Consider the following 56,943-nt stretch of genomic DNA (forward strand, 5'->3'; position numbering starts at 1 on the left):
ACCACCGGCACCGTTGTACCCAGCTCGGCTTCGATCCTCTCCAGCATCGCCTCCTCCTGGCCCGGGCTTGCATGCAACAAGATGAGTTGCGGCAACTCGCCGGGGCGGCCCCCGTCAGCAATGGCGCTGCGCAGCAGCTGGCGCACATCGACGGCCCCCCCCGCCTGACCCGCCACACCGTAGGCGCCCTTGTCATCGTAGATGGCCGCAACCGCCACCCCCCGCCCCTGGCGGGCATGGTGGCCGGTCTGGGTCATGACCCCGCCGCAGGAGCTGCAACCGATCAGCCGGGACGACGGGAACTGCTGTTTGAAGTGATGACGCAGTTCCTCGGCATCATGAGCCTGAGTAAAATAGACCAACAACAGCGAAGGGGAATCGGGTGATTGAGCGAGCAGCCGCTCACTGATCTGTCGGGCAGCCAGCAGGGAGGTCTCTTCAAGAGAGTGAGCCGTCAGAAAGTTCAACACCATCTCCTAGTTGTGCATGATGCTGGGGGTAAGCAAAAATCATACCTTAATCAAACAATTATCCCGTTTCATCGACTAGAATGCTCTCACTCGAGACCAACCACAGGACAGCCGCATGTGGCAGAAGAACATCAATGATTTTGACCGGGTCGTCGCCATCGGTGGCGGCCATGGCATGGGCCGCGTGCTCTCGTCCCTCTCGTTCCTGGGATCGCGCCTGACCGGCATCGTCACCACCACGGATGATGGCGGCTCCACCGGACGATTGCGCAAGAGCCAGGAGTGTATCGCCTGGGGTGATCTGCGCAACTGTTTGAATCAACTGGTCACCGATCCCAGCATCGGCAGCCTGCTGTTCGAGTATCGCTTCGCCGGTCGTGGTGAACTGGCCGGCCACAACCTCGGCAACCTGATGCTGCTGGCACTCGACAACCTCTGCGTGCGCCCTCTTGATGCTATCAAGCTCATCAGCGACATGCTGAAAATAGAGTCACAATTGTTACCCATGTCTGAATTTCCCACCGACCTGTGTGCCCACACCGTCTGTGGCAACCAGATCCTGGGGGAAGTCTCCATCGATCAGCTCGATACCCCGCCGCTCTCACTCAGCCTGAGCCCCGAAGTACCGGCCACCCGCGAGGCGGTACAGGCGCTGGAGCAGGCCGACATGATCATTCTGGGCCCCGGCAGTTTTCTCACCTCCATCATGCCCCCGCTGCTGCTGGCGGAGGTGGCGCAGGCCATCAACGAGAGCAACGCCATGCTGGTGTTCATCTGCAATCTGGTGGCGGAGAATGGCCCGGCTGGCCAGCTCAGCCTGCTCGATCAGTGGCGCTGGCTGGAATCACGGGTCGGTACGGGACGGCTCGATGCCATCCTGGCTCCTGCAGGAGAGTACCAACCTGAACTGGCTGGCAGGTTGATCCAGGCCGATCTGGGTGAAGCCGCGCTGCCCCATCGCCATGATCGCCTGAAACTGAAACTGGCCCTGGACAGGGTGATCCAGCAACTGGTCAATCAACGCTAGCGGGCAGGTTGAGTCTGGCAAGTCCGGCGCCCATGCGCCGGCTGCCCGGGCTCAATGGTAGTTGGCAAGGTGGGAGAGCACCTGAGGCAGGGATTGTTCCAGCTCGTTGAGCAGGCGGGCGACCTCGGCCCCATCCGCTTGCTTGCAGGCGAGCTCCAGCGCCATCACCTGCTGATAGCTGACTTGAGCACCGTAACTGCCGCAAGAAGACTTCATGCTGTGGGCAAGCCGGGCCAGAGCCGTCCAGTCCTGACGCTCATAGAGCGGGCGTAGTTGAGTGAGCTGCTCGCCCACCTCCTCGATAAACACCGAGATCACCACCGGCATCATCTCCTGGCCGATATCTTCCGCCAATTGTCGCAATACCTTCTGATCCAGCCACTCCATTTCATCATCCTCCCGTGGTATTCAAACAGACCATACTATAGATGCCCGGCATGGTACCGTCACGTCTGCTTCCCTACCAACAATTAGACCCGCACGGGGCATAGGATGAAAAACGTGATCGAGCTCGCCTAACCAGACAATAGATGGCCGAATTGCAACATAATGGTTGCCAATAAATTAACAATTAAATAACAATGACGACCGTGAGAATGATGCGACTCAGCAACACCTCTCTCATCCCTTTTGCCTGTATGGCTGCTGCGAAGAACCAGGGTAGGATTCTACCCTGGTATTTTTTTACATTGAGATCAGGGTGTTATCACTTCTGATCGGCAGATACCCGCTCACCCAGCCGAAACAGGTTGAACTCGCCAGGCGCCATCCTGACCCAGTCTTCATTGCCGGTCAGCGGCCGCGTGGCAATCAGGGTCACCACATCGTTCGGGGTTGTCTCGCTCTGAAAATCGATGGCGACATCCTCATCCAGCAGACGTGCCTCCCCGAATGGAGCTCGCCGGGTCAACCAGTAGAGGTTGTTGCTGCAATAGGTCATCACGAACTCCCCATCCGACAGCAACATGTTGAATACCCCGAGGCTACGCAGCTCGTCGCACAGGGTCGCCAGATAGCGGAACATGGCGGGGAAATTGGCAGGGCGCCTGGGGTATTTCTGCTCCAGCCGCTCGAGCAACCAGCAGAAAGCGTGCTCGCTGTCGGTATCCCCCACCGGCCTGTGTCGCCCGGTGGCCAGCTTCTTGTAGCCGGTCAACTGGCCGTTGTGGGCAAAGGTCCAGTAACGGCCCCACAGTTCGCGGGTAAAGGGGTGGGTATTTTCCAGCGACACACAGCCACGGTTGGCCTGGCGGATATGACTGACCACGGCGCGGCTCTTGATGGGCAGCGCCTGCACCAGCCTAGCGATGGGGGACTGGGCGCTGGGTTCGGGATCCTTGAAGGTACGAAAGCCCTTTCCTTCATAGAAGGTAATGCCCCAGCCATCCTTGTGGGGTCCCGTCTTGCCGCCGCGCAGCATCAGGCCGGTGAAGCTGAAGCAGATATCGGTCGGCACATTGGCACTCATGCCGAGCAGTTCGCACATAGGCTGCGGGCTCCTTGCTTACTTGATCGTCGCACGTTCAAGGGGTCGCCCGGCGGGGATTCAGAACTCTGCCGGCCGACCTCTTGCACCGGATCACGCTGGCCGGAACATAAACCCGCAGGATTCAGCGGTTCCGGCGCGGGATCACATCCTTACTTGGCCATCTCTTTTTCGACCAGCTGGATCAGGATGTGGATCACCTTGATGTGCACTTCCTGAATGCGGTCGGCATAGCCGAAGTGCGGCACCCGGATCTCCACATCGGCCAGACCGGCCATCTTGCCGCCATCCTTGCCGGTCAGCGCTATCACCTTCATGCCCTTGGCACGAGCCGCCTCGATGGCCTTCAGGATATTGCCGGAGTTGCCGCTGGTGGAGATGCCGAGCAGCACGTCGCCGCGACGGCCGACCGCTTCCACATAGCGGGAGAAGACGTAGTCGTAGCCAAAGTCGTTGGAAACGCAGGAGAGGTGGCTGGGATCGGAGATGGCGATGCCGGCGTAGCCGGGGCGGTTCTCGCGATAACGGCCAGTCAGCTCCTCGGCAAAGTGCATGGCGTCGCAGTGGGAGCCACCGTTGCCACAGGAGAGTACCTTGCCTTCCTGCTTGAAGGAGTCAGCGAGCAGCTTGGCGGCGGCCTCGATGTTCTTCAGATTTTGCTCATCTGCCAGGAACGCCTGGAGCACGCCGGCAGCTTCGGTCAATTCATTGCGGATCAGTTCTTGGTACATGATGTCTCTTCCAAAATATGGGCGGCGCCATTGTCGCACAAGCCAATCCCGGAGTCGCCCCCCGCCCGTCAAGATGGCGCCGGCACTACGTTATGCCGATCACAGAGCCAAGGTAACAAGCTTGTAAACAGCTTGATAAGTTTGTGCGTATGAATTACAACAGAGACCATATCCAACAGGTCAGACCTCTGGATCAGTTAACCCCCAGTTCACCCAATTTCGGCAACTCATGTAAGGAGCGAAAAATGACGACGACCCTCACTCTGCTCGGAGTGATCCTGGTGATCGGCGCCATGGCTTATCGCCGGGCGTCTCTGTTCACCTCCACGCTGGCCACGGCGGCAGCCCTGATTGCCGGCACCCTCTATGGCCACGTTCCCCTGCTGGTCTGGGTACTGTTTGCGGTGATCGCCGTTCCCCTCAATCTGGTGGATTTTCGTCGCAATCAACTGACCAAGCCGCTGTTCAAACTCTACAAGTCCATCATGCCGGAGATGTCCCGCACCGAGAAAGAGGCCATTGAGGCGGGCACCACCTGGTGGGAAGCCGACCTGTTTGCCGGCAACCCGGACTGGAAAAAGCTGCACGCCATCCCGGTCAGCACCCTCTCTGCCGAAGAGCAGGCCTTCCTGGACGGCCCGGTGGAAGAGGTGTGTCGCATGGTCAACGACTGGGAAGTGACCCATGAGCGGGCCGATCTCTCCCCCGAGGTGTGGCAATACCTGAAGGACAACAAGTTCTTCGCCATGATCATCAAGAAGAAGTACGGTGGCCTGGAGTTCTCCGCCTACGCCCAGTCCTGCGTGCTGCAAAAGCTGTGCGGCGCCAGCGCCGTGCTCGCCTCCACCGTCGGCGTGCCCAACTCGCTGGGCCCGGGCGAGCTGCTGCAACACTATGGCACCGATGAGCAGAAGGATTACTACCTGCCGCGTCTGGCGGTCGGCAAGGAGATCCCCTGCTTCGCCCTCACCAGCCCGGAAGCGGGCTCTGACGCAGGCTCCATCCCCGACTTCGGGATCGTCTGCAAAGGCGAGTGGGAAGGAAAAGAAGTACTCGGTATGCGCCTGACCTGGAACAAGCGCTACATTACACTGGCCCCCATCGCCACCGTACTGGGCCTCGCATTCAAGCTGCGTGACCCCGAGCACCTGCTGGGTGACGAGGAAGAGCTCGGCATCACTTGCGCCCTCATTCCGACCCACATCAAAGGGGTCGAGATCGGCCGTCGCCACTTCCCGCTCAACGTGCCGTTCCAGAATGGCCCGACCCGCGGCAAGGACGTGTTCGTCCCGCTCGATTTCATCATCGGCGGCCCGGCCATGGCCGGTCAGGGCTGGCGCATGCTGGTCGAGTGCCTGTCGGTCGGACGCGGCATTACCCTGCCCTCCAACAGCACCGGCGGCGTCAAGATGCTGGCCCTGGCGAGCGGCGCCTACAGCCGCATCCGTCGCCAGTTCAAGCTGCCCATCGGCAAGATGGAAGGGATTGAAGAGCCGCTGGCCCGTATCGGCGGCAACGCCTACATCATGGGCGCCGCCGCCAAGCTGACCGTAACCGGTATCGACCTTGGCGAGAAACCCTCGGTCATCTCCGCCATCGTCAAGTACCACCTCACCGACCGGGCCCAGAAGTGCATCATCGATGCCATGGACATCCACGGCGGCAAGGCCATCTGCATGGGCCCCAACAACTACCTGGCCCGTGGCTATCAGGGCGCGCCCATCGCCGTCACGGTGGAAGGGGCCAATATCCTGACCCGCAGCATGATCATCTACGGTCAGGGCGCCATCCGCTGCCACCCCTACGTGCTGCCCGAAATGCTGGCGGCCAGCCACCCGGATCAGGAGCAGGCCCTCAAGGACTTCGACAAGGCGGTATTCAGCCACGTCGGCTTTGCCATCAGCAACCTGGTGCGCAGCTTCTGGCTGGGTTTGACCGGTGCCCGCTTCGCTGCCGCGCCGTTCAAGGACCAGACCAAGGGTTACTACCAACAGCTCTCCCGCCTCTCCGCCAACCTGGCGTTCCTGTCGGACATGGCGATGGGCACTCTGGGCGGCGAGCTCAAGCGTAAAGAGCGGGTCTCCGCCCGCCTCGGCGACGTGCTGAGTCAGCTCTATCTGGCCTCCAGCGCCCTCAAGCGCTATCAGGACGAGGGTCGTCAGCACGCCGATCTACCGCTGCTGCACTGGGCGCTGCAGGATGCCCTTTTCAAGGCACAGGAAGCGATCGACGAGCTGCTGCGCAACTTCCCGAACCGCTGGATTGGCCTTGCCCTGCGCGCCGTGGTGTTGCCACTGGGGCGCGACCTGAAACGCCCAAGCGACAAGCTGGACAACCAGGTAGCCCGCCTGCTGCAAACCCCGAGCGAAACCCGCAGTCGACTGGCTCAGGGTCAGTATCTCACCCGCGAAGAGGGCAACCCCTTCGGTCTGCTGGAGCAGGCGCTGGACGACGTGCTCTCTGCCGAGCCGCTGTTTGAGAAAGTATGCAAGGCTGACGGCATCAAGCGTCCGTTTATGCAACTGGACAAGGTAGCAGAAGCAGGTCTGACGCTGGGGGTACTCAACCAGACCGAAGCGGACCAGTTGTGTCGCGCCGAAGAGAGCCGTCTGCGCACCATCAACGTCGATGATTTTGATCCCATCGAGCTGGTCGCCAACAAGGCCCTGTTCGAGCCATCGGCCTATCACAGAGCCGCCTGAACGCCTGATAGATAGTCAAACGCCTCCCAAGTGGAGGCGTTTTTTATGGGGCAGGATCAGGATGACGACAAAGAGATTTCACAGATCAAATTTTATTTCCCAATAAGTTTCCTATCCTTAGTGAAGCAGTTAATGTAAGCACAGGATCCCAAACAGGATTGCATGATGGATGACCAAATCCTGATTATTGACGATGACGATCTGCCCCTTCTCGACGACCAGCAGGCTGGATGGAAGGTGATGATTGTGGACGATGAGCCCGAAGTGCATCGCATCACCAAGATCACCCTGAGCAAGTTTGAATTCGATAATAGACCCATTGAATTTTTGCATGCTTATTCAGCCGCTCAAGCCAAGGAGCTGCTCGCCAAGACCCCGGACGTGGCCTTGCTGCTGCTGGACGTGGTCATGGAGGTCGATCACGCCGGTCTCGATGTGGTCAAATTCGTGCGCGAGGATCTGCAAAACAAGATGGTGCGCATCGTGCTGCGTACCGGTCAGCCGGGCCAGGCCCCGGAAGATGACGTGGTCAGCAACTACGACATCAACGACTACAAGGACAAGACCGAGCTCACCTCCCAGAAGCTGCGCACCCTGCTGCGGGCCAGCCTGCGCTCCTATCGTGACATCCGTACCCTCGAGAGCAACCGCCAGGGGCTAGAAAAGGTCATCGAGGCCTCCAAGGGGATCTTCGAGAAGCGGGCACTGCGGCAGTTTGTCGAAGGGGCCCAGGAGCAGCTCAGTGCCCTGCTCAATCTGGAAGATTCACATATCTATGATGTGAAGCAGTATGCCTACGAGGTGCGGGATCAGATCCTGGAACCCTTGCTGCCGGGCCATCCATCGCTGCGTCTGGCCGATGCTCCCGTCATCCTGCGTCAGGCCATGAACAATCGCGCCAACGTCTATGACGGCAACCAGATGGTGCTCTACTGCCAGAACCCCCGCCATCATCTGCTGTTTCACATCGAGACCACTCGCCAGCTCAGCCAGATGGATACGGGCCTGCTCAGCCTGTTCACCGAAAACATCATAGTGGCGCTGGAGAACATCCGGCTCAACGAAGTCATCGCCGACAACCAGCGCGAGATCATCTACCGCATTGGCGAACTGGTGGAGACCCGCTCCAAGGAGTCCGGCCTGCACGTCAAGCGGGTCGCCCTCTATACCGAGCTGTTCTGCCAGTTGCTGGGCATGAGCGAGGAGCAGAGCGAGCTCATCAAGCGCGCCTCTCCGCTGCACGACATCGGCAAGGTGGGCATTCCGGATGCCATCCTGCACAAACCGGGCAAGCTGACCCCGGAGGAGTGGGAGATCATGAAGACCCACGCCCAGTTGGGACAGGATATGCTCTCCGGCAGCGATCTGGCGCTGTTCCAGATTGGTGCCACCATCGCCGGCAACCACCACGAAAAGTGGAACGGCAGCGGTTATCCCCGTGGCCTCAAGGGCGATGCCATTCCGCTGGAAGGGCGGGTGGTGGCGCTGGCTGACGTGTTCGATGCACTCGGCTCGGATCGCTGCTACAAGAAGGCCTGGCCGCTGGACAAGGTACTGGCGCTGATCCAAGAGGAGAAAGGCCAGCACTTCGACCCCCAGCTGGTGGAGCTGATGCTGGCCAACCTCGATAAATTCCTCGAGATCCGCGAACAGCACAAGGATATCTACGTCGGGGAACATTGAGCTGGATGGGTTGTTCAACCACCCCAATAATCTGCCCATATAGAAAGAGCCGCCCTGACAGGCGGCTTTTTGCTGCTTGCAGCATTCCCCTCACCTATTGTTCGGGCAGGTTGAGATCCAGCTTGGCCTCCGGCTTGGCGCTCTCGCTCTCGGCTTTTTGCGATGCCATGGCTTTTTTCAGCGCCCGCCGCTTTTGCAGCACGATGAAGCCCACGCCGCCGAGCAGGAGCAGCAATAATGTGCCAGCGCCCCCCAGCAGCCAGACCAGCCAGCCGCCGCTCTCCTTTTCCTCGAACTTGACCTGGCTCGGAATTGCCGCCGAGGCTTCTGACGCGACAGAGGCGGCCGATGGGGGCGTTGCCAGCACCGGGAAGATATTGAAGGATTTGACCGGCAGGCTCACCTGAATTTCGCGGCCCAAGCGGGTCGTGCCAAACAGGGTGGCCGTCACCTCATATTGGCCGACTTCCTTGATGGCGGAGAGATCCACCTCCACCTTGGGTTCGGTGGCCACCGCATTGAACGGCATGCTGGTCCCGACTGTGCTGCTCGCCTTGCCCTGGATCACCACGGAAGCGGGATCCAGTTCATCCACGTCGATCAGGAAGGAGAGCTTGGCCCCGAACTCCTGGGAGGGAGGCGCCAAAGAGTAACTGACAGGTAGCGGATAGATCAGCACATCCTGATAGCGGGCACGGGAGAAGACCTGATTGCCTGTGCTGTACATGGCCCGGTATTTTCCGGCAGGCACATCCAGCACCGCCTCGGCGGTCATGATGCCGTCGCCTGGCACCTCGTCGAGCCCCTTGCCATCGTCACGATAGTGGCCGAGCACCTCATCGACCACAGGCTCCCCTTCCGGCTTGGCGTCATTGAAACGCTGCAGTCGCACCGTCATGCCGAGATCGGACAGGTAGTAGCCATCCTTGGGCGGCGCGTCGTCGATCAGCAGCCAGGATTTGAGCTTGACCTTCTCCCCCTGATAAAGCTGGGTCGGCAACAGATCGGTTTCCAGCTTGATGTTCGACAGCAGACGCACCCGGTTGTCGGGGTCCACCTCGCCAATGGCCTGCCAGGGGCCCGGCATGGGATTGCGGATGGTGATGAGATCCTGATCCTTGAGCGCCAGCCAGCCCACGTCGGGCGGCGTCACCTTGCTCACATAGAGCTTGCTGCCATCGGGTCGCACCAGGATCACCGACGGAGTGCCCGGCTTGCGCGTCACGATGAAGGTGATCTCCTTCACCCCGTAATCGATGCGAAAGCGATTATCGAGCAGGGGGATGTCGGAGGGGGCAAATACCTCGTTGGCCCCAGCCGTCAGCGAGGCCAGCAGCAGCAGGCCGCCCCATAGCTTGCTCATTGCCGCCACAGGCAGGCTCCTCCCTTCTTCTGCACCAGATCCAGCCGCGCCTCATGCACCGCCTCAACTTCGGCACTGGCCCGGATCACCTTGAGCGGTGGACGGTTGCTCTCCAGTCGCCGGATACTGGTGTCCTGGTTGCTTTCATTCTCGCTGCTCTCGGTGGCCAGGTTCAGTTTGGTCTGGCCACCCGTCATCAACAGGTAGACGTCTGCCAGGATCTCCGCATCGAGCAAGGCCCCGTGCAGGGTACGGTGCGAGTTGTCGATACCGTAGCGATCGCACAGCACGTCCAGGTTGTTGCGCTTGCCCGGGAACAGGTCCCGCGCCATCGCCAGGGTATCCGTGATGCCGCAGATGTCGGCGGTCTTGAAGTTGAGGCCGAGCTTGCTGAACTCATAGTCCATGAAGCTCACGTCAAACGGCGCGTTGTGGGCAATCAGCTCGGCGCCGCGAATAAACTCGATGAACTCGTCGGCAATCTGGCTGAACGACGGCTTGTCACGCAAAAACTCGTCGGTAATGCCGTGCACCTGGATGGCTTCCGGGTCCACCAGCCGGTCCGGCTTGATGTAGACATGGAAGTGGTTCCCGGTCAGCTTGCGGTTGATCACCTCCACACAGCCGATCTCGATGATCCGGTGTCCCAGATAGACGGGGCCACCAGCCGTGTTCATACCAGTGGTTTCAGTATCCAGAATGATCTGGCGATTCAGTTGGGGTGTGCTCATGATCCAATCTATGTCAAACTTCGGCTTTACCCGCTAGTTTACCCCAAGCCTCATGTTAAAACAGATTGATTTGTATACGGATGGTTCCTGCCTCGGCAACCCGGGCCCGGGTGGTTATGGTGCCGTCATGGTCTATGGCAAGCATCGCAAGGAGATCGCCGCCGGCTTTCGCCTCACCACCAATAACCGGATGGAGCTGATGGCCGCCATCATGGGGCTGCGCACCCTGAACGAGCCCTGCCAGGTTCGCCTCACCACCGACAGCCAGTATGTGCGCCAGGGGATCACCCAGTGGATCATCGGCTGGAAGAAGAAGGGATGGATGACCGCCAACCGTCAACCGGTCAAGAACGTTGATCTCTGGAAAGCGCTGGATGCGGAAGTCAGTCGCCACCAGATCGAGTGGCTCTGGGTCAAGGGGCACTCCGGACACCCGGAGAACGAGCGCTGCGATGAGCTGGCCCGCGAGGCCGCCAGCGGCAAACAGCTGGCCGAAGATACCGGCTATCAACCCTGACCGCCTTCCCCTCTGGCACATGAGCCTGATCGGCGGCTGACGACTAGCCGCCCTGGCGCGCCATCCCCGGCGTAGCGATGGAGCCTGGCAGACGCCAGCGACGGCGCACCGGTGTCAGGGGGAAGCGCCGTTTGCGCGCCGCTATCACGTAGACAGACGCAAACGGCCGACAGTAATCCCGCCCCACACTCTCCCGCCACCAGCCAATCCGGCTCTGCTTGCCCATGAACGAATAGCCGAAGCGCTCGTCAAACATCACCTCGCAACCAAGCAGCTGCAACCAGTCGGTGACCCGTGCCGGGGTGAACATGCGGGCGGACCAGGGCAGATGTTGACGCAGGAAAGGCAGGCAGTGGCCGATGCCGACCAAGCTGAGCGGATTGTAGCCGCTGACGATGATCCAGCCATCGTCGGTCAGTACCCGCTCCGCCTCCCGCAGCACCTGGTGCGGGTCGGGCGAAAAATCGAGACAGTGGGCCAGCAGGCAGGCATCCACGCTGCCGGTGCGTACCGGCAAGGCCAGCGGATCCCCCTTGAGATCCAGCAGGCGACCGCCAGGGGCGACCCCTATCTGGTGGCGAATGGAGGAGCAACCGCAGGAGAGCTCGGCGCTCAACGCGCCGACCTTCAGCAGATGATAACCAAACAGATGCGGGCACCAGCTGTCGAGTCGCTCCTGGATCTCGGCCGCTACCCAGTCCCCCATGGGCAGTGCCGACCAGCTGGTCGGGATCTCGATTTGTTGTTCGGTACGTGCCACCTGCATAATAGGGCTCAACTTGGGGTTCGAACGCCATCCAGTTATATAAGATACCCTCCATAAAGAGAAGCAGACTCATGTATCCAGTGATCACAGTTCCAGCCTTTAACGACAACTACATCTGGTTGATCCGACACGAAAATCACTGCCTGGTCGTCGATCCGGGCGAGGCCGCTCCCGTGCTGGAACGGCTGGCCGTGCTGGAGCTGCAACTGGATGCCATCCTGCTCACCCACCACCATCACGACCATGTGGGCGGCGTGGGCGAGTTGCTGGAACATTTTCCCCATGCCCGCCTCTATGGCCCCAAGCTTGACCCCATGCCGGCGTACCACGGCCAGTGGCTCGATGACGGGGATCAGATCAACTGGCACGGCCTGAGCCTCGAGGTGATCCACGTGCCCGGTCACACCCACGGTCACATCGCCTACCACGGTCACGGCATGCTGTTTTGTGGCGACACCCTCTTCAGTGCCGGCTGCGGCCGCCTGTTCGAAGGGACCCCGGCCCAGATGTTCGGATCGTTGCAGCGCCTCGCCGCCCTGCCTGATGACACCCTCATTTATTGTGCCCACGAGTACACCCTCTCCAACCTGCGCTTCGCCCACGCTGTCGAGCCCGACAACCAGGCGATCCAGCAACAGATCGGGCTGATCAGCAAGCTGCGCCAGCAGGGCCTGCCGAGTCTCCCCTCACGGCTGGGAGATGAGAAGCGCTTCAATGTTTTTCTGCGTTGCGAACTGGATTCCGTGAAATTTTCTGCTGAGAAACACGCTCTGAAATGCGTGGAAAATCCGGTAGATACCTTCACGATCCTGCGCCAATGGAAGGATGTTTTTTGAACAAACCTTGATCAGGGGGCCATTGCCCCTTATGATGCGAGCTGTTTTTCCCAAAGATGACCTGAGCGAGATGAAGGTACGAACGGCCTTATTGGCGGCGCTGTTTCTCAGCGGCTGCCAAAACCTGAGCCATCAGGATGACCGGGCGCTAACGGCAATCGAGCCGATCAAGTCCCCCCAAGTCAACAAAAAAGCGTATAAAAAACATTCTGCGCGCTTCCTGTTCGGTGACGAACAGATCGACGAACTGGATGACACCGATAACCTGTGGGTGCGTATCAGCGATGATATGCAGTTTGATCCGCAGGAGAACGATCGTGTCCGCCAGCAGCGTGATTGGTTGTTGCGCAATGATAAGCATCTGGCGACCATTGCCAGCCGGGCTGAGCCCTACCTGTATCTGATGGTAGAGGAAATCGAACGGCGTGAGCTGCCAATGGAGCTTATTACCATTCCCATGATCGAGAGCATGTTCGATCCCCACGCCCGTTCCCGCAGCAATGCGGTGGGTCTGTGGCAGTTCGTTCCTGCGACCGGCAAGAACTTCGGCCTGCGCCACGACAACTGGTACGACGGCCGCCGCGATGTACTGGCCTCCACCAATGCCGCGCTGGATTATCTGGAGTACCTGAACCGTTTCTTCGACGGCGACTGGTTGCAGACGCTGGCCGCCTACAATGCCGGTGAAGGACGGGTGCGCAACGCCATCATCCGCAATCAGAAGGCTGGCCGACCGACCGACTACTGGTCGCTCGATCTGCCTCGCGAGACCCGGATGTACGTGCCCAAGATCCTGGCCATGGCTGACATGATCCGCAATGCGGACAAGTACAATGTCACCCTGCCGGTGCTGGCCAACAAACCGCAACTGCGGGTGGTCAACACAGGAGGTCAGATCGACCTGAACGTGGCAGCCCAGCTGGCGGGCCTGCGCCCGGCCCAGCTGAAAGAGGTCAATCCGGCACTGACCCGCTGGTCGACCTCGCCCAAGGGCCCCTATCGCCTGCTGGTACCGGTTGAATATGCCGATACCCTGGAGCTGGCCCTGGCCGACCTGCCGCAGAGCGAGCGCATCCGCACCCGCTCCTATCAGGTTACCAGTGGCGACACCCTCTCCCGCATCGCCCAGAATCACGGGGTGAGCGTGCAGCAGATCAAGCTGGCCAACAACCTGCGCAGCAACAACCTGCGCCGTGGTCAGACCCTGATGATCCCAACCAGCGGCAGCAAACAGGTAGTCAGCCAGAGCGTCCAGAGCAAGCCACAGCAGCTCGCCAGCCGTGGCAGCGGCAAGATCCAGTACAAGGTACGGGCCGGCGACAATCTGTGGAGCATCAGCCAGGCACACGGGGTGACCCATGACGAGCTGGCCAAGTGGAACGGTCTCAACGCCAAATCGGCCCTGAAACCGGGCATGAAGCTGGTGGTCTGGCCCAAGCAGGGCAAGGGTGGCAACAAGTCCATGGTCTATCAGGTGCGCCGCGGCGATTCCCTCTCCTCCATCGCAGCCCGCTTTCAGGTCGCCGTGATGGACGTGATGCGCTGGAATCAGCTGGGCAAGAGCGATTACCTCAAGCCGGGTCAGGAGCTGACCCTGTTCGTGAAGAACAACAGCTGATCGTTCATCACTTCATAAAAAATACCCCGCCTGATGCGGGGTATTTTTTATCTGGAGCAGGGCTCAGGGGGTGATGGCCTGGGCCGCAAAACGGGCCACGATGGGATTGTGATCCGAGGCATCGGTCGCCGGGCTGCTCACTTCCACCAGATCCAGATTGCGGTAGTAGAGGTGATCCAGCGGCCGGCCAAACGCGGTCCGGCGCAGATCCGGCATCGGGATCGCCTCCTGCAGCCCCAGATCGCTTACCAGCCGCTTCAGCCAGAACTCCCGCTTGTCGCTCCAGGTATTGAAATCCCCGGCCAAAATGACGGGCCCCTGGTGACGATGAATGAGGGCGGTCAGATCGTTGATCTGCTCGCGAAAGGTCGCCATCCCCAGCTCGAAGTTGACCGCATGCAGGTTGACCACCAGCACACCGTCAGGATCCCCCTGCAACGGGTAGAGGCTGACCAGACCGGATTTGGGGATGCGCAGCAGCGGCTCGGGCGAGCGCACGCCGCACACGAACGCCTGCGGCGTCTTGGCGACCGTCATGACACCGAAGGAGACGCCGCCCTGAGTAAAGGCTTGCAATTGCTGCCACTGAAAATCACCGGCCTTGAGCCACTCCAGCATCTCGGGGCGGGTCGCCGACTCCTGCAACAGCACCAGATCCTGGGCCTTGGCATACTCGTCCAGCCCCTCGCGCCAGTTTTTGCGTTGACCCTTGTAGAGATTCCAGACGGTAATGCCAAACTCGCGGGGCAAGGCGGTGGAGGCCAGCGCCACCAGCGGCGGCTTCTGGCAGCTGGCGCCGGGGATGATACCCTGCGCCGTGACCAGGTGATCCTGATCCGGCACCTCGAAACAGCCGACCAGTCCCAACGTCAGCAGCGACGTACCCAGAATGCGATAACTATTTTTCATTGGCTAACAACCACCTGCCTCTGCATTGTGTCATGACCATCCCAAACGTCATCGCTGCCGACTAGGCTCATAACTCGTGTTCGGCCCGGCTCATCCAGAAGGAATTCAACGATGGCGAGACAGCACCAGTACCGCGTGACGTTTTATGATCAACAAGGAAATTGTCATCAAGTGGAGCTTTCCACCGTCTATCAGATCAGACGGGATCCCCAGTGCGATCTCTGCCTGTTCGACACCCAGCAGTGCGTCGGCTCGGAAGAGATGCTGGAACGCATGATACGGCAAAAAACCGGGTTTGAGCAGGAAATATCCATCATCAACGCCCGGCTTATCTGACCCGGATCAGACCGGTACCGGGCGGGATTTTCCCTGTTCGTCGATGGCGACATAGGTGAAGATCCCCTCGGTGACGCAGTAGCGCTGGGCTTCGTTTTCACGCAGCACCGGCTTGACCCACACCTCCAGCTTCAGTCGCATGGAACTGCGGCCAATCTTCAGACAGCGCCCGTAGCAGCACACCACGTCGCCCACCTTGACCGGGCTGTGAAAGGTCATGCCCTCGACGGATACGGTACAAATACGTCCTTTTGCCAGCTCCTTGGCCATGATGCCCCCACCTATATCCATCTGGGACATGATCCAGCCCCCGAAGATATCGCCATTGGGGTTGGTATCGGCTGGCATTGCCAGGGTTCTCAGCAACAGTTCCCCATCGGGGTGACGTCTTGTATCTACCATCATTACCGCTCTCTCTATATGGATGGCGGCATGATAGGGGGCGAGCTCCCCCTTGGCAAACCTCAATTGCCCGTCAAACGGCAGGCCCGACCAAGGAGCGGAGCCGCCTGTGCCTCACCGCCATACCCACGCATAGCACCGGGCAGTATGTTCAGAGCCCCTGGGCTGCCAGCTCGGCAAACCAGTGCGCCGGATCGGGCCAGCGATAGACAAACCCGCGCTGCTCGCAGATGCGCTGCCCCTCGACGGGGGCAAACCGGCCGGCCGGCTCGATGAAGATCGGGGCCGGCAGGCCCAGCTGGCGCGCGGCAAAGGGATAGAACTGCTCCCGGCGCGGGTGCACTGGCGCACTCAGGTTGTAGGCATCCCCATCCTTGCCCTGTTCCAGCAGCAGCAGGCAGGCGGCCACCACATCATCCAGATGCACCAGATTCACCGCCTGGCCGCCCCCCTCCAGGGTCTTGCCTGCCAGGAAACGGCCGGGATGGCGCTCTGGCCCGTAGAGCCCGGCCGGGCGCAGCACCATGGAGCATGCAATGCCGGCCCCCATCGCCGCCTGCTCGGCGGCCAGCATCCGCATTCCGCGCTCGTGGGCAGGCATGGGGTGTTCATCCTCCCCCTGTCCCGGCGCCCAGACCGAGGTGGCGCTCACGAACAGCAAGCGCTGCACGCCGACCCCCCGCGCCAACTCGGCTACCCGCGCGATGGCGGCCGGGTAATCCTCGACCTTGCTCGGCGGCACGCAGATCACCAGCTCGCGGCAGCGAAACGGCAGGGCCGCCAGTCCGTAGCCCAGTTGCAGCGGCCAGGCCTTCACCCCCTCTGCTGTCAGCTGCGCGGCTTTTTCGGCCGAACTGACCGTCACCGCCACCTGGCGCCCCTCGGCCTGCAGCGCCCGGGCCAGCGGCAGTCCCAGCCAGCCTGCCCCCACGATCCCGGTCTGGTATTCACGCTCTGTTGTCATGACAAAATCCTGGCAAAAAAAACGGCCATCCATGATGACCGTCGAAAGTAACGAAGGAAATAGCTGGATTAACCAGTTACCTCCCACAGCGGGAAAATCGGGAGCGCAGGCTCCTAATTCGTGGGGCCTATGCTAGTGGCAGGCAGTCCAAAAAGCTTTGAAGCGGATCACAGTTGAAAAGGATTTCTGAAAACGCTTTCAATTTTTCAGCAAAATTCGGGAGCGACATTGGCCCATTCAGGGCCAATGTCGGCCACTCAGGCGACGGATTCCCGTCTGACCAACTCGGCCTCGAACTTGAGCTCCAGCCCCTCGGCCGGCTTGTGATCCAGCAGGCTCAGCGCCAGTTCCGCGGCCCTGCCGCCCATCTCCTCGATGGGGTAGCGCACCGTGGTGAGCTTGGGATAGATGTAGCGGGCATAGGGAATGTCATCAAAACCCACCACCGAAATCTGCTGCGGGATCTTGTATCCCCGCTCCAGCAAGCAGGAGATGGCCCCCGCCACCATGGCGTCGTTGAAGCCGAGCACGGCAGTAAACTCGACGCCCCGATCCAGCAGCTCGCCCATCGCCACGTAGCCACCGTTCTCGTCGGCAAAGGCGCGGCCGATGAGGGCAGGATCAAGAGCGATGCCGGCCCGCTGCAGGGCGTGGTGATACCCGGCCATCCGTTGCTGGCCATCGACGAACTCTTCATCGTCCGAGGTGACGAAGGCAATCTTGCGATGACCTGCATCCAGCAAGTGCTGGCAGGCGGTGGTGATGCCGGCCTGGTTGTCCAGCCAGACGCAGCGATCTTCGGCGCCCGGCACCTGGCGGTTGATGAAGACCACCGGGGTGCTACCCGCCACCAGCTCGCTCAGCTCCTGGTCGGGCAACGCCTTGCTGTGCAGGATCAGCGCATCGCACTGGCGCTGCAGCAGCGCCTGGATGGCGTGACGCTCGCGCACCTCGTCGTGATTGCCGGACATGACGATGGTGAACTTGTCCGCCTTGTCCACCACGCTCTCGATGCCGCGCATCATCTGGGCGAAGAAGGGGCCACCACACAGATCCCCCACCAGCACGCCGATGCAGTTGGAGCGCTTGCTGACCAGCGCCTGAGCAAAACTGTTGGGACGAAAATTCAGTTCCTTCATGGCCGCCAATACGGCCTCACGCTTTTCTGGTGCCACCTGCGCCGTGTTGTTGATGACTCGCGACACAGTTGAAATGGACACATTAGCCAACCGGGAAACGTCTTTAATCGTTGCCACTATCAATTCCTTTGTTGGGGAAGCCTGTCTGTGTTGAACGGGCGATTATAACGAACCTGCCAGACCAAGAGAGGGCGCCCGATCACCTGGCAGGTTTCCTTTTGTAACAAAACCTTATGGGATAATAACCATTTTGGGGAAGGAATGGGAATCCGGCTGCCGCCCAGGCGGCAGCCGTCTCAATAAGCGTGACTCAGCTCGCGCTCGGACATGAAGCGCAGCGGCTGCTGCAGCTTGTGCTGATAGATGAGGTCGAACGACAGCACGTTCTGCACATAATTGCGCGTCTCCTTGTAGGGAATGCTCTCGACCCAGACATCCATCGGCTTGTCCGCACTCTGATCGCGCCAGCGTTTGACCCGGCCGGGGCCGGCGTTGTAGGCCGCCGCCGCCAGGATCCGGTTGCCGTCATACACATCCAGCAGCCGCTTGAGATAGGCGCTGCCAAGGCGAATGTTCATGGCGGGATCAAACAGCTGCTGCTCGTTGCGATAGGGCACCCCCAGCTTGCTGGCCGTCTCCTTGGCGGTGGTCGGCATCAGCTGCATCAGTCCCCTCGCCCCCACTGGCGACTGTGCCAGCGGGTAGAGCGCGCTCTCCTGCCGGGAGATGGCGTAGAGCAGACTGGTGTTCATGGTCCGTTCCTGCGCCATCTGGGAGAAGGTGTGCTTGAGCGGCAGCGGGAAGCGCAAGTCGAGGGCATCCCAGGCCTCGGCCCGGATGCTGGCCAGAATGGCCAGTTCATGCCAGCCCTGGTTGAGGGCGATGTGGCCGAACTCGAGGCGCTGGGCCACCGGATTGCGATCCATGTTGTGGATCCACTCCGCCCGCGCCGCCGTGATCTCGTTCATGTCGAGCAACTCGCGCACCCGCAGCAGGAAGGGCCAGCGACTGCTGGCGGTGCGCCAGTCCGGCACCTTGTGCGCCACGCTCTGGTTCTTCATCCGATAGGGCACGCCGGTGCGCTGCGCCGCCATGAAGCCGTAGAAACCGCGCAGATTGGCGGTCTCCAGATAGAGATCCCGCGCCGGTTTCTGTTGGCCCTGCACTTCCAGCGAGCGCGCCAGCCAGTAGCGCCATCGATCCTCCTTCTGCAGGCCCATGGGCATGCGCTTGACCCAGCCGGAGAGCCCTTTCCAGTCCTGCTCCCAGATGGCGAGCCTAGCCCGCAGCTCCAGCAGATCCGGGTCGGCCTGGCGCACTACGGTGGCATCCAGCCAGCTGCGCTGGGCAGTGGAGCGGTCCAGCAGCAGCCGTCTGGCCACTGCCCGTTCCACCGGTTTGAGCTCGGCGGCACTCAGTGCAAAACGCGAGCGCAGATAGCCGAGCTGCCCCAGCACCGCCTCCGGCTGCTGGTTGGCATAGCGGGCAAGTCCCAGCAGCAGCAACTTTTTGGAGGGGGCTGCGTTAGTGAAATAGGCAGTGTTCATCGCCTTGGCGGGCTGCTCGAACAGGGTAATCATCTGATCCCCATAGGCCTTCATGCCGCTACCGAGCTGGGCGCCGAGGTGGCGGATGAGATTCGGGTTCTCCGCCTCGAAGGCCAAGGTCATGCGGGTCCAGATCTTCTCTTGGGTGCGCAAGCCCGCCTGCTGCCAGAGCTGGAACAGGGGATCGCAGGCATCGGGACGGGACTGGCCGCTCAGCCAGAGCTTGCCCGCCTCCTGCAGCGCCTGGCTCTGCTGGCCTGTGTAGTAGCGCGCCTGATAGTGCATGCAGAGCAGATCGGTGGAGTTCGGCTTGGCCGGGTAGAAGCGCAGGAACTGGGACCACTGCTGGCTCTGGGCCAGATAGGTGAGGTAGCTGCGCTCCAGCCGGTTGGATTGCGGGGTGTCGCCATGCTCGCGGATAAAGCGAGTCACGTCGTCATAGTCCGCCGCCCCAGGCCGGAAGGCCAGCTGGTAGTAGTCGAGATAGGGCAGCAGCGGATAATGAGTCAAACGGGCACGAATTTGCTGAAAACGGGCCTGATCGTCGGCCCGCACCGCGTCATAAGCCTGGCGATAGAGAGATTGTTCCAGGGTCTGCGCCGCCACCTGCGTCAGCAGCCCCGGCACGCACAGCGCCGATAAAATGATTCCCTGCACGGCTTTCACGAGAGACGTCTCCATTGAGAGGCAATGCCACCGCCCGTTGGCGGTGGTGTCATATTCCCTCATTCTACCCGTTAACCCCGGGGGCTACAGCTCGCCGGCGAGACTATTTTTACTCGCCGCTGGCGAGGCTTTCACTGCGGGCGAGGCGCCGCACGTAGCGCTCCAGGTAGGTCACCGGCAGTGGCTTGGAGGCCAGGTAGCCCTGGTAGAAGTGGCAGCCCTGGGCCTGCAGAAACTCCAGCTGCTGACGCGACTCCACCCCTTCCGCCGTCACGTTGAATCCCATGTGACGCGCCATGGCGATCACCGCCTCGACGATGGCCATGTTGTCGCCATCGCGCGGTATGTCCTGGATGAAGGAGCGGTCGATCTTGAGCTCGTCCGCCGGCAGCCGCTTGAGGTAGCTCAGGGAGGAGTAACCGGCGCCAAAATCGTCGATGGCAAAGCTGATGCCGAGCGCCTTGAGCTCGCTCATCTTGCTGATGGTGTCTTCTGCATGCCCCAGCACCACGGATTCGGTGATCTCCAGATTCAGGCTGGCGGGATCCATGCCGGTGGAGGCCAGCACGTCGTGGATCCGGTCGACAAAATCGGCGGCGTGAAACTGTTTGGCACTGACGTTGACCGACAGCTGCGGGATGTGGATGCCGTTCTCCTCCCAGCGCACGTACTGGGCGCAGGCCTCGTACAGTACCCAGTTGCCGATGTCGACGATAAGGTCCGTCTCCTCGGCGATGGGGATGAACTCGGCAGGGGACACCAGCGCCCGACCTGGCGGCTGCCAACGGATCAGCGCCTCGACGCCGATGATGTCGCCCCCCTCCACCATGTGCTGGGGCTGGTAGTAGAGGGTCAGCTCCTGCTGGTTGAGGGCGCTGCGCAGCTCGTTGTGAATGAGCAGCCGGCGATCCGCCTGCAACTGCATGGAGGCGTCGAAGAAGCGCCGGGTCTTGCGACCGGCCGACTTGGCCTGATACATGGCGGTGTCCGCCTGCTTGAGCAGATCGTCCACCCCCTGCTCACGGCCGGGGAAGAGGGTGATGCCGACACTGGCGCCGATGTGCAGCACCTGACCCGCGTGGTTGTAGGGGGCCGCAATCTCGCTGATGAGCCGCTCGGCGATGAGATCGGCCTGCATCTCCGCCTGGGGGGGACTGGCCGAGAGGGAGGGCAGCAACAGCACGAACTCGTCGCCGCCAAGGCGCGCCAGACAATCCCCCTGGCGTACCAGTCGCTTGAGCCGGCTGGCCACCTCCTTGAGCAGCCAGTCGCCGGTGGCGTGGCCGAGGGAGTCGTTGATGGTCTTGAAGTGGTCGAGATCGATGAACAGCAGGGCGCCGATCAGATAGTCGCGGCTCGCCTCGCCAAAGGCGTGGGCCAGGGTCTCGTGCAGCTGGCGGCGATTGGGCAGGCCGGTCAGCTCGTCGTAGTAAGCGAGATCCTGGATGCGGCGCTCGGCCTCCTTGCGCTCGGAGATATCCTCGAAGCAGATGACGAAGTGGCTGATCGCCCCCCTGTCATCCTGCACCGGGGTGACGATTTCCCACTGCGGATAGGGATAGCCATCCGCGTGCAGGCGCTGGGTCTCCCCCTGCCAGCGGCTCAGGCTGCCGAGCTCGTAGCCAAGCCCCCCCAGCCCGCACCAGAGATCGTTTCCAAGGTGCAAACCGATCACCCGCTGGCTGTCAAAGCCGGTGATCTGGCTGAAGGCGTGGTTGACCCGCAGGATCTTGAAGTCGGGGTCGGTGATGATGATCCCTTCGTGGGTTTCGAAGGCCACCGCCGAGAGGCGCAGCTGGGCGTCGCTCTGCAACCGCTCCAGCTCCGCCACCATGCGCATGGAGAAGGTGGTCAGCACCGAGCCCAGATTGGGGATCGCGCTCTGGTCGGAGAAGAGCAGCGCCAGGTGCCCCAGCAGCTGGCCGTTGCGATCGCACAGGGGCAGGCCGTAGTAGCCCTGTCCTGCCTTGAAGCCGGCGCAGTGCAGATGCTCGGCGGTGAGCGGCAGAATGCAGGTCTCGCCGCGCTGGTAGACCTGTTGGCACGGCATGCCCGCCAGCTCGTACTCCTTGAGGTCGATACCGTGACAGGCCAGCACCTTGAGCCGCTCGCTGCCGGTGCGCTCCGCCAGCCAGACCGCATCAGCCACCAGAATGTGGGCAAGCTGGCTGACCAGGGTATTGAAGAAATCGAGCCCGGTCCGGGCGGAGAGCGCCTGGGCCAGCTGGGTCAGCAGAGGGTCTTGCAGCAGTGGCAGTTGCTGGGAGAGATCGGCAGGCAGCTGGGTGCTGCGGGTGGTGTCGAGCGGCGCAATCCAGCCACAGCACATCTGCTGGGCCGGTACGTACTGGCCGCTCCAGAGCACGTGACGCACCTCGCCGTTCTCGTCGCCGAGGTGGCCGATGAACTGGGCCGGTTGCTGGGAGTGATAGAGTCTGGCGAGAAAGTCGGCAAAGCCGGCCTCGTCATCCGCCGCCAGTTGCCCGAACCAGGGGTGAGGCCCCTCCCCTTGCCAGAGCTGGTAGGAGGCATGATCGGACAGGCTCCACTGGGCATGTTGCCGATCATAAAACCACATCATCTGAGTGGCTTGCTGTTTCATGTACTACTCCAACACCACAACAACCACGTTCAAGTCCCTGACGACTCGATAGCGCCCACATTCTCAGCGCGCACGTCGGCAAGGGCGGTGCGGGGGGAAGTGCGAAAGATGCGAGACTAAGCGGTGAAAACCGGACATGAGGTCGACATGCGGCGCTGCCACGAAGGGACAGAAACGATCCAAGTTTCCCCATACTGCCTGCCTGTTTCGTCGAGCTCAAGTGCTTTTTGGTGCAGAACGGGAAAAGATCACAATTTCCCCCTCCCCTTCGCAGCAAGGCGCCATTTAGTGACACAGATCACATTTTAATGTTCAGCCATGAGTAATCTGAAGGTGAAGACACAAGCAATACGACCCGAAGGGGGCCAATATGAAAATCGAAATTACCAGCAAAATCATCGAGATCACCCCGGCTATCCGCGAGCGCATTGAATCCCGCTTTGACAAGCTCGAACGTCTTCAGGTGCCTCTTATCACACCCCATGTGATTGTCTCCAAAGAGCGTCTGATGTTTATCGTTGAAGCCACTGCTGGCATCCCCAACGGCAAACTGTTTGCCCAGGCAGAACATGAGGACTTGTACGCCGCCATCACCGAACTGGGGCAAAAACTGGAGCGTCAGATCAACCGCCACACCGAGAAACCCATCGCCCGTCGCTCTGCTGCGGCCGGCAAGGAAGTCCCGCTGCCGGACGAAGCCGACGCCTGATCCAGGGCACGACACATCCATCACACAAAAGGCGGGGTCTCCCCGCCTTTTTGCTGCCTGGCCCCCTCAGCTGAGCCAGTGCAGGCCGGCATCCACCCCCTCCTTGAGCGCATCTAGCACGGGCAGCATCAGCAGCGGATCCTCGCGTCTGGGCTGATCCGCCAGCTTGCCTAGCCAGCGTTCGCGCCCAAGCGGCGAGAGGTTGTCATAGACGGCCGGCTCCAGCGCAGGCGGGGTGCCGAGCAGCGGTGGCGAGCGCAGCGCCAGCCAGAGCCGCACATCCACCATGGAGCCCCCCTGCTGCAGCCGTTCGTTGAGCCCGATCGCCTCCGCATCATCCTCGCTCCCCTGCAATGGTGTAGCCGGTGGCAGCTCAAAGCGGCTGCGCCAGACCCGACTCTCTGCCTTTGCTGGCTGCCTGGGATCAAACCAGGGCTGCTCTTCCACCGCATCGGTCAGCAGGGCCAGATGCAGACGAAAGTCCGCCCTGTCTCCGTGCTGGAGATCCTGGTTGAGACGTTGCCCGAGCTGGGCTTCGTCTACCAGCCATTGCTCACGAACGGCGCTGGGTAGCATGGGATAACTCTTGGAAACGGTGGTTTCATCCTTTATCGGCCGCAAATCCGATCCTTTGAGCAGGAAAAAACCCGCCGAGGGGTTCACAACCGCAGAAGATCTGTTAGTATGCGCCTCGCACTTGTGGAGGGGTTCCCGAGTGGCCAAAGGGATCAGACTGTAAATCTGACGGCTCTGCCTTCGAAGGTTCGAATCCTTCTCCCTCCACCATTTCAAGTGCCGTCACGACCCAGGTTGTGATGCAAAATCAGCAATGCCCCGTGGAGGGGTTCCCGAGCGGCCAAAGGGATCAGACTGTAAATCTGACGGCTCTGCCTTCGAAGGTTCGAATCCTTCTCCCTCCACCATCTATTCAAGAAAACCCGGCCTCGCGCCGGGTTTTCGCTTTTCAGCGTCCTACCTCATTCGTCGGCCCCCTCAACGCCCCCATAAAAACGGGAGGCCTGCGCCTCCCGTTTTTGTCTCTTGCCGCCCGTTACAGGGTGAAGCGATAGAAGATATCCACCGCCTGGGCCACCCCGCTCATGGCCTGCAGATAGAGCCTTGGCATCAGCTCGTAGCGCAGCTTGAACTCGGCGATGGGGCTGAACACCCCCACCCCGTACTGGAACTGCAGCCCCGGCAGCAGGTAGGCCGACAGGGTCACCTGGGTGTTCTCACCACTGCCGGCGGTGTCGAGGGCCACGTCGCTCATGCCGAGGGATTCCCCCAGACTGGAGACCACGCCGTTGGCCTGGCTGACTGCGCCCGCCACCAGCAGGCCGTTGAAACCGCCATCCTCGCCACTGGTCTGCAGCCCCTTGCCGCGCAGCAAGTAGGAGAGCTGCTCGGACTGGGCCATCTGCGGCTCCGAGTAGACGGTGATCTTGGGCTTGCTGGCCGGTCCGGTCACCCGCACCCCGACCGTCACCTTGTCCTCTATGGTATCGGGATCCCGATACGCCTCTATGTTGAGGTAGGGCTGATCGAGGGGGCCGGAGAAGAGGATGCGGCCATCCTTGATGATGAGGTTCTGGCCATAGGCCTTGAAGCGCCCGTCGTTGAGCACCAGCTGACCGTTGCCCGCCAGCGGCCGCGAGGGATCCTGGCGAATGTTGATGCCGCCCCCCACCTTGGTCTTGAGTCCCATCGCCTCCAGCCGAACGTCGTCACCCAGCCGGATGGCCAGCTTGATCTCCATCGGCAGCGGCGCGGCCTTGGGCACCGGTGGCAGATCGTCATAGACCACGGTCACGTCATCCGACACCGCCACCGCGCTCTCGGGCAGGCTCTTGACCAGGATACGCGCCCAGGGGATATCCACCTGGCCGGTGATCCGGGTCTCCTCTCCCAGCGAGATGGCAATGTCCGGGGAGACTCGCACCCGGCCCATGCCAGGATACTGGGCCTCCAGCTCCTTGCCCTCGATGGTGAGGCTGCCGGTGACCGGCAACTGTGCCCAGCTCAGCCAGCCCCCCAGCGCCAGCGGGCCCTTGCCCACCAGCATGGTGCCGTCCAGCTCGGCCCGGTTGCCTTCAATCTTGAGGCGGGTCACCAGCTTGGAGAGGGTCACCATGTCGGAGTGGGTCTGTACTTCCCCATCCAGCAGGTTGAGCTGGCCAAACAGCAGCGGCGAGGCCAGAGTGCCGTCGAAGCGGGCATCGGCCGAGATGACCCCCTGCAGGGAGCGCACCTCTGGGATGAGCGGGGCGAAGGTGGTCAGCTTGAGGTCGTCAAACTTGAGCTGACCGGAGATATTGCCGCGACCGGACGGCTCCCGGATATAGAGCTTGGTGTCGATGTTGCCGATCTGCCCGGAGGCAAAGTCGAGCCGGATGGCCGCCTGCTGGCGCTCGAAGTCCACCCCGAGCTCGAGTCGCTGATAGTCGGTCTTGAGCTCGTCGGCCACGAAAGTACCCGGCGTGGTGCGCACGGTGGCGTGCAGGGTCGGCTGATTGCCGCGCCAGCTGGCCCGCCCGTCGGCGGAGAGCACCGCCTGCCAGCGGAAGTTGTCCGGCAGCCAGGGCCGCAGGCGCTTGAGGTCGAACTGGTTGAGGGCAAACTCCAGGCTGCCCTGCTGGGCCGATACCTGACTGCCCTTGACGCAGAGGCTGGCCCCCTGGGAGCCGAGGCAGAGATCCCCCATGGTCAGTCGCTGCCGCGGCAGATCCACATCCAGATCCCAAGGTGCGCTCAGCTCCCAGCGCCGCAGCGGCGTCTTCAACTTGAGCTCGCCGAGGGCGCCGCGCCAGCTATCCCCGCGCAGGCCGCCGCTCAGCTTGAGGTTGGCCGCCACCGGGTCACCCTTCATGGTGAGCGACAGGGCGTGCTGGTTGAGATCGCCGCTCAGGTTGAGCGCCAGCTGGCTGAGGCTGGTCGTCCCCTGCACCAGGCTGGCCACCGTCAGGGCCACCTCCCCCGCCGGCTTGTCGCCGACCAGGGCATTGCCCTTGATGGAGATCCCCTTCAGATCGGTGCCGGCATAATAGAGGCGGCTGGCAGCCAGATCTGTGGTGACCCGCGGCGCCTGCTGATTGCCGGTCAGCCGCACCTGCCCCTTGATGTCCCCCTTGAGCCCGGGGTAGAGTCCGGCCAGGTTGGGGGCATCGAGATCCGCATCCAGCTTCCATGTCTGCTGGCTCAGGCTGCCCTTGACCTGCAGCTGATTGGGGCCGCTTTGCAGCGCCAGCGCCGGGATGGTCCACTCCATCTTGTCGTTGCCGCTCGCACTGCCCTTGATGGCCAGCGGATACTGGTTGAGCTTGCCGTCCACCTTCAGCTCGGGCAGTTGCAGTTGCCAGTGGCCTGCCTCATCGAGCTCGAAGCGGCTGGCAATCTTGCCCGCCAGCGCCCCCTTGAGCTCGGACACCAGCTCGGCCGGGTTGATCCCCTTGAACTCCGTGGTGCCCTGCCAGCGAACCCCCTTGTCCCAGGCGAGCTTGCCGTCAAGCTTGAGCTCCCCCTTGAGGGCGTTGAGCAGCAGGTTTATCTGGTTCAGCTGCGTCAGGTCCCCCTTGCCGGTCAGCGCCAGCTTGAAGGGGGGCACGTCCGTGCCCTTGCCGGCGGTATTCAAGGCAAACTGGTAGCCGGAGAGCTTTCCCTTGGCGCTCAGCGTGCCCTTCTCCAGCCGGTAGCTGGGCTCATCTTTCGCGGGCTTGTGCAGCGGCCAGCCCAGGCTCTTCCACTCCAGCCCCGCATCAAAGGGCAAGTCGGGGTCGAGGGGCGCCAGTGAGCCCTTGAGGTTGGCGGCCACCGGCCCCTTGGCCTGCAGCGCCAACGCCAGCTTGCCCACCGAACCACCCAGGGTCAGGCTGGCCTGCTGCCCCTGCAGCTCGCCATCCAGCAGCCCCTTGCGGGCCTTGGCATCCAGGGTCAGGGCGAGTGGGTAATCCTCTTTGAGCTGGATCTTGCCCTTGAGCGCCAGATCCGCCATGGCGTGGCGCAGGGAGAGCTCGCGCAGCGCGATGTCGCTCCCCTCGGCGCTGGCCGACAGCAGCAGCTTGTCGAGCCCTTCGATCAATTCACCTTGCTGATAGCGAAACGCCGTGACCTGCAAGCCTTCCAGCTGGATGGGGAACGGCAGCCGGATGGCGGGCAGCGCGATGGGGGCTGCCTTGGTTGCCTGCTGCGCCTTGCTCTCATCCGCCGGCTTCCCCTTGGCGGTGACAGGCGACTTGGCCGCAGACTTGTCTTGGGTGGTTGCCTTGGTGGCGGCCGGTTTGGCAGCCTCGGCCGCGGGCGTCTCGGCCAGGGTCACCTTGAGGCCGTCCAGCACCGGCCCCTGCACGATCAGCCCCTTGCGGCTGAGGGTGGCGCCGATGTCGAGGGACTTGAGGCTCACTCCCACCCCAGGCACTGTCACATCGAGATCCGCCACCGTCAGACTGTCGACCTGGATTTTCAGGGGCAGCGGGTGCCAGACGAAGGGTTCCGACGGCTCTTCCGGGGCCGGCTCCGAGTCGGCCACCTTGACCACAGGGTGGATAACGTTAAGGGATTTGATCCAGAGCTTGCCCTGCAGCAGCTTGCCCAGATCCCAGTCCAGCACGGCGCGATCCACCGTGACGTCCACCAGCTCGTCCTGCCAGCCGACCCCTTCCAGGGTCCAGCCGTAGCCGAGCTGGCCCGCCACCAGCTCCCCCTTGAGGGAGGGAAGAGCAGCCCTAGCCTGCTGCCACAGCCACTTGTTGCCCTGATGGGTGAAGCCCAGCAGGCTGACGCCGATGAGCAGCAGGAAGATGAGCCCCATCAGCCAGAGAAAGATGCGTTTTACCCAGATCACAGCGCAGACCCCCGCGAAAGATGCAGCCGCAGCGGCCGGTCAGAAGAACATAAGAGAAGAGAGGTGGAGCAGGGCCGGATCATAGTTCAGGCCCCAGCGCGAAGTGGAGCCGCAGCGGCTTCTCATCTTCGGAAATGCCCACCGCCAGATCGAGCCTGACCTGGCCGATGGGGGTCACCCAGCGCACACCGACCCCGGTGCCTATCTTCCAGGCCTCGCTGTAGTCGACCGTGGCGGTACCGCTGTCGACGAACAGGGCCCCCAGCCACTTGTCGCTGAAGCGGTAGTTGTACTCGGCGCTAGCGACGCTCACGTAGCGGCCCCCCAGCAACTTGCCGTCGCTGCCGCGCGGCGAGATGGTCTCGTAGCCGTAGCCCCGCACCGTCTGGTCACCACCGGTAAAGAAACGCAGTGAAGGCGGCACCAGCGAGAAGCTGTCCCCTATGATGGCCCCCTGTTCGGCCCGCAGCAGGAAGCGGTGATCCTCCCCCAGGGTGCGCAGCCACTTGCTGCGCCCCCACACCCGCACGAAGCTGATGTCGGAGCCCCAGTAGGGGTCGGAGAACTCCAGGGTGAGCTGCTGGCGATCGCCCCAGTCGGGCACCAGACCGCCGCGTACCCGCAGCCGTGACCAGGAGACGCCGGGGATCAACAGCAAGCTGTTGCCCTCGTCGGCACCCTGGGTATAGACCTCGTTTTCCAGGCGGATGAACACGTCCCGGTCCCAGCTCTCCGGCCGCCGCTTCCAGCGGTGCACGCTGAAGGTGGTCAGATCGGAGCGGGTATCGTTGTTGTCCTTGTACTGATAACCGGCCTGCAGCGAGTAGTAGTCCCGCAGCGGGTTGCCCACCGGGATCTGGTAGTCGAAGCTGAGTTCGGCCTCGGGCTGGGAGACCTTGGCGGTGGCGTTGAGCCGGTGGCCGTAGCGGTTGACCCAGGGCTTCTCCCAGGTGGCACTCATGCGCGGCCCCACGTCGGTGGCATAGCCGATACCCGTTTCAATCTCGTGATCGACCCGGTTGGAGAGAGTCACCTGCACCGGCACCCGGTTATGCTCGGCCTGACTGATGAGGGGCTTGATGTCCACCTGCTTGAACAGCTTGGTGGAGGAGACATCCTGCGACATCTCCGCCAGCCGGATCGCCAGATAGGGGTCGCCGCTCTTGATGTTGATGAGGGGGCGGATGAGACGCAGCGCCTCCGGCGTGGCGTCGTAGCGGATCTCGCCGAAGTGGTAGCGCGGGCCGGAGCGAAACAGGATGTAGATCTCGGCGGTGCCCTGATCCGGGAACACCTTGACCTGGCTCTTGCTGATCTTGGCGTCGAAGTAGCCGCGGGCCAGCCCCAGGCTGCCCAGATCCGCTTTGATGGATTCGTATTTGCCGTGGTTGAGGGGATCCCCCTCTTTCAGGGGCAGCTTGTCCAACAGCTCGCTGTAGAGCTCGTCGCTGCCGGCATCCCCTTCCAGCAGGATGTCGAGGCGGGAGATGATGACCGGCTTGCCGGGATCCACCTCGATGATCACCTTAGCGGGGGTTTTCTTGTCCCGGCTCAGGGTGATCTTGGGCTGGTAGTAGCCATAGACCTGCAGCGCCTTTTGCACGCTCTCGGTGATCTTGGGGCGGGCCGGACGGTACTGGCGCTCCTGATAGACCGGCAGGGCATTGAGGTAGGCCTCGACGTTGTCCTTGTTCTCCCCTTTCAACCCCTTGATTTGATAGGTGAGTTTGGCCGCTATGGCGGGCGTGACGAACAGCAGCAGACAGAGGCTCAGTCCCAGCGCGCGAAGCCCACGACGAAAAGCCCGTGCGGGCGGTGAGATCCCTGCAGGCAGGGGCGGATTGCATCCTGTCAAACGTCAATTTCCCCGAAGAACATGATTAAAATAATGCGATATTCAGAACGAATATGAGGCTCACTCGATCGCAAGCGCGCCTCATCCTAGCATATCCCCGGCTCGACATCAGAGCGGGTTGACCGCGAATTTCGCCATATTATTGAAGCCTTTGCCCGCGCGGGCCGCCCATTTTGCAGCCATTCCCCCGCAGACTTATGCCACTATGGGCCCAAAAGGGCAATCCATGACCCTCAGGGCCTGGCCAGATGGCCCCTGCCGGCCACTCCGGCCCGACGGCGCAATCTCCCCGATTTCCCGATGGGCGCGACACCAACTGTCGGCAACGGGTCAAGATAGCAGCGACGCCCTCTCCCCAAGCGGCACAGCCTGGCCCCTGGCCGACACTGGGCCATCTCATTCGCCCCTCCGCGGGACTGCGGATTTTATCTTGCCGGATCAAACAGTTGTCGTCACGCAATCAAAGCCTCGTTCAACCCAATCGATTTATCCCGCTGCCCCCCTGCTCACTTCTCGCCCACACTGGAGCCATTGGATCAGACCCCTGCCCCACCAGAGGAGACACAGCATGCACGCACGCAGCGAACAGATGGCGGACTACATCGCCGATAGACTCGAATTCATCACCTTTCTCGCCTGTTGCAGCGCCCTGCTGGCCCTGCTGACCGGCATGAATGGCCAGCAGGCGCTGGCCTTCACCGCGCTGAACCTGCCGTTCGGGCTCGCCATCCTGCTGGGCATGGCCATGCTGGCACCGCTGCCGACCCACTGGCGCCTGCCGGGCATCACCCTGTTGCTGGCAGGCAGCGCCCTGGCGACCCTGCAACTGGGGGGCAACTGGCTCAATCCGCTGGCCATCTGGAGCCTGCATGCCCTGCTCGGGCTGGAGATCCTCTGGCAGGCGCGGCCCAGAACCCGGCTCGGAGCCCGCGCCCGCGGCTGATATGCCGATGACGGCTGACGCGCGGCAGGAATTGGAGTACTCTTTGCGCCCCCGATTTGCCCGCTACCGAGGAGCACCCCGATGAAAAAAGCCTGTGCCCAGCACATCCTGGTCAAGACCGAGAAAGAGTGTCTGGAGATCAAGGAGAAGATTGCCAAGGGAGCCGACTTCGGCCAGATGGCCAAGCGCTTCTCTACCTGCCCTTCCGGCAAGCGCTTCGGCGATCTGGGGGAGTTTTCGAAAGGGGACATGGTCAAGTCGTTTGACGATGCCGTGTTCAAGGGCGAGCTGCTGACCGTGCTCGGCCCGGTGCGCACCAAGTTCGGCTTTCACCTCATCAAGGTGCTCTACCGCAACTGAGTTCAGGACCCGGTTCAGGGTTCTGGATTCAGCTCCACCGGCCAGCCGCCGCAGCGGCGGGCATAGAAGCCGAAACGCCAGGGGTGGCGCGCCGCCCAGTCCTCCATTTCGAGCGCCGGGGTGAACCGGCTCTGCGGCCAGAGTGCAACCCGGCTCGGCCGCCCGTGCAGGGCCTGCCAGCGCGTCAGGCTCACCTGGGCCAAACGCCACTGATAGTCATCCTTCGGCAGCAGGGCCGGCGCAAAGGCCAGCCCCCGGTTGCAATACTGGCCGTCGCCATCACTCCCATCCACCAGCAGCCAGAAGACGTTGAGCAGATCCCCATACCCCACCTTGACCGGGTCATAATCGATGCGCACCGCCTGGCGCTGCGGTGGCACTTCCCGCCAGCTCGACCCCGTCGCCACCCGCTGACTGACATAGCCCGGCTCCACCCGGCTGACCCCGGGCAGGGTCTCGTAGACGGCCTCGGCGCGCCACATGTCCCCCGCCGCCAGCACGGCGCTGTCCGCCCACAGCGGAACGCTTGGGAAAAGCAGCAGGATTGAGATAAATTTACTAACGTTATCAGTCAATTAAGTTTATCCTTCTGGGCACTTGTTCATCATAACCAGGGGATCCCCGTTATGCCCAGTTATTTGTGGTGGCCACTGCTGGCCTGGTTGCTGCCGCTCGCCGGCGCCCTCGGTAGCCGTGTTCACCTCTGGCCCTGGTGGCTGGGATTCGCCCTCTGCCTGCTCGGGGCGCTCGTCTCCCTCGCCTTGCTGGTTCGCCTGCCCTGGTGTCGCAACCGCTGCGCCAACGGCTGGGGCGCCGTCCCCCTGCTGTTGCCCCTGGCCTTTGTGGTGCAGGCGCTGCGCACGCCGCTGGTCAACGACGTCAGCACGGATCCCAGCAACCCGCCCCAGCTGCGCTGGGCAGCCGAACTCAGAACGGCGCAGGATCTGCCCATTAATCCGGCCCCCTTGAAAGCATTTGAGGGGAAACCCGGTCCTCTCTTTACCAGCGCCCCACCGGCCGAGGTGATCACCGAGGCCCACGCCCTGATGGAGCAGCTCGGCTGGCAGGTGCGACCAAGCCCACAAGGGCTCGAGGCGGTGGTCACCACCGGCTGGTTCGGTTTTCAGGATGACGTGGCGCTGCGGGTCTTTGCCGGACCCAGCGAAACCCGCATCGACATGCGCTCCGCCTCCCGCCAGGGACGCAGCGACTTGGGCACCAACCGGGCCCGTATAGAGGAGTTTCTGATCCGCCTCAACGAGCGGCTGGGTCAGGCCTACAAACCCAATTTGAAGCAATAAGAAGGTCATCCATGCGCGTCGAGGTCAAGCCCGATCGGGAATATGCCTGGTTCATCCGCCCCTTTTTCTGGCTGCAAAAACGCAACTACGGCCAGGTGCTCATTCCGGGCAAGTGCTGGGGCCGCTCACCGCGCCTGTTTGCCGCCGTCGCCACCCTCTATGGCGTCATCAACCGCAAGCGCTCCCCCATCGACCCCGTGCTGCGCTCCCTAGTGACGGTGCGGGTCTCCCAGCTCAACTGGTGCCGCTTTTGCGTCGACATCAACGCCATGACCCTGGTAAAAAGAGCCGGCTCCAGCGAGAAGGTGGAGGCGCTCGCCAACTGGCGCGAAAGCCCGCTGTTCGATGAGCGAGAAAAAGCCGTACTCGACTACACAGAGGCGATGACGGGCCTCGATGGGGTCAGCGACGAGCAGGCCGCCCGCCTCAAGCCCTGGTTCGATGACGACGCCATGGTGGAGCTCACCGGCCTCATCGCCTTCCAGAACATGTCGGCCAAGTTCAACGCCGCCCTCGATATCGCCCCGCAGGGCTTCTGCCAGCTGCCGGTCCAGCCCGAGCGCCCGGCCCAGCCGAATAGCAAGGACGCCTGATGAGAGGCTCCCGCCTGCTGCTGGTGCTGGTGATGGGCTGCCTCATCGGCGCCTTCTTCGCCTTCGACCTGGGCCACTACCTGAGCCTGCCCCAGCTGCAGGCCCGTCAGGCCGAGCTGGCCGCCCAGGTCGAGCGCCATTTTGGCGCCGCCGCCCTGCTGTTCGTCGCCGTCTATGTGGTGAGCACCGCCCTCTCCCTGCCTGGCGCCAGCCTGCTCACCCTGGCCGGTAGCGCCGTGTTTGGCGTTGCCTGGGGGCTCTTGCTGGTCTCCTTTGCCAGCAGCATTGGCGCGACCCTGGCCTTTCTCAGCGCCCGCTTTCTGCTGCGCGACTGGGTCGAGCGGCGCTTTGGCGACAAGCTGGCCAGCTTGCAGGCCGGCATGAAAAAAGAGGGAGCGCTTTATCTGCTGAGCCTGCGCCTCATCCCCATCTTCCCCTTCTTTCTGGTCAACCTGCTGATGGGGCTCACCCCCATCAGAGTCAGTACCTACTACTGGGTGAGCCAGCTCGGCATGCTGCCCGGCACCTTCGTCTACGTGCTGGCGGGCAGCGAGCTTGCCAACCTCACCAGTACCGGCAATATCCTCTCCCCTGGCCTGATGGTGGCGCTGACCCTGCTCGGGCTGATGCCGATGCTGCTCAAGGGGCTGCAGCGGCGCCTCGCCCTGCATCAGCTGCACGCCCCCTACCGCAAGCCGACACACTATGACTACAACCTGCTGGTGATTGGCGCCGGGGCCGGCGGCCTCGTGACCAGCTATATCGCCGCGGCGGTGAAGGCCAAAGTGGCCCTTATCGAGAAGCACAAGATGGGGGGCGATTGCCTCAACAGCGGCTGCGTCCCCTCCAAGGCGCTGATCCGAAGCGCCCGCTTTGCCGCCGAGCAGCGCCGGGCCAGTGAGTTGGGCTTTGGCCCAAGCCAGACCAGCGCCGATTTCGCCGCCGTGATGGAGCGGGTCGCCCGCATCATCAAGGAGGTCGAGCCCCACGACTCCATTGAGCGCTATCAGGGGCTGGGGGTGGAGTGCATCCAAGGGGAGGCAAGGCTGGTCTCTCCCTGGGAGGTGGAGGTAAACGGCCAGCGCCTTGCCAGCCTTCATATCGTGCTCGCCACCGGCGCCCGGCCGCTGGTGCCTGAGCTGCCGGGGCTTGAGCAGGTGCCTTACCTCACCTCCGACACCCTCTGGCAACTGCGCACTGCGCCGCGCCAGCTACTGGTGCTGGGCGGCGGCCCCATCGGCTGCGAGCTGGCCCAGAGTTTTGCCCTGCTTGGGGTACCCGTTACCCTGGTGGAGCTCTCGGAGCAGTTGCTGCCCCGCGAAGAGCGGGAGGTGGCCGAGCTGCTTGCGGATCAGCTGGCCCGCGATGGCGTACGGGTGCTCACCGGCTGGCGCGCCGAGCGATCCGACTATCTGCCAGCGGCCGCGGATCTCCCCATCCGGCTGCAACTGCGGCGGGGCGATGAGACGCAAATAATTGAAGGCGATCAGCTGCTGCTGGCGCTGGGCCGGGTAGCCAACGTCAGCGGCTTCGGGCTCGAAGCGCTGGGGGTGGCGCTGACCCCGCGCGGCACTGTGGCTGTCGATGGCTTCCTCACCACCAACTACCCCAGCATTCTGGCGGTGGGGGACGTAGCGGGTCCTTACCAGCTCACCCATGCCGCAGCCCATCAGGGCTGGTATGCCGCAATAAATGCCCTGTTCAGCCCGTTCAAGCGCTTTCGGGCCGACTATCGGGTCATGCCGGCCGCCATCTACACCACCCCCGAAATCGCCCGGGTCGGCCTCAACCAGAAAGAGGCCAATGCGCAGGGCATCCCCTTCGAGCTGACCCGCTTCGAGCTGGCCGAGCTGGACAGGGCCATTGCCGACGGCGAGCGTCAGGGCTATATCGAGGTGCTCACCGTGCCCGGCAAGGATCAGATCCTGGGTGCCAGCATAGTGGGCACTCACGCCGGCGAGCGGATCGCCGAGTTCGTGCTCGCCATGCGCCACCGCCTCGGCCTTGGCAAGATCCTCGCCACCATCCACGCCTACCCCACCCTGATGGAGGGGAACAAGTACCTGGCGGGCGAGTGGCGACGGGCCCGTCAGCCCGCCACCCTGCTGGCGCTGCTGACCCGTTATCACCGCTGGCGCCGCGGCGCCTGACCAACCAGGTAACCCAGATGCGACACTCATTGCCCTCGTTCACACAGCTGCTGCGCACCCTGCCCCTGCTAGCTGGTAGCCTCCTCTTCACCCAGGCCAACGCTGGTGACAACCCGCAGTGGCAGCAAACCCTCGACGAGGCCAAGGGGCAGACCGTCTACTTCAACGCCTGGGGCGGCAGCCCGGAGATCAACGCCTATCTGGTGTGGGCCGGCCAGGAGCTGGCACGCGAATACCAGGTCAAGCTGGTACAGGTGAAGGTGGATGACATCGCCCAGAGCGTGAGCCAGCTGCTGGCCAACAAGCAGGCTGGCAAGCACAGTGGCGGCCCCATCGACCTGCTCTGGGTCAACGGCGAGAACTTCAAGGCGCTCAAGGAGCAGGGGCTGCTCGGCGATCCCTTCACCTATGAGCTGCCCAACATGGCGCTGGTCGACGGTACCCTGCCGGTGAGCGAGGACTTCACCGTGCCGGTGGAGGGGCTGGAAGCCCCCTGGGGCATAGGCCAGCTCAACCTGATGGTCAACGGCGAAGAGGTCAGCCCGCTGCCCACCTCGGCGGCGGCCCTGCTCACCTGGAGCAAGGCCCACCCCGGCCGCTTCACCTATCCCAAACCGCCCCAGTTTCACGGCTCCAGCTTCCTCAAGCAGATCTTGCTGGAGCTGACCCCGGATCCCGCCCCCCTCTATCGGGAGGCGACCGAGAGCGATTTTGCCAAAGTTACCGCCCCGCTCTGGGCCTGGCTGGATGAGCTGCACCCGACGCTCTGGCGCAAGGGCAAGCTGTTCCCCAGCAGCGCCGCCGAAACCCGCCAACTGCTCGATGACGGTGAGCTCGCCATGGCCATCAGCTTCAACCCGCAGGAGGCGCAGAGCGCTGTGCAAAATGGCACCCTGCCCCCCAACGTGGTGGCGGTGGCCATGGCGAAAGGGGCGCTCACCAACAGCCATTTCCTCGCCATCCCCTTCAATGCCAACGCCCGTGCCGGTGCCAAGGTGGTGGCCAACTTCCTGCTGAGCCCCGCCGCCCAGGAGCGCAAGGCCGAGCCCGCCTTCTGGGGCGATCCCAGCGTGCTGCGCGCCGATGCCCTGCCCGCCACCCAGCAGCAGGCGCCGGCACTGCGCTTCAAATCGGTGGCAGAGCCCCACCCCAGCTGGCAGCTCAGGCTCGAAGCGGCCTGGGCCGAGCGCTACGGCCACTGATGAGCCGGTTTGGCAGCACTGCATCCGCTTGGCGCCCCCTGTTCACCGCCGGGTGCGCCCTGGTTTTCGGTCTCCCGCTGCTGGCGGGGGGCTGGCAACTGCTGGCCGAGGGGCTGAGTCAGGCCCACCTGCAGCGGCTGCTGGCCCAGCCGGGCATCTGGCACTCGGCGCTGCTGAGCCTGTGGATTGGCGCCGCCTCGACCCTGGCCAGCCTGCTGCTGACCGCCCTGCTGCTGGCCCACAGCGACAGCCGGGCCGTCGGCTGGCTGCGTCGGCTGCTATCGCCCTTGCTGGCACTGCCCCACGTCGCCTTTGCCATCGGCTTTGCCTTTCTGCTCGCCCCCTCCGGCTGGCTGCTGCGCCTGCTCTCGCCGACCCTCACCGGGTTCGAGCTGCCCCCCGACTGGCAGACCCTGCGCGATCCCGCCGGGCTCGGGCTCATCCTCGCCCTGACCCTCAAGGAGACCCCATTCCTGCTGCTGATGGCGCTCGGTACACAAGACCCCGCCAGGGTGGCGCGTCAGCAGTGGCTGGGGGCGAGCCTTGGCTTCAGCGCCCCCCAGATCTGGTGGCGCCTGCTGCTGCCGGCGCTGTGGCCCGCCTTGCGTCTGCCCCTCTACGCGGTGGCCGCCTACGGGGTAGCCGTAGTGGATCTGGCCCAGCTGCTCGGGCCCGATGCTCCCGCTCCGCTGGCCGTGCGCCTGTGGCTCTGGTATCAGGACCCGGATCTAGCCTGGCGCGGCGCCACCGCCAGCGGCGCCCTGCTGCTGCTCGCCATCACGGCGCTGCTGCTGGCCCTGTTGCGCCTGCTCGAGCTGGCCCATCGAACCCTTGGCAAACCCGGCTGGCTCGATGGCAGACGAGCAAATCCAAGCGCTCTTGGCCGCACCCTTGCCACCGGCAGCGTGGTGACGCTGATTGCCCTCAATCTGGCGGTACTGGGGGCCTTGCTGCTCTGGTCGCTGACCCGGCGCTGGCCCTTTCCCGCCCTCTGGCCGAGCCAGTGGAGCGGCCGCCATTGGCTCGAACTGCTGCCGACCCTGTCGCCGCTGCTGACCACCAGCATGCTGCTGGCGCTGGCGAGCGGGGCGATAGCGCTGGTGATGGCGGTGCTGAGCCTGGAGGCACAGGCGGGCCGCCGCCCCTGGCCACTCTGGCTCATCTGTCTGCCGCTGCTGCTGCCACAGGCCAGCCTGCTGTTCGGCATTCGGCTCGGGGTGGACTGGTTCAGCCTCGGGTGGGGGGGCGATGGCATCGGCTGGGGCTGGGTGCTCTGGAGCCAACTGCTGTTTGTCTTTCCCTACGTTTACTTGTGCCTGCAGGGCCCCTATCGCCAGTTCGACCCACGGATCACCCAGAGTGCCCTGCTGTTGGGGGCAACCCCGTGGCGAGCCTGGTGGCAGGTGAAAGGGCCGCTGCTGGCCCGTCCGCTGCTGTTTGCCTTCGGCGTTGGAGCGGCTGTGAGTCTGGCCCAATACCTGCCGACCCTGCTGTTTGGCGCCGGCCGGGTGGTCACCATCACCACCGAGGCGGTGGCCATCGGCAGCGGCCTCAACCGGCGGCTGGCGGGCCTCTACGGCCTGCTGCAACTGCTGCTGCCGCTCGTTATCTATCTGCTGGCGCTCTGGCTGCCGGCCCGGCTCAACCCGGCGCTCAAGGGCGCCCGCTGACGAGGAACTCTCATGATGGAGATAGCCATATGCTGAGCACCACGCCTCTTCGCCTCTATCTGGAGGAGAACCTGCTGCTCTCGCTGCCCGCCCTGCAGGTGGCGCCGGGCGAGGTGTTGACCCTGATGGGACCCAGTGGCTGTGGCAAGAGCTCGCTGTTGGCGGCGCTGGCGGGGGTATTGCCCGTAAGCGGCCCCATCCGGCTGGAGGGGGACGTGACCCTCGGCGAACGTCAGCTTACCCAGCTGCCGTCCCAGGCGCGGCGCATCGGCATGCTGTTTCAGGATGATCTGCTGTTCGACCACCTGACGGTGGCGGAGAACCTGATGTTCGGCATGCCGGCCAGCGTGAAGGGGCACGGGGCGCGGCGGGAAAAGGCGGTGGCCGCGCTGGCACAGGTGGATCTGACAAATCAGGCGGACAAGCTGCCGGGGGCGCTCTCCGGCGGCCAGAAGGCCCGCGTCAGCCTGCTGAGAGCGCTCTTGGCCGAGCCCGAGGCATTGCTGTTGGACGAGCCCTTCTCCCGCCTCGACAAGCCGCTGCGGGCCGCCTTTCGCGCGCTGGTGTTCGCCCAGATCAAGGCACTGGCCATCCCCGCCATTCTGGTGACCCACGACGAAGATGACGCGCCGGGCACCATAATCCAGCTCACCGAATCCCGTTTTTGACCGAGGAGTTCACCTTGTTTGACCGCCACCTGATCCCCGTTATCCGCAGCCCCCTCGCCCGGCTCGCCAGACCGCTCTGTCGCGCCGGGATCAGCGCCAACCAGGTCAGCCTCACCGGCTTTGCCATCGGCATGCTGACGCTGCCGCTGCTGGCCTTTGCCTGCTATCAGTGGGCGCTGGCGGCCATCCTGCTCAACCGGCTGCTGGACGGGCTCGACGGCGCCGTGGCGCGGGAGACCGGCATCACCGACTGCGGCGGTTTTCTCGACATCACGCTCGACTTCATCTTCTACGCCGCCGTGGTGCTGGGCTTTGCCCTCGCCGCCCCCGCCAACGCGCTGCCCGCCGCCACCCTGCTGTTTGCCTTCATGGGCACCGGCTCGAGCTTTCTGGCGTTTGCCATCATGGCGGGCAAGCGGGGCATCGACAATCCGGTCTACCACCACAAGTCCCTCTACTATCTGGGCGGCCTCACCGAGGGGAGCGAGACCATCGCCCTGTTCGTGCTGATGTGCCTGTGGCCCGCCGCCTTCGCCCCGCTCGCCTACGGCTTTGCCCTGCTCTGCGCCATCACCACCCTGACCCGGCTCTGGAGCGGTTACCACACCCTGCGTTGAGGCAGGACGGCGGGAGGAGGCCGCTACGGAACACTTGCGCATGGACGACAATGTTTTACCATGGCGACACTCTTTTTCAGGCTCATGAGAACCTTATGCGTCGCCTTGTCTCCGTGCTCACCCTCTCCCTGTTTCCCATGCTCTATGGCTGCAGCAGCACGCCGGCTGCCAAGCCCGTGGTCAAGCCCCAGCCCAACAGCGCCTTCATCAACCAGACGCCGCCGAGCAAACCCTTCTACGGGCAGGTGAGCCAGCCGGGAGTCAGCAAGGGGGACTTCGCCAATCGCGCCAACGTAGACAACTTCGTGCAGCGGATGGTGCAAAAGCACGGTTTCGACGGCGCCGAGCTGCACCGGGTGCTGGCCCAGGCCGAGCGCTATGACTGGATCATCCGCCTGATGGATGCCCAGGCCCCCACCACCACGCCGCCCACCGGCCCGACCGGCGCCTGGAATCGCTACCGCGCCAAGTTCATCACCCCGGACAACGTACAGAACGGCGTCAGCTTCTGGCGTGAGTACGAGAACGAGCTCAACCGCGCCCAGCAGATCTATGGGGTGCCGCCGGAGATCATCGTCGGCATCATAGGCGTGGAGACCCGCTGGGGCCGGGTGATGGGCAAGACCCGCATCCTGGATGCGCTGGCGACCCTGGCGTTCGACTACCCGCGCCGGGCCGAGTTCTTCACCAGCGAGCTGGAATCCTTCCTGGTGATGACCCGCGACGAGGGGATGGATCCCACCGAACCCAAGGGCTCCTACGCCGGCGCCATGGGCTACGGCCAGTTCATGCCCTCCAGCTTCCAACGCTACGCGGTGGACTTCAACGGCAACGGCCACACCAACCTGTGGGATCCGGTGGATGCCATCGGCAGCGTGGCCAACTACTTCAAGGCCCACGGCTGGGAGAAGGGACAACCGGTAGCGGTGCGCGGTCAGGGCCAGCTGCCCGGCTACGAACACGGCTTCCAGACCCGCTACCCGGTCGCCTCCCTGCGCCGCGCCGGGCTGACTCCCACCAGCACCCTCGGCAACCACAGCGAGGCGAGCCTGCTGCGTCTGGACGTGGGCACCGGCTATCAGTACTGGTACGGCCTGCCCAACTTCTACACCATCACCCGCTACAACCACAGCACCCACTACGCCATGGCGGTGTGGCAGCTGGGGCTGGCGGTCAAGGATGCCCGCGGCGGCTACTGATCCGGCCGGATAAAAAAGGCGGCCCTCGGGGCCGCCTCGCCAATCATCCACACTGCGCCTTCGGGCGCAGTGTGCGTTTACAGCGCCCCCGCCTTCGCCAGACGATCCAGCTCGGCAAGCAGGGCGGCCGGCTCCACCCGACGGGTGTAATCGGCGTTGATGAAGTGGTAGAGCACGGTGCGGTCCTGGCCGATGATGTAGCTGGCCGGCACCGGCAGAGTAAAGCTCTCGTCGCCGTTGCTCGCCGGGATGTCGATGCCAAAGCCGGCATAGATGGGCCTGAGCGCCTCCGGCAGCTCGAACACCAGTCCCAGCGCTGCCGAGACCCGGTTGCCCTCATCGCTCAGCACTGTGATCGCCAACTCGTTGGCGGTGAGGGTATCCTGCGCCGAACTGGGAGTTTCCGGCGTCATGCCGATGAGATTCACGCCGCGCTCGCGCAGCGCCGGCAACACGGCGTTGAGCGCCTGCATCTCCATGTTGCAGTAGGGACACCAGCCACCGCGGTAGACGTTGAGCAGCACAGGCCCCTCCGCCAGATAGTGGGAGAGCGGGCGCACCACCCCGTGCTGATCCGGCAGGGCGAAATCGGGCATCCGCTCTCCGCGTCCCAGCGCAGCCTGCTCCAACCCGCTTGCCTGCAGGCTGCGGGTCGCCTCCTCCATCAGGGCCAGTACCGGGGCCGGCACCTGGCGTTGCTTCTGCTCATCGTACGCTTTGATTTTTTGCTCGAGTGTGTGCATCATGACCATCCTTTTTGTAGTGGTCGCTACAATATCAAACGGACCACGCCCCATGGTCAAGTTGTTTTTTAGCGATCACTCCAGAATGACGTTTCACAAGGCAGGAATCGAGATGGCAAGACCCGCATCATTTGACAGAGAACAGGTACTGGAAATCGCCCTCAACGCCTTCTGGGATACCGGCTTCAGCAACACCGGCATTGCCGCGCTGGTCGAACGGATGGGACTCAAGCCCAGCAGCCTGTATGGCGCCTTCAGCTCCAAAGAGGGGTTGTTCATGGAGGTGCTGCAGCGTTATTCGGCACAGAGCCTGGCGCAGATCGAGCAGATCCTGGGTTCGGCTGCCTCCCCCCTGGCGGGCGTGCAGGCCCTGCTCGATGCAGTGGCCCGGGATGCCATCGCCAGCGAGGCGCACCGTGGCTGCCTGCTGGTCAACACCTTGCTGGAGATCGGCCGCCACCACCCGCTCATTCAGGAGACCGTCAGCAGCCACCTCGCCGAGGTCGAGCTGCGGGTCAGTGCAGCCCTGCGCCAGGCGCAGGCGGCAGGGGAGCTGGCCGCCGGGCGCGACGTCGACGCCACCGCCGCCTTGCTGATGACCATGGTGTGGGGATTGCGCGTGCTGGGCCGCACCCATCCGCCCGCCGCCAAGGTGAACGCCGTGCTGGCCCAGATGCAGGCCATCTTGTCTGCGGACGCGTGACGACCGCTCACCAGGCTCTGGGGGTCACTCGTTTTCCAGCAGCCAGCGCTTGAGCAGGGCGGCCAGCTGCTCCTGCTCGGCCAGGCTCAATGGCGCCAGCAGGCGCCGCTCATTGGCCACGTGTCGCTCCACCGCCCGGTCAACCAATTCTCGACCCGCCTCGGTCAGACAGACCAGCAAGCTGCGCCGATCGCTCGGGGCGGCTTGGCGTTCGATCAAGCCCCGCTCTGCCAGTTTGTCGAGGCGGGCGGTCATGGCCCCCGAGCTCAACATGGCGGATTGATAGAGCACGGTCGGGGTGAGCGGTTCGCCGGCCCGGCGCAAGGTCGCCAGAATGTCGAAGTCGCTGCCGAGCAGGCCGCACTCCTTGAGCTCCTCGCTCACTTCCCGTCCGGCGATCGCCGCCATTCGCGCCACCCGTCCCAGCACGCCCATGGGAGAGCAGTCGAGATCCGGTCGCTGCCGGGCCCACTGGGCCAGCAGCAGGTCTACATGATCTGATTCCATCTTCGGCCACTTATCTTTTTATCGAGATACTTGATGGTAAAACAATTTGAGGCTAATTTATCTTTACTTAAAGATACTTTGTAAAGAGACAAATACATGCCCATGCTGATCGCCCTGCTGGCCCCCCTGCTCTGGGGCAGCACCTATGCCGTCGTCAGCCTCTATCTGACCGACTACTCCCCCTACTGGGTGGCGGTGTGGCGCGCCTTGCCGGCCGGCCTGCTCCTGTTGCTGGTACGCCCGCGTCTGCCGCCCCTGCCTTGGGGCAAACAGAGCCTGCTGGCGTTTTGCAACATCGCCGCCTTCTTCGCCCTGCTGTTCGTGGCCGCCTTCCGGCTGCCGGGCGCCGTGGCGGGTACGCTCGGTGCCACCCTGCCGCTGATCCTGATGTTGCTGGCCTGGCTGCAGGATGGTGTCAGACCGTCCCTGAAATGGCTGCTGCTGGGCCTGATGGGACTGGGCGGGGTCTTGCTGCTGCTCAACCCTTCCGCCAATCTGGACCCTGTCGGCGTGACCTGCGCCCTGCTGGCCACCCTGCTCATCGGCCAGTCCAGCCGTTGGATGCGCCACTGGCCGGTGAGCGATCTGCTGGCGCTGACCGCCTGGCAGCTGCTGCTGGGTGGCCTGATGCTGATCCCGCTCGCCTGGTGGCTGGCCGGCCCCATGCCGCTGCCACAGCCGGCAAGCGCCCCCGGCCTGCTCTGGCTGATCCTGCTCAACACGGCGCTGGCCTACTGGGCCTGGCTGTGGGGGCTCAAGCGCCACGGCCCGGAGGTGATGGGCATGCTGGCCCTCACCAACCCCATGGTGGCGGTCTCCTGCGGGGTGCTGATGGTGGGCGAGACGCTGGACGCTCGCCAATGGCTCGGTATCGGGGTGATCCTGCTCTCTTTGTTCCTGATGAAGCTGCCTGCTCGCCCCTTCTTCAAGCGCTGGCAGGCCCGCCGGGCGAGCACCGGTCAGTGCGGCAGGCCGTGAGCACAACCCATCCAGCTCAAGCGCAATAAAAAAGAGGAGCCATCAAGGCTCCTCTTTCACATTCCGCGGGTATTTGAGTCGAACTCAGACCCCGGCCTTGGCCAGAGCGGCGGAGACGATCTGCTGGGCTTCCTGCTGGATGAGGTCCAGGTGCGCCTCGCCCTTGAAGCTCTCCATGTAGATCTTGTAGATGGACTCGGTACCCGAGGGGCGCGCCGCGAACCAGCCGTTCTCGGTCACCACCTTGAGGCCGCCGATGGCAGCATCATTGCCCGGCGCCTTGGTCAGCTTGGCGACGATGGGCTCGCCGGCCAGAGTGGAGGCTTCCACCAGCGCCGGATCCAGCTTGGAGAGCACCGCCTTCTGGGCGCTGTTGGCCGGGGCGTCGATGCGGCGATAGCTGGAGCGGCCGAATTTCGCCTCCAGCGCGTCGTAGTGGGCCTGCGGGTCCTTGCCGGTCACTGCCAGAATTTCGGCCGCCAGCAGCGCCAGGATGAAGCCATCCTTGTCGGTGGTCCAGACGGTGCCGTCTTTGCGCAGGAAGGAGGCGCCCGCGCTCTCCTCGCCGCCAAAGCCGAACTCGCCGCTGTAGAGGCCATCCACGAACCACTTGAAGCCGACCGGCACCTCTTTGAGGGTACGGCCAATCTCGCCGGCCACCCGGTCGATCATGGAGGAGGAGACCAGCGTTTTGCCGACCGCAGCATCGGCAGACCAGCCGGTGCGATGGGTAAACAGATACTGGATCGCCACCGCCAGATAGTGGTTCGGGTTCATCAGGCCCGACTTGGTAACGATGCCGTGACGGTCGTAGTCGGGGTCGTTGCCAAGGGCGATGTCGAACTTGTCCTTGAGGGCAATCAGGCTGGCCATGGCGAACGGGCTGGAGCAGTCCATCCGGATCTTGCCGTCTTTATCCAGGGTCATGAAGGAGAAGGTCGGGTCGACCTTGTAGTTCACCACCTCAATGTTCAGACCATAGGTTTTGGCGATGACGTCCCAGTAGGCGACGCCGGAGCCGCCCAGCGGATCGACACCGATCTTGATGCCGGCCTGCTTGATGGCCTCCATGTCCAGCACGTTCTTCAGGTCATCCACATAGGGAGTGACATAGTCGTGCAGGGCCACGAACGGGCTCTTGAGGGCCTCGGCGAACGGCATCCGTTTCACGCCGGCCAGACCCGCTTCCAGAATCGCGTTGGCGCGATCCTCCACCCACTTGGTGATCTCCCCTTCCGCAGGGCCGCCGTGGGGCGGGTTGTATTTGAAGCCACCGTCTTCCGGCGGGTTGTGGGACGGGGTGATCACCACGCCGTCGGCGCGCGCGGCAGGCTTGCCCGCATTGTGGCGCAGGATGGCGTGAGAGATGACCGGGGTCGGGGTAAAGCCGAGGCCGGCCTGAATGCGGGTCTCGACGCCGTTGGCGGCCAGCACTTCCACCGCACTGGCAAAGGCGGATTCAGACAGGGCGTGGGTGTCCATACCGACAAACAGCGGGCCCGTGATGCCGGCCTGCTGGCGATACTCCACCAGCGCCTGGGTCACCGCCAGGATGTGGGATTCGGTGAAGGCATTGTGCAAGGCGCTGCCGCGGTGGCCAGAGGTGCCGAAGGCAACCCGCTGCTCGGGGCGGCTCATGTCCGGCTTGTTGAGGTAGTAGGCGCTGACCAGACGGGGAATGTTGGTCAGGTCGCTCAAACGGGCCGGCTGACCGGCGTGGGAATGCTGTGCCATGGCGTTGTCCTTGCTTGATGGCGGCCTTGCCCGGCAAGGCCTGAGTCTGATAAACCGTTAGATTGCGCCGCACACCCGGGCAATCACCTCGTCGCCATACCCCATGCTGGCCATCAGCTGGGCCACCATGTTCTGTTTGCGACTGGTGTTGGTGTTGGTGATCACCCAGAACGGGGTTTGTGGCACCTGCTTGGGCTTGGTGGTGCTGCCGCTGGCGCGCAGGGCATCGGGATCCCGCGAGAAATAGACGCGCTTGCGCCCCTTGATTTCGGTGGCCTGGGTAAACCCGACCGGATCATCCCGGTAGAGGGTACTGAGCACCTGCATGAAGCGGTTGATGGACTTCTCTTCTTTTTGCAGCTCGCCGGAATCGAGCAGCGTTTCCAGCCCCATGGCGTCGGCCACGGTAGGCGACGGAGCCGCCGTCACCTCTGCTGCGACCGGCGAGGCCTGGCGGGCGGGCTGTTCCAGCAGGCGGCGCAGGATATCGGAGGCACTCTCACCGATGTGCCGGGTCTGGCTGGCGATATAGAAGTAGAGATCGTCATCAAGCTCGATGGTTTTCATAGGGATGCGCTGGACTCGTCGAAATTCGGATGCGGCGATTATACATAGGCAAACCCGGCAGCCCAAGCAAGGGGCGGACAGATGTGCATGAATCTCATCGAGAATACGGCATAATAGCGGCCCAAGTGTGTGATCCGTCGCACTGATAGCCGATCTGGCTGGCTTTTTTTAGGAAAAAAACCACACTTTTTTGCTCCGTGATGAGTGAAATCCTTTTCTTTCCAGTGCGTTAAATCATGGCGAGCAACGTACTCACGACCGACAAGGTGTCATTTTGCAACAAAACCCATTATTGAACTTCAAGGAGCAGGGCCAGGGCCAACCCGTCGTGCTGATCCACGGGCTGTTCGGCAGCCTGGACAACCTGGGCCTGCTGGCACGCCCGCTGAGCGAACAATACCGGGTCATCAGCGTCGATCTGCGCAACCACGGCGCCTCCTTTCACTCCGATGAGATGAGCTACCCGGCCCAAGCCGCCGACCTGCTCGCCCTGCTGGATCGGCTCGGGCTTGAACAGGTGGCCATCGTGGGCCACTCCATGGGGGGCAAGGTGGCCATGCAGGTTGCCAAGCAGGCGCCGACCCGCGTCGCCAGGCTGGTAGTGGCCGACATAGCGCCGGTCGCCTACCCTCACGCCCGCCACCAGAACGTGTTTGCCGGCCTCAATGCCACGCTCGCGAGCACTCCGCAAAGCCGCAGCGAGGCGGAAGCCATCCTGGCCGAGCATGTCGAGATCGCCGGCGTGCGCCAGTTCCTGCTCAAGTCCTTCGCCAAGGGAGAGTCGGGTTGGGGCTGGCGTTTCAACGTGCCGGCCCTTGAGCGCAACTACGCCAACATCATGGGCTGGCCCGATCCACAGAGCCGTTTCGAAGGGCCTGCGCTCTTCATCAAGGGGGGTGATTCCGACTACATGCTGCCCGCGCATACCGAGACGGTGATGGCGCAATTTCCCGCCGCCAAGGCCCGGGTCATCGCCGGCACCGGTCACTGGCTGCACGCGGAAAAGCCGGTTTTGTTCAACAAACTGGTTGTGGATTTCCTGTCGACAGGCGGTTAACAGTTTCAAATCCTTTGTGATATAGTGCGCCCGTCATAAGGAGTGTGCGCAATCCATGCTAAGTGAACATATCGACCTGATCGAGAGTCTGGGCCTGAAGTTATTCTTTGTGGCCATTTTCGTATTGATTGGCCTGGCCATTCAGGACGTGCTCAAACGCGGCAATGTGCCCCGTTTCGGCCGATTCATCGTCTGGTTGGTACTCTTTCTGGGTTGTGCAGGTTTTGTCGCCAAGGGGCTGATCGAACTGGGCTGGGAAGGCTCAGGCATCGGCTAACTTATTTCCATCTGTGATGTATGGCCAAACAGCAAACTGATCGAACAACACTGGATCTGTTCGCAAACGAGAAGCGCCCCGGCAGGCCAAAGACCAACCCACTCCCCCGCGAGACCCAGCTCAAGATCAACAAGCGCAACCAGCTCAAGCGCGATCGAGAGAACGGCCTGAAGCGGGTAGAGTTAAAGGTGGAGGCCGAATTGCTGGAGCGCCTGAACCAACTTGCGTTACAACAGAACGTCAGCCGAGCCGAGCTGATCCAATCTATCCTGAAGCAACAGATTGAGTCTGCACATGCAGCAGGCATCGCAATCTGACCGTTAAGCATTAACACCAGATACGGGTAACTAAACACTATGGCTAGTGTAGGTCTGTTTTTCGGCAGCGATACCGGTAATACCGAAGCTGTCGCCAAGATGATCCAGAAAGAACTGGGCAAACAACTGATTGAAGTCCGTGACATTGCCAAGAGCAGCAAGGCCGACATCGACAGCTTCGATCTGCTGATGTTCGGTATCCCGACTTGGTACTATGGCGAAGCCCAGGCCGACTGGGACGACTTCTTCCCCGAGCTGGAAGAGATCGACTTCACCAACAAGCTGGTCGCCATCTTCGGATGCGGCGATCAGGAAGATTATGCCGAGTACTTCCTCGACGCCATGGGCACCCTGCGTGACATCGTCGAAGCCAAAGGCGCCATCGTCATCGGCCACTGGCCGACCGCCGGTTACGAGTTCGAAGCCTCCAAGGCGCTGGTGGACGACAAGCATTTCGTGGGTCTGGGCATCGACGAAGATCGCCAACCCGAGATGACTGCCGAGCGCGTCAAGGGCTGGTGCAAACAGCTGCATGAAGAGATGTGCCTGGCCGAGCTGGAGTGATCCACGCTTGCCAGCACCTCTGACAACAAGGGCCCCGCGGGGCCCTTGTTGTTTTCTGGTCATACGCTCTCGCCGCCCCTGTGCTCGGGCTTGGCCCGCACATAGAGGGTGCGCTTGACCTGGGCCACCAGCTCGCCCTGGCCATCCTGTACCGTCACCTCGAACTCGGGAAAGTGCTTGTCTCCCCCTTCGGTCGCCGCGACTATGGCGGCCAGCTTGCCGTCAGTCAGGTTGAATTCGGCCACCAGCTTGCCCTTGCCCGGCTTGATGTAGTTGATGCTGCCCGCCTTGTCCCAGACGTAATAGCGGTTCCTGAAATAGCCCATCAGCATCAGCGGATAGATGGGATCCGTCATGGCGAACATGCTGCCGCCGAACTGGGTGCGGTTGGCGTTCTTGTTCCACCAGCGGGACTTGAGGGTGACCCGGCAGAAGCGAAAATCATCGCTCAATGTCTCTATCTTGATGCCCGCGCCCCAGAAGGGGGGCCAGGCGTTGAGGGCGCGGCGCACCCAGGCCGCGTTGTCAAAAAGCCAATCCATGGATCTCATCCGACCAGAGTGAAGAAGGTTACATTTTATCAACATTCGGCGGGTGAGCAAGCCGCCGTCACAATCCGCACAATTCGTGGATAGGCGGTCGATCGCGCTAAAGCCCTTGAATTACTGGGTTTATTTTTAGGTGAGCTACGACCTATAATGACAGGCCAAGCGAGTTCGTGGTTGCCATTACAGCGGCAGTCAATCAGAATAACCACACCTTCGAGAATGCGAATAAATAGAAATGGCAGACAACAACCAAGCGTTAAAAAAGGCCGGGCTCAAGATCACCTTGCCCCGTGTCAAGATCCTGGAAATCCTGCAACAGCCGGACTGCCAGCACACCAGTGCGGAAGATCTGTACAAACGACTGATCGACCAGGGTGAAGAGATTGGTCTCGCTACCGTCTACCGCGTTCTCAACCAGTTTGATGATGCCGGTATCGTCACCCGTCACCACTTCGAAGGGGGCAAGTCAGTGTTCGAGCTGGCCACCCAGGAACACCACGACCACCTGGTCTGCCTCGACTGCGGCAAGGTGATCGAGTTCTCCGACGAGGTGATCGAGCAGCGCCAGACCGAGATCGCCAAGAAGCACAACATCCGTCTGACCAATCACAGCCTCTATCTCTATGGCCACTGCGCCGCCGGCGACTGCAAGCACGACGATTGATTGGCAGAACCCGCGCAATAAAAAAGCCAGCATGATGCTGGCTTTTTTATTGCCATATTCCGGACAAGAAAGGGCAGGGTCTCCCCTGCCCTCCTTCATCAGGCCTCGGCCTTGCCCCACACGTCGCGCAGGGCCACGGTGCGGTTGAACACCAGGTGCTCCGGGCTGGAGAGCTTGTTGTCGGCGCAGAAATACCCTTCACGCTCGAACTGGTAAGCCTGCTCCGGCTTGGCATCCTTGAGGGAAGCTTCCACGCGGGCACCCTCGATGATCACCAGGGATTCCGGGTTCAGGGCCGCTTCGAAGTCCTCTTCGGCGCCTGGGTTCGGCACTTTGAACAGGCGGTCGTAGAGGCGCACTTCGGCCGGCAGGGAGTGAGTTGCGCTGACCCAGTGGATCACCCCTTTCACCTTGCGGCCGTCCGCCGGATCCTTGCCCAGGGTCTCGGGGTCGTAAGAGCAGTAGATGCAGGTGACCTTGCCGTCGGCATCCTTCTCGACCCGCTCAGCCTTGATGACATAGGCGTTGCGCAGACGCACTTCCTTGCCCAGTACCAGACGCTTGAACTGCTTGTTGGCTTCTTCTTTGAAGTCCGCTTCATCGATGAGGATCTCGCGGGTGAAATTCAGCTCGCGGGTGCCCATCTCGGCATTGCTCGGATGCGCCGGGGCAGTCAGCACTTCGTCGGCGGCCAGGTTCTCGATGACCACCTTCACCGGATGCAGCACGGCCATGGCGCGCGGGGCATTCTCGTTGAGATCTTCGCGGATGCAGGCTTCCAGCATGCTCATCTCGACGATGTTGTCCTGCTTGGTGACACCGATGCGCTTGCAGAACTCGCGGATGGAGGCCGGGGTGTAGCCGCGGCGGCGCAGACCGGAGACGGTCAGCATGCGCGGATCGTCCCAACCGTCCACGTGCTTCTCGGTCACCAGCAGGTTCAGCTTGCGCTTGGACATGACGGTGTACTCGAGGTTCAGACGAGAGAACTCGTACTGACGCGGGTGGCAGTCGATGGTGATGTTGTCCAGCACCCAGTCGTACAGGCGACGGTTGTCCTGGAACTCCAGCGTACAGATGGAGTGGGTGATCCCTTCCAGGGCGTCCGAGATGCAGTGAGTGAAGTCATACATGGGGTAGATGCACCACTTGTCACCGGTCTGGTGGTGGTGGGCAAACTTGATGCGATAGATGACGGGGTCACGCATCACCATGAAAGGGGAAGCCATGTCGATCTTGGCGCGCAGGCAGGCGGTGCCTTCGGCAAACTCGCCGTTCTTCATCTTCTCGAACAGGGCCAGGTTCTCTTCCACGCTGCGATCGCGGAACGGGCTGTTCTTGCCCGGCGCGGTCAGGGTACCGCGGTATTCGCGCATCTGCTCGGCAGAGAGCTCGTCCACGTAGGCCAGCCCCTTCTCGATGAGCTCGATGGCATAGCCGTGCAGCTTGTCGAAATAGTCGGAGGAGTAGCAGATCTCGCCGTTCCACTGGAAGCCGAGCCACTGCACGTCCTGCTTGATGGACTCAACGTACTCGATATCTTCCTTCACCGGGTTGGTGTCGTCGAAGCGCAGGTTGCACTGGCCCTGGTAGTCGCGGGCGATGCCGAAGTTCAGGCAGATGGACTTGGCGTGACCGATATGGAGATAACCGTTCGGCTCGGGCGGAAAACGGGTATGCACGCTCTTGTGCTTACCGCTGGCCAGATCTTCATCAATGATCTGACGAATAAAGTTAGTAGAATTGAGAGACGCAGCCATTAGCAATACCTCAAAGGTGATAGTTCTGATAGAATAAAGGTAACTTATATTGCTTTATCCATCCAATAAAAGCTAATGATCTACGAAAAGATCACTTTACTCAACAAGAACAGACACCTATCACGCCTCTATTATGTAGAGCATTTGTTACAAAAGTGTCTCTACTATTTTTTCTAAACTTTTAATATACAATTTATCATTAGATAAAGTGTATACATATATGTTGTTTTTATTTAACCATTCAAAGTCACTTTTAAATGACTCCTTACAAGCTATATCCAAATATAATTTTCCATTTGTTCGGGGGCGTTCTAATATCATCAAAAAATATAAATAAAACATAAATGGATTATGTGCCAATATAAACCTATATCTTAAATAAAAAAATGCTACAACATTATACTGTTCTTTTTTTATAGCCATCTCCATAATGAGATTTATTATGTTGATTCTATTATCTAAAAAATGATCATTTTCAGGTGATAATTTGTCTATGAAATCAACTGACATTTTAAATATTCTTTTACTTAAACAACCATTTAAAATTGAATCTCTAATATAAAAATACAACCATCTATCCTTGTAAGGTCCAGATATAACATGGGGCCTAACCAATGATATATTTCTATATAGTTTGCCATTACCCCATAATAAATTAGGTTGATAACCGTAATGTTTTAACTCAAGATTAGTAGGGAAATGGTTCACTTCCAAATCATTATTTAATATCATCTCATGAACATTACCATAATAATAACACCCAGACTTATTTCTTATTATTCTCGGTACATTTCCCCATCGACCATCTGACGAACTTAGTATTTTTACACTAAATACATCATAACAACAAGACTCAATCATTTTCTCAAATGATGCCCAGCCTTGGTGATTATATAAAAACTCCTCATCACCATCTATAAAAAATATAAATTCAGAAGTAATTATAGATAGTGCATAATTTCTTATTAGTGAAAAACTTCCCTTCCACGAATATTCGAATAGCTCCACACCATAATTATAAAAACTCCTTTTAACTATCTCTAATGTCCTGTCTGTAGAGCCAGTATCAATTACAATTACACGACTAAATCTATTAACAAGACTATTTAGGCATCTTTTAATGTATCTCTCTTCATTCTTACAAATTACAACGGCAGCAATATCAATCATTTTTATTCCCAGAGATGAACCAAGCAGGTAAAAAGCTTGGTTCATCATTTAAAACCTTACTTTTGAATCCTAGTGGTTTCCATTATTTCTATTTGTATGACTGCTACCACTTTGATATCCGCCACTACCACCTCTACTACCAATTGCACCTAATACACCACTAGTGCAAGATTCGTATTGCTTACCTAGAACAGCAAAGGCACTGTTTGACATAACAGCCCATTGTTCATGGGTATTAAGCCCTCTATTATTACCCCCATTCCCTCCTCCACTATTATTTCTTCTTCCTTCATGTGGACTTCCCATATCACTAGTTGTAGCACCTTTACTTTGCCATCCACCAGCAATTACCTCTAATTCATCCAGAGAAAGCTCTCTCATATATAAAGCACCCCATTATAATATGTGTATAAATTTGTAAAACCTTACCCAACCAAATATCATCTGGCCAGTGAAGGACAAAAGCATTACCAATATATAAAATACTAGAGGTACTGCGCCCCTTTAATAACACAATACTTCCGGAAACATCATATACTATAAAAAAACAATCCCCTCCCCCCCAGATAGGGGTATACATATAAATAAAAATGCAATATAAATAGCGACCTTTTCTTATAAGCAAGTATATAAAAAAGATATGAAATGACTAAAGATAACATTTTTATAGACAGCTTTACCACATCAGTAAAAAATAAAAACCTGGGACTTTTTGGAACAGGAGGATACAAGATATCGATATCATCCATACTGATATCAATCTTGGCCTTTATGATTATTTTATCATCATTATCTATTATATTTTTCGGTTCATACACAAGTAGAATTAATGTCCAAGGTCACATTTCTCCGAATGGAGACATAATAAATATATATGGAAACATCTCTGGTATTGTGAAGTCCATAAACGTGCACAATGGCGATGAGGTAAATAAAGGGGCAGCCCTTTTATCCATAACCAATAGCCAACTTAACACAAATAACTCTCCTTATGAATTACAAAGAGAAAATCTAATAAATAGGCTCAATCTAGTTAAAAGAAAAATCAAGATAACAAAATCCCATTTTATAAAAAAAAGCCAACACATAAAAAATGAAAAATATTTTTATGAAAAAATATTAAATTCGACTATAGATATGGTGAATGCATCCAATAAAAAAAATAATATAACTAAAGAGAATCTAGGTAGATTAGAAAAACTTTTCTACAAAAACAGTATCGCAAAAAAACAGCTGCAGGATAGCCAGCTTGAACTGTTAGATTCACAGATAACTTACAAACAATTATCTCAAAAGCAGAATGAGCTAAAATTAAAGATCCTAGAATTAGATAACAAAATTGAAGAAGCAACTTTAAGTAGAGATGAAGAAATTTTATCATTACAAGAATCACTTTCTGTAATAAGTCAAAATATCATTGAACTAGAGTCTCTCTGGAATAAAGAAATAACTTCACCAGTGAGCGGCTACATCGGCACGATAAATATAACACCAGGTCAAAACATGTCTAGCCAGCAATTACTAATGACATTAGTACCTAATGAAAAACCACTAGAAGCCACATTATACGTCACTAATAAAGCAATCGGTTTTTTAAAAGGAGGAGAAGCAGTAAAAATGAAGTTAGATCCATATCCATATCAAAAATTTGGGTATTTGACGGGGAAGATCATATCCATATCCAACACAACAATACCTCCCGAAGAAGTCAAACCATATTACCTAACAACTAAAGAGCCTGTTTATGTCGTGAAGGTTTCTTTAGATAAGCAAACCATTATTGCTTATGGTCACTCTATTAAATTAAAACCATCTATATCACTTAATGCAGATATTTACATTGATAAAAGGTACATATATGAGTGGATATTGGAACCAATACTAACTTTACAGGGAAGAATATGATGGGTATTCTGTTTCCAAGAAAGGTGCCAGTTGTAACTCAATCAGAAGTCGCAGAGTGCGGACTAGCATGTCTAAATATGCTAGCAATATATCACGGGCATCGTGTATCAATGCGCTATATGAGAGATCATTTCCCCTGTAGATCAACAGGTACGAAACTAAATGAGTTAATACATACTGCATCACAATTAGGTTTTTCTACACGAGCTATTAAATCCGAAATTAATGAGTTAAATAATATAAAGCTACCTTGTATAATACATTGGGATATGAACCATTATGTTGTATTATGTAAAATACAGCATAATGGCATTATCATAAATGATCCAGCTAGCGGCCGAAGATTAATACCTAACCCTGAGTTTCTAACCTCCTATACAGGCATTGTTCTGGAGGTCACTCCAAGAGTTGACATTGAACTAATAAAGGAGAAAAAAAAATATAGACTCTCCGCATTTTTTAGTTTCACGAAAGAAATAAAATATACTTTCTTACATATACTAATAATGTCTATCGCATTAGAGATTATTTCCATAACATCTCCAATAATAACTCAGACCATTATTGACTCTGTATTTACAACTTCAGACAAATCATTATTATCAACCATTCTAGCAGGCACATTAATAATCCTTTCAATTAATATATTGATATCATCAGCCCGCTCAATAATAATTATAAACCTCAGTTCTTTCATTAAGCTTTCTTGGTTAAATAGTTTGTTTCACCACTTAACAAAACTACCAACAAAATATTTTGATTCAAGAACGTATGGTGATATCTCATCAAGATTCAATAGCCTACACGCCATCCAGAAAACAATAACAGATTTTATTTTAACTTCTTTTTTAGATGGTACCGTTTCATTTATAACCTTAATGTTAATGTTTCTCTATAGTCCGAGCATGACGTCGATATCTCTTATTGGAATATTTACTTACACTATCGCCAGGTATTTTTGGTATTCCTATCTATATACTGAAAATGAGAATCTATTGAAACTATCAGCGGAGGAGGAGAATTATTTCATCGAGACTTTAAAAGGTATCCAGACAATAAAAACCAATAATTATCTACTTCCAAGGGAAGCTTCTTGGATGAACATAATTACTAGACAAAATAATTCATCTGTGAAACTTCAGAAAATGTCAGTTTTATATTCTGCAACAAATAATATAATAATCGGGTTAGAAGGTTCGGCAATTCTTTGGATTGGAGCAAACCAAGTTATTAACAACGAGTTTTCTATTGGTATGTACCTAGCTTTTATTGCTTACAATATTCAATTTTCATCACGAGTCAGTAGTTTGGTCGATAGTGTTATGTCATTAAAATTACTCAATCTTCATTGGCTCAGGATATCTGATATATTAGAGCAGGAACAGGAGCAGGAACATGGCCACAGAGAATCACAAGCCATTTTATGTGGTAAATCAAATATCTTAAAAGACCATGAGAAACTATCTATTGAGTTTATAAATGTTTACTTTAGGTATAATGATAACGATGAATGGATTATCCGAAATTTGAGCTTTAAAGTTTCACCATCAGAAAAGGTTGTAATCACTGGACCCAACGGTTGTGGTAAAAGCACAATATTAAAACTTATTAATAAATTATACAAACCTCAAAAAGGGAAAATATTAATAAATGATGTGGACATACAAAACTTACCAACATCAGAGCTTAGAAGTATTATTTCCAGTACATTTCAATCCGACTATATATTCTCTGGAAGTATAGTTGAAAACATCTGTCTAACGGACAGAATATATGATGAAAAAAAACTAATAGATATATCAAGATCTCTTCATATACTTGATTTTATCAATGCACTTCCTCTTGGTTTTCATACCCCTATAAATAGCATGTCAGTTTCTTTGTCTGCAGGACAACAACAGAAAATACTTCTCGCAAGAGCTCTATATCGAACCCCTAAAATACTTCTCCTAGATGAAGCAACCAGTAACCTTGATATAACAAGCGAAAAAGCCATAAATAACTATATCAGCGAAACTAACGTAACAACATTAATGGTTGCACACAGAGACGTAACTATAAATTCTGCAGATAGAATAATCACTTTAAAATAATTAAAAATAAGACATTAGTCTTACGCTGATGTCTTATTTATACAACTTTTGTACGGCGCTATCTTAGATAGACAGTTACTGCCCCCTGAACTTCCCTGGGATCCTTGCATAATTTTACCATCAACCTCACTAGATTATTTGGTCATTCTAAACATCAGCTCTACTCCCAATAAATTATGAAGCAGATTCATACTTAGGATAATGTGATATAACATCTACCTTTATTTAAAGACTTGGGCACCGTGTTGATTACTTTCAATGTCATGAAGTGCATAACGAATGGACAATCGCCTTTGCTAAAATTGTCCATCACAAATATTATCATTACCAGCTCTGCATTCGGTTTATCAGACATATCTATGCGCCCCATGAGAAAGTAAGAGTTCCCACTACCATCAACCTACATACAGGTAATATTGATTGAATTGCTCGACACAAAACCCACGAAAAAACAAACTTAAGCATTTATTAGTAATATCTATCCGCCGAATACTTTGAATCAACAAGTCTGATGCACTAGCCTCTGCATTAATATGAGCAACTCATTATTACCTACATAATCACATCCTTCTGTTAACAAAAAATACGCTTCTATTTATTACTCTATTGTCTACGGTTCATTGCCAGCCATAAAACTAAAGTTTTAGGAAAAAGATCACGATTGTAGGATTTTTTATAACTGTTCTATCCATCAGAATACGTAAAACAATCCGCCATCAAGAAGAATATATATTTAAACCATGTCCTTTACGCGTTC

General features: G+C 59.5%; 52 protein-coding genes and 2 tRNA genes. 29 read left to right on the top strand and 25 right to left on the bottom strand.

Annotated features, from left to right (window positions below):
- On the bottom strand, positions 1–473 hold a 473-nt coding region (locus tag AB5Y81_RS06140; protein ID WP_368146599.1), incomplete at its 3' end, for an FIST N-terminal domain-containing protein.
- Between the two features lie 112 nt (positions 474–585).
- Here AB5Y81_RS06140 and yvcK point away from each other — a divergent pair.
- Positions 586–1,497, top strand: coding sequence for a uridine diphosphate-N-acetylglucosamine-binding protein YvcK (yvcK, locus tag AB5Y81_RS06145; protein ID WP_005299302.1), 912 nt, complete (start codon positions 586–588; stop codon positions 1,495–1,497).
- Between the two features lie 51 nt (positions 1,498–1,548).
- Here yvcK and AB5Y81_RS06150 read toward each other — a convergent pair whose 3' ends face one another.
- The 3 genes from AB5Y81_RS06150 to lpcA all read right to left on the bottom strand — a co-directional run bounded on the left by AB5Y81_RS06150 (position 1,549) and on the right by lpcA (position 3,714).
- The gene (locus tag AB5Y81_RS06150) at positions 1,549–1,884 is read right to left on the bottom strand and encodes an Hpt domain-containing protein (protein WP_005299299.1); all 336 of its coding nucleotides are present in this window, start codon (positions 1,882–1,884) and stop codon (positions 1,549–1,551) included.
- Between the two features lie 319 nt (positions 1,885–2,203).
- Complete coding sequence (locus tag AB5Y81_RS06155; protein ID WP_005299296.1) at positions 2,204–2,983, bottom strand: class II glutamine amidotransferase; 780 nt, start codon at positions 2,981–2,983, stop codon at positions 2,204–2,206.
- Between the two features lie 152 nt (positions 2,984–3,135).
- Positions 3,136–3,714, bottom strand: coding sequence for a D-sedoheptulose 7-phosphate isomerase (gene lpcA, locus AB5Y81_RS06160; RefSeq protein ID WP_005299294.1), 579 nt, complete (start codon positions 3,712–3,714; stop codon positions 3,136–3,138).
- 245 nt (positions 3,715–3,959) lie between these two features.
- Here lpcA and fadE point away from each other — a divergent pair, with 245 nt between their 5' ends.
- Together fadE and AB5Y81_RS06170 are read left to right on the top strand one after the other, a co-directional pair.
- The gene (gene fadE / locus AB5Y81_RS06165; protein WP_279484575.1) at positions 3,960–6,416 is read left to right on the top strand and encodes an acyl-CoA dehydrogenase FadE; all 2,457 of its coding nucleotides are present in this window, start codon (positions 3,960–3,962) and stop codon (positions 6,414–6,416) included.
- Between the two features lie 165 nt (positions 6,417–6,581).
- Entirely contained in the window at positions 6,582–8,099 is a 1,518-nt protein-coding gene (locus AB5Y81_RS06170; protein ID WP_005299285.1) for an HD domain-containing phosphohydrolase, read from the top strand.
- Positions 8,100–8,193: 94 nt separating this feature from the next.
- Here AB5Y81_RS06170 and AB5Y81_RS06175 read toward each other — a convergent pair whose 3' ends face one another.
- Both AB5Y81_RS06175 and dnaQ read right to left on the bottom strand, forming a co-directional pair.
- A complete protein-coding gene (locus tag AB5Y81_RS06175; RefSeq protein WP_279484576.1) occupies positions 8,194–9,462 on the bottom strand; it encodes a TIGR03503 family protein in 1,269 nt (422 codons plus the stop codon).
- Positions 9,459–10,193 carry a DNA polymerase III subunit epsilon gene (gene dnaQ, locus AB5Y81_RS06180; RefSeq protein ID WP_042007981.1) on the bottom strand — a complete coding sequence of 245 codons (735 nt, stop codon included), beginning with the start codon at positions 10,191–10,193 and terminating at the stop codon, positions 9,459–9,461. The genes AB5Y81_RS06175 and dnaQ overlap by 4 nt, the downstream gene beginning before the upstream one ends.
- 52 nt (positions 10,194–10,245) lie before the next feature.
- On the opposite strand from dnaQ, the gene rnhA reads away from it, so the two are divergent.
- Positions 10,246–10,710, top strand: coding sequence for a ribonuclease HI (gene rnhA, locus AB5Y81_RS06185; protein ID WP_005299276.1), 465 nt, complete (start codon positions 10,246–10,248; stop codon positions 10,708–10,710).
- Between the two features lie 43 nt (positions 10,711–10,753).
- Here rnhA and AB5Y81_RS06190 read toward each other — a convergent pair whose 3' ends face one another.
- Entirely contained in the window at positions 10,754–11,476 is a 723-nt protein-coding gene (locus tag AB5Y81_RS06190) for a class I SAM-dependent methyltransferase (protein WP_279484577.1), read from the bottom strand.
- A 71-nt stretch (positions 11,477–11,547) separates the two neighbouring features.
- Between AB5Y81_RS06190 and gloB the strand changes: the two genes are divergently transcribed.
- On the top strand, positions 11,548–12,312 hold the full coding sequence (gloB, locus tag AB5Y81_RS06195) for a hydroxyacylglutathione hydrolase (RefSeq protein WP_017781805.1): 765 nt from the start codon (positions 11,548–11,550) through the stop codon (positions 12,310–12,312).
- Positions 12,313–12,382: 70 nt separating this feature from the next.
- Positions 12,383–13,930, top strand: coding sequence for a LysM peptidoglycan-binding domain-containing protein (locus AB5Y81_RS06200; RefSeq protein WP_054545192.1), 1,548 nt, complete (start codon positions 12,383–12,385; stop codon positions 13,928–13,930).
- Positions 13,931–13,993: 63 nt separating this feature from the next.
- Here the strand turns inward: AB5Y81_RS06200 and AB5Y81_RS06205 are convergent, their stop codons facing one another.
- A complete protein-coding gene (locus AB5Y81_RS06205; RefSeq protein ID WP_005299265.1) occupies positions 13,994–14,839 on the bottom strand; it encodes an endonuclease/exonuclease/phosphatase family protein in 846 nt (281 codons plus the stop codon).
- A gap of 111 nt (positions 14,840–14,950) precedes the next feature.
- Here AB5Y81_RS06205 and AB5Y81_RS06210 point away from each other — a divergent pair, with 111 nt between their 5' ends.
- Complete coding sequence (locus AB5Y81_RS06210) at positions 14,951–15,175, top strand: hypothetical protein (protein WP_005299261.1); 225 nt, start codon at positions 14,951–14,953, stop codon at positions 15,173–15,175.
- A 6-nt stretch (positions 15,176–15,181) separates the two neighbouring features.
- Here AB5Y81_RS06210 and yciA read toward each other — a convergent pair whose 3' ends face one another.
- The 5 genes from yciA to AB5Y81_RS06235 form a co-directional block, all read right to left on the bottom strand.
- Positions 15,182–15,580 (bottom strand): acyl-CoA thioester hydrolase YciA, encoded by a 399-nt coding sequence (gene yciA, locus AB5Y81_RS06215; RefSeq protein ID WP_024942822.1) that lies wholly within the window; start codon positions 15,578–15,580, stop codon positions 15,182–15,184.
- A gap of 148 nt (positions 15,581–15,728) precedes the next feature.
- Positions 15,729–16,541: an NAD-dependent epimerase/dehydratase family protein gene (locus tag AB5Y81_RS06220; RefSeq protein WP_368146601.1), complete on the bottom strand. Its 813-nt coding sequence runs from the start codon at positions 16,539–16,541 to the stop codon at positions 15,729–15,731.
- A 257-nt stretch (positions 16,542–16,798) separates the two neighbouring features.
- On the bottom strand, positions 16,799–17,797 hold the full coding sequence (locus AB5Y81_RS06225; protein ID WP_026458828.1) for a LacI family DNA-binding transcriptional regulator: 999 nt from the start codon (positions 17,795–17,797) through the stop codon (positions 16,799–16,801).
- A 179-nt stretch (positions 17,798–17,976) separates the two neighbouring features.
- On the bottom strand, positions 17,977–19,893 hold the full coding sequence (locus tag AB5Y81_RS06230; protein ID WP_279484580.1) for a transglycosylase SLT domain-containing protein: 1,917 nt from the start codon (positions 19,891–19,893) through the stop codon (positions 17,977–17,979).
- 109 nt (positions 19,894–20,002) lie between these two features.
- Complete coding sequence (locus AB5Y81_RS06235) at positions 20,003–22,495, bottom strand: bifunctional diguanylate cyclase/phosphodiesterase (RefSeq protein ID WP_024942825.1); 2,493 nt, start codon at positions 22,493–22,495, stop codon at positions 20,003–20,005.
- Positions 22,496–22,865: 370 nt separating this feature from the next.
- Between AB5Y81_RS06235 and raiA the strand changes: the two genes are divergently transcribed.
- Positions 22,866–23,204 (top strand): ribosome-associated translation inhibitor RaiA, encoded by a 339-nt coding sequence (raiA, locus tag AB5Y81_RS06240; protein ID WP_005299242.1) that lies wholly within the window; start codon positions 22,866–22,868, stop codon positions 23,202–23,204.
- A 66-nt stretch (positions 23,205–23,270) separates the two neighbouring features.
- Here the strand turns inward: raiA and AB5Y81_RS06245 are convergent, their stop codons facing one another.
- Positions 23,271–23,780: a VC2046/SO_2500 family protein gene (locus tag AB5Y81_RS06245; RefSeq protein ID WP_279484581.1), complete on the bottom strand. Its 510-nt coding sequence runs from the start codon at positions 23,778–23,780 to the stop codon at positions 23,271–23,273.
- A gap of 125 nt (positions 23,781–23,905) precedes the next feature.
- Between AB5Y81_RS06245 and AB5Y81_RS06250 the strand changes: the two genes are divergently transcribed.
- Together AB5Y81_RS06250 and AB5Y81_RS06255 are read left to right on the top strand one after the other, a co-directional pair.
- Positions 23,906–23,990: transfer RNA gene (locus tag AB5Y81_RS06250), tRNA-Tyr, on the top strand.
- A gap of 52 nt (positions 23,991–24,042) precedes the next feature.
- Positions 24,043–24,127 (top strand) — tRNA-Tyr (locus AB5Y81_RS06255).
- Between the two features lie 128 nt (positions 24,128–24,255).
- Here the strand turns inward: AB5Y81_RS06255 and AB5Y81_RS06260 are convergent.
- Together AB5Y81_RS06260 and AB5Y81_RS06265 are read right to left on the bottom strand one after the other, a co-directional pair.
- Positions 24,256–28,041, bottom strand: a complete 3,786-nt coding sequence (locus AB5Y81_RS06260; RefSeq protein WP_368146603.1) for a translocation/assembly module TamB domain-containing protein — start codon at positions 28,039–28,041, stop codon at positions 24,256–24,258.
- Between the two features lie 79 nt (positions 28,042–28,120).
- Positions 28,121–29,896: an autotransporter assembly complex family protein gene (locus AB5Y81_RS06265; RefSeq protein ID WP_139430329.1), complete on the bottom strand. Its 1,776-nt coding sequence runs from the start codon at positions 29,894–29,896 to the stop codon at positions 28,121–28,123.
- 568 nt (positions 29,897–30,464) lie between these two features.
- On the opposite strand from AB5Y81_RS06265, the gene AB5Y81_RS06270 reads away from it, so the two are divergent.
- Both AB5Y81_RS06270 and AB5Y81_RS06275 read left to right on the top strand, forming a co-directional pair.
- Complete coding sequence (locus AB5Y81_RS06270) at positions 30,465–30,839, top strand: hypothetical protein (protein ID WP_005299231.1); 375 nt, start codon at positions 30,465–30,467, stop codon at positions 30,837–30,839.
- A gap of 81 nt (positions 30,840–30,920) precedes the next feature.
- Positions 30,921–31,199: a peptidylprolyl isomerase gene (locus AB5Y81_RS06275; protein ID WP_017779266.1), complete on the top strand. Its 279-nt coding sequence runs from the start codon at positions 30,921–30,923 to the stop codon at positions 31,197–31,199.
- A gap of 14 nt (positions 31,200–31,213) precedes the next feature.
- On the opposite strand, the gene AB5Y81_RS06280 is transcribed toward AB5Y81_RS06275, so the two are convergent.
- A complete protein-coding gene (locus AB5Y81_RS06280) occupies positions 31,214–31,774 on the bottom strand; it encodes a peptide-methionine (S)-S-oxide reductase (RefSeq protein WP_025201924.1) in 561 nt (186 codons plus the stop codon).
- Positions 31,775–31,825: 51 nt separating this feature from the next.
- On the opposite strand from AB5Y81_RS06280, the gene AB5Y81_RS06285 reads away from it, so the two are divergent.
- The 8 genes from AB5Y81_RS06285 to mltB all read left to right on the top strand — a co-directional run bounded on the left by AB5Y81_RS06285 (position 31,826) and on the right by mltB (position 40,599).
- Entirely contained in the window at positions 31,826–32,500 is a 675-nt protein-coding gene (locus AB5Y81_RS06285; protein ID WP_017781814.1) for a DUF1499 domain-containing protein, read from the top strand.
- 11 nt (positions 32,501–32,511) lie between these two features.
- A complete protein-coding gene (locus AB5Y81_RS06290) occupies positions 32,512–33,093 on the top strand; it encodes a carboxymuconolactone decarboxylase family protein (RefSeq protein ID WP_017786574.1) in 582 nt (193 codons plus the stop codon).
- Complete coding sequence (locus AB5Y81_RS06295) at positions 33,093–35,243, top strand: FAD-dependent oxidoreductase (protein ID WP_279484583.1); 2,151 nt, start codon at positions 33,093–33,095, stop codon at positions 35,241–35,243. Before AB5Y81_RS06290 ends, AB5Y81_RS06295 begins: the two co-directional genes overlap by 1 nt.
- Positions 35,244–35,260: 17 nt before the next feature.
- A complete protein-coding gene (locus tag AB5Y81_RS06300; protein ID WP_279484584.1) occupies positions 35,261–36,445 on the top strand; it encodes an ABC transporter substrate-binding protein in 1,185 nt (394 codons plus the stop codon).
- On the top strand, positions 36,445–38,115 hold the full coding sequence (locus tag AB5Y81_RS06305) for an ABC transporter permease (protein WP_368146604.1): 1,671 nt from the start codon (positions 36,445–36,447) through the stop codon (positions 38,113–38,115). The genes AB5Y81_RS06300 and AB5Y81_RS06305 overlap by 1 nt, the downstream gene beginning before the upstream one ends.
- A gap of 29 nt (positions 38,116–38,144) precedes the next feature.
- A complete protein-coding gene (locus AB5Y81_RS06310; protein ID WP_054545203.1) occupies positions 38,145–38,783 on the top strand; it encodes an ATP-binding cassette domain-containing protein in 639 nt (212 codons plus the stop codon).
- 14 nt (positions 38,784–38,797) lie between these two features.
- Complete coding sequence (locus AB5Y81_RS06315; protein ID WP_017779274.1) at positions 38,798–39,400, top strand: CDP-alcohol phosphatidyltransferase family protein; 603 nt, start codon at positions 38,798–38,800, stop codon at positions 39,398–39,400.
- A gap of 95 nt (positions 39,401–39,495) precedes the next feature.
- Complete coding sequence (mltB, locus tag AB5Y81_RS06320; protein ID WP_201988485.1) at positions 39,496–40,599, top strand: lytic murein transglycosylase B; 1,104 nt, start codon at positions 39,496–39,498, stop codon at positions 40,597–40,599.
- 77 nt (positions 40,600–40,676) lie between these two features.
- On the opposite strand, the gene AB5Y81_RS06325 is transcribed toward mltB, so the two are convergent.
- Positions 40,677–41,342 (bottom strand): peroxiredoxin-like family protein, encoded by a 666-nt coding sequence (locus AB5Y81_RS06325; RefSeq protein ID WP_029305986.1) that lies wholly within the window; start codon positions 41,340–41,342, stop codon positions 40,677–40,679.
- 112 nt (positions 41,343–41,454) lie between these two features.
- On the opposite strand from AB5Y81_RS06325, the gene AB5Y81_RS06330 reads away from it, so the two are divergent.
- Positions 41,455–42,045 (top strand): TetR/AcrR family transcriptional regulator, encoded by a 591-nt coding sequence (locus tag AB5Y81_RS06330; RefSeq protein WP_024942838.1) that lies wholly within the window; start codon positions 41,455–41,457, stop codon positions 42,043–42,045.
- Between the two features lie 24 nt (positions 42,046–42,069).
- Here AB5Y81_RS06330 and AB5Y81_RS06335 read toward each other — a convergent pair whose 3' ends face one another.
- Positions 42,070–42,552 (bottom strand): MarR family winged helix-turn-helix transcriptional regulator, encoded by a 483-nt coding sequence (locus AB5Y81_RS06335; RefSeq protein ID WP_024942839.1) that lies wholly within the window; start codon positions 42,550–42,552, stop codon positions 42,070–42,072.
- Between the two features lie 96 nt (positions 42,553–42,648).
- Here AB5Y81_RS06335 and AB5Y81_RS06340 point away from each other — a divergent pair, with 96 nt between their 5' ends.
- Positions 42,649–43,530, top strand: coding sequence for a DMT family transporter (locus AB5Y81_RS06340; protein ID WP_279484586.1), 882 nt, complete (start codon positions 42,649–42,651; stop codon positions 43,528–43,530).
- 84 nt (positions 43,531–43,614) lie between these two features.
- Here the strand turns inward: AB5Y81_RS06340 and pgm are convergent, their stop codons facing one another.
- Positions 43,615–45,264: a phosphoglucomutase (alpha-D-glucose-1,6-bisphosphate-dependent) gene (gene pgm, locus AB5Y81_RS06345; protein ID WP_267997152.1), complete on the bottom strand. Its 1,650-nt coding sequence runs from the start codon at positions 45,262–45,264 to the stop codon at positions 43,615–43,617.
- Between the two features lie 57 nt (positions 45,265–45,321).
- Positions 45,322–45,831: a replication initiation negative regulator SeqA gene (gene seqA / locus AB5Y81_RS06350; protein WP_005299178.1), complete on the bottom strand. Its 510-nt coding sequence runs from the start codon at positions 45,829–45,831 to the stop codon at positions 45,322–45,324.
- A gap of 292 nt (positions 45,832–46,123) precedes the next feature.
- Here seqA and AB5Y81_RS06355 point away from each other — a divergent pair, with 292 nt between their 5' ends.
- Genes AB5Y81_RS06355 through fldA form a run of 4 tightly spaced genes read left to right on the top strand, consistent with a single transcriptional unit; the run spans position 46,124 to position 48,046 of the window.
- Positions 46,124–46,888, top strand: a complete 765-nt coding sequence (locus AB5Y81_RS06355; RefSeq protein ID WP_279485550.1) for an alpha/beta fold hydrolase — start codon at positions 46,124–46,126, stop codon at positions 46,886–46,888.
- Positions 46,889–46,943: 55 nt separating this feature from the next.
- Positions 46,944–47,165 (top strand): DUF2788 domain-containing protein, encoded by a 222-nt coding sequence (locus AB5Y81_RS06360; protein ID WP_005299172.1) that lies wholly within the window; start codon positions 46,944–46,946, stop codon positions 47,163–47,165.
- Between the two features lie 20 nt (positions 47,166–47,185).
- On the top strand, positions 47,186–47,482 hold the full coding sequence (gene ybfE / locus AB5Y81_RS06365) for a LexA regulated protein (RefSeq protein WP_005299169.1): 297 nt from the start codon (positions 47,186–47,188) through the stop codon (positions 47,480–47,482).
- A gap of 39 nt (positions 47,483–47,521) precedes the next feature.
- Positions 47,522–48,046: a flavodoxin FldA gene (gene fldA / locus AB5Y81_RS06370; protein WP_005299167.1), complete on the top strand. Its 525-nt coding sequence runs from the start codon at positions 47,522–47,524 to the stop codon at positions 48,044–48,046.
- A 59-nt stretch (positions 48,047–48,105) separates the two neighbouring features.
- Here the strand turns inward: fldA and AB5Y81_RS06375 are convergent, their stop codons facing one another.
- Positions 48,106–48,588, bottom strand: a complete 483-nt coding sequence (locus AB5Y81_RS06375; protein WP_162519935.1) for a DUF4442 domain-containing protein — start codon at positions 48,586–48,588, stop codon at positions 48,106–48,108.
- Positions 48,589–48,829: 241 nt separating this feature from the next.
- On the opposite strand from AB5Y81_RS06375, the gene fur reads away from it, so the two are divergent.
- Positions 48,830–49,258: a ferric iron uptake transcriptional regulator gene (fur, locus tag AB5Y81_RS06380; RefSeq protein WP_005299160.1), complete on the top strand. Its 429-nt coding sequence runs from the start codon at positions 48,830–48,832 to the stop codon at positions 49,256–49,258.
- 98 nt (positions 49,259–49,356) lie between these two features.
- On the opposite strand, the gene glnS is transcribed toward fur, so the two are convergent.
- The 3 genes from glnS to AB5Y81_RS06395 form a co-directional block, all read right to left on the bottom strand.
- Positions 49,357–51,018: a glutamine--tRNA ligase gene (glnS, locus tag AB5Y81_RS06385; RefSeq protein ID WP_279484588.1), complete on the bottom strand. Its 1,662-nt coding sequence runs from the start codon at positions 51,016–51,018 to the stop codon at positions 49,357–49,359.
- A gap of 147 nt (positions 51,019–51,165) precedes the next feature.
- On the bottom strand, positions 51,166–52,233 hold the full coding sequence (locus AB5Y81_RS06390; protein ID WP_368146606.1) for a glycosyltransferase: 1,068 nt from the start codon (positions 52,231–52,233) through the stop codon (positions 51,166–51,168).
- A 24-nt stretch (positions 52,234–52,257) separates the two neighbouring features.
- Positions 52,258–52,569 (bottom strand): hypothetical protein, encoded by a 312-nt coding sequence (locus AB5Y81_RS06395; RefSeq protein WP_279484590.1) that lies wholly within the window; start codon positions 52,567–52,569, stop codon positions 52,258–52,260.
- Between the two features lie 264 nt (positions 52,570–52,833).
- On the opposite strand from AB5Y81_RS06395, the gene AB5Y81_RS06400 reads away from it, so the two are divergent.
- Positions 52,834–54,093 carry an HlyD family efflux transporter periplasmic adaptor subunit gene (locus AB5Y81_RS06400; RefSeq protein ID WP_279484591.1) on the top strand — a complete coding sequence of 420 codons (1,260 nt, stop codon included), beginning with the start codon at positions 52,834–52,836 and terminating at the stop codon, positions 54,091–54,093.
- Positions 54,051–56,186, top strand: coding sequence for a peptidase domain-containing ABC transporter (locus AB5Y81_RS06405; RefSeq protein ID WP_368146608.1), 2,136 nt, complete (start codon positions 54,051–54,053; stop codon positions 56,184–56,186). The genes AB5Y81_RS06400 and AB5Y81_RS06405 overlap by 43 nt, the downstream gene beginning before the upstream one ends.
- Positions 56,187–56,943 lie beyond the last annotated feature (757 nt).

Origin of the sequence: Aeromonas sp. s2, from assembly GCF_040907935.1 — a bacterium.
Taxonomy (GTDB): domain Bacteria; phylum Pseudomonadota; class Gammaproteobacteria; order Enterobacterales; family Aeromonadaceae; genus Aeromonas; species Aeromonas dhakensis.

Bases quoted from the DNA above. Each gene is read 5' to 3' on its own strand.
- AB5Y81_RS06290 (WP_017786574.1), top strand. From the start codon at position 32,512: ATGCGCGTCGAGGTCAAGCCCGATCGGGAATATGCCTGGTTCATCCGC.
- fur (WP_005299160.1), top strand. From the start codon at position 48,830: ATGGCAGACAACAACCAAGCGTTAAAAAAGGCCGGGCTCAAGATCACC.
- glnS (WP_279484588.1), bottom strand. From the start codon at position 51,018: ATGGCTGCGTCTCTCAATTCTACTAACTTTATTCGTCAGATCATTGAT.
- raiA (WP_005299242.1), top strand. From the start codon at position 22,866: ATGAAAATCGAAATTACCAGCAAAATCATCGAGATCACCCCGGCTATC.
- AB5Y81_RS06235 (WP_024942825.1), bottom strand. From the start codon at position 22,495: ATGAAACAGCAAGCCACTCAGATGATGTGGTTTTATGATCGGCAACAT.
- AB5Y81_RS06335 (WP_024942839.1), bottom strand. From the start codon at position 42,552: ATGGAATCAGATCATGTAGACCTGCTGCTGGCCCAGTGGGCCCGGCAG.
- AB5Y81_RS06170 (WP_005299285.1), top strand. From the start codon at position 6,582: ATGGATGACCAAATCCTGATTATTGACGATGACGATCTGCCCCTTCTC.
- fldA (WP_005299167.1), top strand. From the start codon at position 47,522: ATGGCTAGTGTAGGTCTGTTTTTCGGCAGCGATACCGGTAATACCGAA.
- AB5Y81_RS06200 (WP_054545192.1), top strand. From the start codon at position 12,383: ATGAAGGTACGAACGGCCTTATTGGCGGCGCTGTTTCTCAGCGGCTGC.
- mltB (WP_201988485.1), top strand. From the start codon at position 39,496: ATGCGTCGCCTTGTCTCCGTGCTCACCCTCTCCCTGTTTCCCATGCTC.
- AB5Y81_RS06360 (WP_005299172.1), top strand. From the start codon at position 46,944: ATGCTAAGTGAACATATCGACCTGATCGAGAGTCTGGGCCTGAAGTTA.
- yciA (WP_024942822.1), bottom strand. From the start codon at position 15,580: ATGATGGTAGATACAAGACGTCACCCCGATGGGGAACTGTTGCTGAGA.
- AB5Y81_RS06285 (WP_017781814.1), top strand. From the start codon at position 31,826: ATGCCCAGTTATTTGTGGTGGCCACTGCTGGCCTGGTTGCTGCCGCTC.
- seqA (WP_005299178.1), bottom strand. From the start codon at position 45,831: ATGAAAACCATCGAGCTTGATGACGATCTCTACTTCTATATCGCCAGC.
- AB5Y81_RS06340 (WP_279484586.1), top strand. From the start codon at position 42,649: ATGCCCATGCTGATCGCCCTGCTGGCCCCCCTGCTCTGGGGCAGCACC.
- pgm (WP_267997152.1), bottom strand. From the start codon at position 45,264: ATGGCACAGCATTCCCACGCCGGTCAGCCGGCCCGTTTGAGCGACCTG.
- AB5Y81_RS06205 (WP_005299265.1), bottom strand. From the start codon at position 14,839: ATGAAAAATAGTTATCGCATTCTGGGTACGTCGCTGCTGACGTTGGGA.
- AB5Y81_RS06330 (WP_024942838.1), top strand. From the start codon at position 41,455: ATGGCAAGACCCGCATCATTTGACAGAGAACAGGTACTGGAAATCGCC.
- AB5Y81_RS06220 (WP_368146601.1), bottom strand. From the start codon at position 16,541: ATGACAACAGAGCGTGAATACCAGACCGGGATCGTGGGGGCAGGCTGG.
- dnaQ (WP_042007981.1), bottom strand. From the start codon at position 10,193: ATGAGCACACCCCAACTGAATCGCCAGATCATTCTGGATACTGAAACC.
- AB5Y81_RS06300 (WP_279484584.1), top strand. From the start codon at position 35,261: ATGCGACACTCATTGCCCTCGTTCACACAGCTGCTGCGCACCCTGCCC.
- lpcA (WP_005299294.1), bottom strand. From the start codon at position 3,714: ATGTACCAAGAACTGATCCGCAATGAATTGACCGAAGCTGCCGGCGTG.
- AB5Y81_RS06210 (WP_005299261.1), top strand. From the start codon at position 14,951: ATGGCGAGACAGCACCAGTACCGCGTGACGTTTTATGATCAACAAGGA.
- gloB (WP_017781805.1), top strand. From the start codon at position 11,548: ATGTATCCAGTGATCACAGTTCCAGCCTTTAACGACAACTACATCTGG.
- fadE (WP_279484575.1), top strand. From the start codon at position 3,960: ATGACGACGACCCTCACTCTGCTCGGAGTGATCCTGGTGATCGGCGCC.
- AB5Y81_RS06310 (WP_054545203.1), top strand. From the start codon at position 38,145: ATGCTGAGCACCACGCCTCTTCGCCTCTATCTGGAGGAGAACCTGCTG.
- AB5Y81_RS06155 (WP_005299296.1), bottom strand. From the start codon at position 2,983: ATGTGCGAACTGCTCGGCATGAGTGCCAATGTGCCGACCGATATCTGC.
- AB5Y81_RS06150 (WP_005299299.1), bottom strand. From the start codon at position 1,884: ATGGAGTGGCTGGATCAGAAGGTATTGCGACAATTGGCGGAAGATATC.
- AB5Y81_RS06295 (WP_279484583.1), top strand. From the start codon at position 33,093: ATGAGAGGCTCCCGCCTGCTGCTGGTGCTGGTGATGGGCTGCCTCATC.
- AB5Y81_RS06190 (WP_279484577.1), bottom strand. From the start codon at position 11,476: ATGCAGGTGGCACGTACCGAACAACAAATCGAGATCCCGACCAGCTGG.
- AB5Y81_RS06390 (WP_368146606.1), bottom strand. From the start codon at position 52,233: ATGAACCAAGCTTTTTACCTGCTTGGTTCATCTCTGGGAATAAAAATG.
- AB5Y81_RS06305 (WP_368146604.1), top strand. From the start codon at position 36,445: ATGAGCCGGTTTGGCAGCACTGCATCCGCTTGGCGCCCCCTGTTCACC.
- AB5Y81_RS06275 (WP_017779266.1), top strand. From the start codon at position 30,921: ATGAAAAAAGCCTGTGCCCAGCACATCCTGGTCAAGACCGAGAAAGAG.
- ybfE (WP_005299169.1), top strand. From the start codon at position 47,186: ATGGCCAAACAGCAAACTGATCGAACAACACTGGATCTGTTCGCAAAC.
- yvcK (WP_005299302.1), top strand. From the start codon at position 586: ATGTGGCAGAAGAACATCAATGATTTTGACCGGGTCGTCGCCATCGGT.
- AB5Y81_RS06400 (WP_279484591.1), top strand. From the start codon at position 52,834: ATGACTAAAGATAACATTTTTATAGACAGCTTTACCACATCAGTAAAA.
- rnhA (WP_005299276.1), top strand. From the start codon at position 10,246: ATGTTAAAACAGATTGATTTGTATACGGATGGTTCCTGCCTCGGCAAC.
- AB5Y81_RS06395 (WP_279484590.1), bottom strand. From the start codon at position 52,569: ATGAGAGAGCTTTCTCTGGATGAATTAGAGGTAATTGCTGGTGGATGG.
- AB5Y81_RS06375 (WP_162519935.1), bottom strand. From the start codon at position 48,588: ATGGATTGGCTTTTTGACAACGCGGCCTGGGTGCGCCGCGCCCTCAAC.
- AB5Y81_RS06325 (WP_029305986.1), bottom strand. From the start codon at position 41,342: ATGCACACACTCGAGCAAAAAATCAAAGCGTACGATGAGCAGAAGCAA.
- AB5Y81_RS06175 (WP_279484576.1), bottom strand. From the start codon at position 9,462: ATGAGCAAGCTATGGGGCGGCCTGCTGCTGCTGGCCTCGCTGACGGCT.
- AB5Y81_RS06270 (WP_005299231.1), top strand. From the start codon at position 30,465: ATGCACGCACGCAGCGAACAGATGGCGGACTACATCGCCGATAGACTC.
- AB5Y81_RS06245 (WP_279484581.1), bottom strand. From the start codon at position 23,780: ATGCTACCCAGCGCCGTTCGTGAGCAATGGCTGGTAGACGAAGCCCAG.